This is a genomic window from Deinococcus actinosclerus (assembly GCF_001507665.1).
Taxonomy (GTDB): domain Bacteria; phylum Deinococcota; class Deinococci; order Deinococcales; family Deinococcaceae; genus Deinococcus; species Deinococcus actinosclerus.
In genome coordinates, this window is the sequence record NZ_CP013910.1 from 22,501 (window position 1) to 72,500 (window position 50,000).

At 72.4% G+C, this 50,000-nt stretch carries 55 protein-coding genes, 2 tRNA genes and 1 other RNA gene (2 of these 58 only partly in view); 22 read left to right on the top strand and 36 right to left on the bottom strand.

Annotated elements, in window-relative coordinates; all coding sequences use genetic code 11:
• From AUC44_RS00115 to AUC44_RS00135, 5 genes are all read right to left on the bottom strand, one after another.
• On the bottom strand, positions 1 to 904 hold the 5' portion of the coding sequence (locus tag AUC44_RS00115; protein WP_062156854.1) for an ABC transporter ATP-binding protein. 29 nt of this gene lie to the left of the window's left edge; the window shows 904 of its 933 coding nt (coding positions 1-904); it begins with the start codon at positions 902 to 904; the stop codon falls past the left edge of the window.
• Positions 901 to 2,007 carry an ABC transporter permease gene (locus AUC44_RS00120; protein WP_417926368.1) on the bottom strand — a complete coding sequence of 369 codons (1,107 nt, stop codon included), beginning with the start codon at positions 2,005 to 2,007 and terminating at the stop codon, positions 901 to 903. Before AUC44_RS00120 ends, AUC44_RS00115 begins: the two co-directional genes overlap by 4 nt.
• Before the next feature lie 103 nt (positions 2,008 to 2,110).
• The gene (locus AUC44_RS00125) at positions 2,111 to 3,040 is read right to left on the bottom strand and encodes a glycine betaine ABC transporter substrate-binding protein (protein WP_082688884.1); all 930 of its coding nucleotides are present in this window, start codon (positions 3,038 to 3,040) and stop codon (positions 2,111 to 2,113) included.
• 105 nt (positions 3,041 to 3,145) lie between these two features.
• A complete protein-coding gene (locus tag AUC44_RS00130; protein WP_062156856.1) occupies positions 3,146 to 3,439 on the bottom strand; it encodes an Lrp/AsnC family transcriptional regulator in 294 nt (97 codons plus the stop codon).
• Positions 3,440 to 3,525: 86 nt separating this feature from the next.
• Positions 3,526 to 5,163, bottom strand: a complete 1,638-nt coding sequence (locus AUC44_RS00135) for an E3 binding domain-containing protein (RefSeq protein WP_062156857.1) — start codon at positions 5,161 to 5,163, stop codon at positions 3,526 to 3,528.
• Between the two features lie 295 nt (positions 5,164 to 5,458).
• Here AUC44_RS00135 and AUC44_RS00140 point away from each other — a divergent pair, with 295 nt between their 5' ends.
• The 4 genes from AUC44_RS00140 (at position 5,459) to csaB (ending at position 10,053) form a co-directional block, all read left to right on the top strand.
• A complete protein-coding gene (locus tag AUC44_RS00140; protein ID WP_062156858.1) occupies positions 5,459 to 6,508 on the top strand; it encodes a Glu/Leu/Phe/Val dehydrogenase family protein in 1,050 nt (349 codons plus the stop codon).
• A complete protein-coding gene (gene udk / locus AUC44_RS00145; protein ID WP_062156859.1) occupies positions 6,505 to 7,119 on the top strand; it encodes a uridine kinase in 615 nt (204 codons plus the stop codon). The genes AUC44_RS00140 and udk overlap by 4 nt, the downstream gene beginning before the upstream one ends.
• A gap of 103 nt (positions 7,120 to 7,222) precedes the next feature.
• Positions 7,223 to 9,085 (top strand): DUF5693 family protein, encoded by a 1,863-nt coding sequence (locus AUC44_RS00150; RefSeq protein ID WP_417926354.1) that lies wholly within the window; start codon positions 7,223 to 7,225, stop codon positions 9,083 to 9,085.
• Positions 9,082 to 10,053, top strand: coding sequence for a polysaccharide pyruvyl transferase CsaB (csaB, locus tag AUC44_RS00155; protein ID WP_062156860.1), 972 nt, complete (start codon positions 9,082 to 9,084; stop codon positions 10,051 to 10,053). The genes AUC44_RS00150 and csaB overlap by 4 nt, the downstream gene beginning before the upstream one ends.
• A gap of 66 nt (positions 10,054 to 10,119) precedes the next feature.
• Here the strand turns inward: csaB and AUC44_RS00160 are convergent, their stop codons facing one another.
• The 5 genes from AUC44_RS00160 to AUC44_RS16345 all read right to left on the bottom strand — a co-directional run bounded on the left by AUC44_RS00160 (position 10,120) and on the right by AUC44_RS16345 (position 14,919).
• Complete coding sequence (locus tag AUC44_RS00160; protein WP_062156861.1) at positions 10,120 to 10,584, bottom strand: PaaI family thioesterase; 465 nt, start codon at positions 10,582 to 10,584, stop codon at positions 10,120 to 10,122.
• Between the two features lie 45 nt (positions 10,585 to 10,629).
• Complete coding sequence (locus tag AUC44_RS00165; protein ID WP_062156862.1) at positions 10,630 to 11,217, bottom strand: DUF2231 domain-containing protein; 588 nt, start codon at positions 11,215 to 11,217, stop codon at positions 10,630 to 10,632.
• Between the two features lie 91 nt (positions 11,218 to 11,308).
• Positions 11,309 to 11,719 (bottom strand): hypothetical protein, encoded by a 411-nt coding sequence (locus tag AUC44_RS00170; protein ID WP_062156863.1) that lies wholly within the window; start codon positions 11,717 to 11,719, stop codon positions 11,309 to 11,311.
• Between the two features lie 85 nt (positions 11,720 to 11,804).
• Entirely contained in the window at positions 11,805 to 14,720 is a 2,916-nt protein-coding gene (locus AUC44_RS00175) for an IPT/TIG domain-containing protein (protein ID WP_062156864.1), read from the bottom strand.
• A 28-nt stretch (positions 14,721 to 14,748) separates the two neighbouring features.
• Positions 14,749 to 14,919 (bottom strand): hypothetical protein, encoded by a 171-nt coding sequence (locus tag AUC44_RS16345; protein ID WP_157445105.1) that lies wholly within the window; start codon positions 14,917 to 14,919, stop codon positions 14,749 to 14,751.
• Positions 14,920 to 15,118: 199 nt separating this feature from the next.
• Here AUC44_RS16345 and surE point away from each other — a divergent pair, with 199 nt between their 5' ends.
• Entirely contained in the window at positions 15,119 to 15,892 is a 774-nt protein-coding gene (surE, locus tag AUC44_RS00180; RefSeq protein WP_062156865.1) for a 5'/3'-nucleotidase SurE, read from the top strand.
• On the opposite strand, the gene AUC44_RS00185 is transcribed toward surE, so the two are convergent.
• Genes AUC44_RS00185 through AUC44_RS00195 form a run of 3 tightly spaced genes read right to left on the bottom strand, consistent with a single transcriptional unit; the run spans position 15,893 to position 17,641 of the window.
• Positions 15,893 to 16,345: an SRPBCC family protein gene (locus AUC44_RS00185; RefSeq protein WP_062156866.1), complete on the bottom strand. Its 453-nt coding sequence runs from the start codon at positions 16,343 to 16,345 to the stop codon at positions 15,893 to 15,895.
• 5 nt (positions 16,346 to 16,350) lie between these two features.
• On the bottom strand, positions 16,351 to 16,578 hold the full coding sequence (locus tag AUC44_RS00190) for an antibiotic biosynthesis monooxygenase (protein WP_062156867.1): 228 nt from the start codon (positions 16,576 to 16,578) through the stop codon (positions 16,351 to 16,353).
• Between the two features lie 16 nt (positions 16,579 to 16,594).
• The gene (locus AUC44_RS00195; protein ID WP_197408556.1) at positions 16,595 to 17,641 is read right to left on the bottom strand and encodes a LysM peptidoglycan-binding domain-containing protein; all 1,047 of its coding nucleotides are present in this window, start codon (positions 17,639 to 17,641) and stop codon (positions 16,595 to 16,597) included.
• 160 nt (positions 17,642 to 17,801) lie between these two features.
• Here AUC44_RS00195 and truA point away from each other — a divergent pair, with 160 nt between their 5' ends.
• Positions 17,802 to 18,617: a tRNA pseudouridine(38-40) synthase TruA gene (gene truA / locus AUC44_RS00200; RefSeq protein ID WP_062156868.1), complete on the top strand. Its 816-nt coding sequence runs from the start codon at positions 17,802 to 17,804 to the stop codon at positions 18,615 to 18,617.
• Here the strand turns inward: truA and AUC44_RS00205 are convergent.
• Positions 18,587 to 19,255 carry a class I SAM-dependent methyltransferase gene (locus AUC44_RS00205; protein WP_062156869.1) on the bottom strand — a complete coding sequence of 223 codons (669 nt, stop codon included), beginning with the start codon at positions 19,253 to 19,255 and terminating at the stop codon, positions 18,587 to 18,589. The two genes, truA and AUC44_RS00205, sit on opposite strands and share 31 nt — an antisense overlap.
• Before the next feature lie 71 nt (positions 19,256 to 19,326).
• Here AUC44_RS00205 and AUC44_RS00210 point away from each other — a divergent pair, with 71 nt between their 5' ends.
• On the top strand, positions 19,327 to 19,869 hold the full coding sequence (locus AUC44_RS00210; protein ID WP_062156870.1) for a hypothetical protein: 543 nt from the start codon (positions 19,327 to 19,329) through the stop codon (positions 19,867 to 19,869).
• Between the two features lie 56 nt (positions 19,870 to 19,925).
• Here the strand turns inward: AUC44_RS00210 and AUC44_RS00215 are convergent, their stop codons facing one another.
• Together AUC44_RS00215 and AUC44_RS00220 are read right to left on the bottom strand one after the other, a co-directional pair.
• Complete coding sequence (locus tag AUC44_RS00215) at positions 19,926 to 20,780, bottom strand: class I SAM-dependent methyltransferase (protein ID WP_062156871.1); 855 nt, start codon at positions 20,778 to 20,780, stop codon at positions 19,926 to 19,928.
• A gap of 68 nt (positions 20,781 to 20,848) precedes the next feature.
• Positions 20,849 to 22,099, bottom strand: coding sequence for a cytochrome P450 (locus tag AUC44_RS00220; protein ID WP_062156872.1), 1,251 nt, complete (start codon positions 22,097 to 22,099; stop codon positions 20,849 to 20,851).
• An 81-nt stretch (positions 22,100 to 22,180) separates the two neighbouring features.
• Here AUC44_RS00220 and AUC44_RS00225 point away from each other — a divergent pair, with 81 nt between their 5' ends.
• On the top strand, positions 22,181 to 22,834 hold the full coding sequence (locus AUC44_RS00225; protein ID WP_062156873.1) for a winged helix-turn-helix domain-containing protein: 654 nt from the start codon (positions 22,181 to 22,183) through the stop codon (positions 22,832 to 22,834).
• On the opposite strand, the gene AUC44_RS00230 is transcribed toward AUC44_RS00225, so the two are convergent.
• From AUC44_RS00230 to AUC44_RS00255, 6 genes are all read right to left on the bottom strand, one after another.
• Positions 22,831 to 23,871 (bottom strand): zinc-dependent alcohol dehydrogenase family protein, encoded by a 1,041-nt coding sequence (locus tag AUC44_RS00230; RefSeq protein ID WP_062156874.1) that lies wholly within the window; start codon positions 23,869 to 23,871, stop codon positions 22,831 to 22,833. The two genes, AUC44_RS00225 and AUC44_RS00230, sit on opposite strands and share 4 nt — an antisense overlap.
• 99 nt (positions 23,872 to 23,970) lie before the next feature.
• Positions 23,971 to 24,858, bottom strand: a complete 888-nt coding sequence (gene aguB, locus AUC44_RS00235; protein WP_062156875.1) for an N-carbamoylputrescine amidase — start codon at positions 24,856 to 24,858, stop codon at positions 23,971 to 23,973.
• A gap of 102 nt (positions 24,859 to 24,960) precedes the next feature.
• On the bottom strand, positions 24,961 to 25,563 hold the full coding sequence (locus AUC44_RS00240) for a response regulator transcription factor (protein ID WP_062156876.1): 603 nt from the start codon (positions 25,561 to 25,563) through the stop codon (positions 24,961 to 24,963).
• Positions 25,560 to 26,732: a sensor histidine kinase gene (locus tag AUC44_RS00245; RefSeq protein WP_082688885.1), complete on the bottom strand. Its 1,173-nt coding sequence runs from the start codon at positions 26,730 to 26,732 to the stop codon at positions 25,560 to 25,562. Before AUC44_RS00245 ends, AUC44_RS00240 begins: the two co-directional genes overlap by 4 nt.
• 126 nt (positions 26,733 to 26,858) lie before the next feature.
• Positions 26,859 to 27,680, bottom strand: a complete 822-nt coding sequence (locus tag AUC44_RS00250; RefSeq protein WP_062156877.1) for an ABC transporter permease — start codon at positions 27,678 to 27,680, stop codon at positions 26,859 to 26,861.
• Complete coding sequence (locus AUC44_RS00255) at positions 27,677 to 28,585, bottom strand: ABC transporter ATP-binding protein (RefSeq protein WP_062156878.1); 909 nt, start codon at positions 28,583 to 28,585, stop codon at positions 27,677 to 27,679. The genes AUC44_RS00250 and AUC44_RS00255 overlap by 4 nt, the downstream gene beginning before the upstream one ends.
• 173 nt (positions 28,586 to 28,758) lie before the next feature.
• On the opposite strand from AUC44_RS00255, the gene thrC reads away from it, so the two are divergent.
• From thrC to AUC44_RS16720, 5 genes are all read left to right on the top strand, one after another.
• A complete protein-coding gene (thrC, locus tag AUC44_RS00260) occupies positions 28,759 to 30,201 on the top strand; it encodes a threonine synthase (RefSeq protein ID WP_062156879.1) in 1,443 nt (480 codons plus the stop codon).
• 36 nt (positions 30,202 to 30,237) lie between these two features.
• Positions 30,238 to 30,867, top strand: a complete 630-nt coding sequence (locus AUC44_RS00265; protein WP_062156880.1) for a hypothetical protein — start codon at positions 30,238 to 30,240, stop codon at positions 30,865 to 30,867.
• Positions 30,868 to 30,896: 29 nt separating this feature from the next.
• A complete protein-coding gene (locus AUC44_RS00270) occupies positions 30,897 to 31,880 on the top strand; it encodes a potassium channel family protein (protein WP_062156881.1) in 984 nt (327 codons plus the stop codon).
• A gap of 37 nt (positions 31,881 to 31,917) precedes the next feature.
• A complete protein-coding gene (locus AUC44_RS00275) occupies positions 31,918 to 32,583 on the top strand; it encodes a DsbA family oxidoreductase (RefSeq protein ID WP_062156882.1) in 666 nt (221 codons plus the stop codon).
• Between the two features lie 97 nt (positions 32,584 to 32,680).
• A complete protein-coding gene (locus AUC44_RS16720; protein WP_062156883.1) occupies positions 32,681 to 33,562 on the top strand; it encodes a VOC family protein in 882 nt (293 codons plus the stop codon).
• A gap of 1 nt (position 33,563) precedes the next feature.
• On the opposite strand, the gene AUC44_RS00285 is transcribed toward AUC44_RS16720, so the two are convergent.
• The 5 genes from AUC44_RS00285 to AUC44_RS00305 all read right to left on the bottom strand — a co-directional run bounded on the left by AUC44_RS00285 (position 33,564) and on the right by AUC44_RS00305 (position 39,224).
• Complete coding sequence (locus tag AUC44_RS00285) at positions 33,564 to 34,676, bottom strand: GNAT family N-acetyltransferase (RefSeq protein ID WP_062156884.1); 1,113 nt, start codon at positions 34,674 to 34,676, stop codon at positions 33,564 to 33,566.
• Between the two features lie 22 nt (positions 34,677 to 34,698).
• Entirely contained in the window at positions 34,699 to 35,040 is a 342-nt protein-coding gene (locus tag AUC44_RS00290; RefSeq protein WP_197408557.1) for a hypothetical protein, read from the bottom strand.
• Positions 35,041 to 35,085: 45 nt separating this feature from the next.
• Positions 35,086 to 36,156, bottom strand: a complete 1,071-nt coding sequence (locus AUC44_RS00295) for an agmatine deiminase family protein (RefSeq protein ID WP_062156886.1) — start codon at positions 36,154 to 36,156, stop codon at positions 35,086 to 35,088.
• Positions 36,157 to 36,222: 66 nt separating this feature from the next.
• Entirely contained in the window at positions 36,223 to 38,652 is a 2,430-nt protein-coding gene (locus tag AUC44_RS00300) for a glutamine--tRNA ligase/YqeY domain fusion protein (protein ID WP_062156887.1), read from the bottom strand.
• Positions 38,653 to 38,750: 98 nt separating this feature from the next.
• Positions 38,751 to 39,224 carry a DUF350 domain-containing protein gene (locus AUC44_RS00305; RefSeq protein WP_062156888.1) on the bottom strand — a complete coding sequence of 158 codons (474 nt, stop codon included), beginning with the start codon at positions 39,222 to 39,224 and terminating at the stop codon, positions 38,751 to 38,753.
• Positions 39,225 to 39,319: 95 nt separating this feature from the next.
• Between AUC44_RS00305 and AUC44_RS00310 the strand changes: the two genes are divergently transcribed.
• Positions 39,320 to 40,075, top strand: coding sequence for a GNAT family N-acetyltransferase (locus AUC44_RS00310; RefSeq protein ID WP_062156889.1), 756 nt, complete (start codon positions 39,320 to 39,322; stop codon positions 40,073 to 40,075).
• A gap of 66 nt (positions 40,076 to 40,141) precedes the next feature.
• On the opposite strand, the gene AUC44_RS00315 is transcribed toward AUC44_RS00310, so the two are convergent.
• The 3 genes from AUC44_RS00315 to AUC44_RS00325 all read right to left on the bottom strand — a co-directional run bounded on the left by AUC44_RS00315 (position 40,142) and on the right by AUC44_RS00325 (position 42,630).
• The gene (locus AUC44_RS00315; protein WP_062156890.1) at positions 40,142 to 40,828 is read right to left on the bottom strand and encodes a hypothetical protein; all 687 of its coding nucleotides are present in this window, start codon (positions 40,826 to 40,828) and stop codon (positions 40,142 to 40,144) included.
• A 77-nt stretch (positions 40,829 to 40,905) separates the two neighbouring features.
• On the bottom strand, positions 40,906 to 41,364 hold the full coding sequence (locus AUC44_RS00320; RefSeq protein WP_062156891.1) for a hypothetical protein: 459 nt from the start codon (positions 41,362 to 41,364) through the stop codon (positions 40,906 to 40,908).
• Between the two features lie 96 nt (positions 41,365 to 41,460).
• Positions 41,461 to 42,630 (bottom strand): S1C family serine protease, encoded by a 1,170-nt coding sequence (locus AUC44_RS00325; protein ID WP_062156892.1) that lies wholly within the window; start codon positions 42,628 to 42,630, stop codon positions 41,461 to 41,463.
• Positions 42,631 to 42,718: 88 nt separating this feature from the next.
• On the opposite strand from AUC44_RS00325, the gene AUC44_RS00330 reads away from it, so the two are divergent.
• On the top strand, positions 42,719 to 43,165 hold the full coding sequence (locus AUC44_RS00330; protein ID WP_062156893.1) for a gamma-glutamylcyclotransferase family protein: 447 nt from the start codon (positions 42,719 to 42,721) through the stop codon (positions 43,163 to 43,165).
• 59 nt (positions 43,166 to 43,224) lie between these two features.
• Here AUC44_RS00330 and rpsO read toward each other — a convergent pair whose 3' ends face one another.
• Positions 43,225 to 43,500 carry a 30S ribosomal protein S15 gene (gene rpsO, locus AUC44_RS00335; RefSeq protein WP_046843787.1) on the bottom strand — a complete coding sequence of 92 codons (276 nt, stop codon included), beginning with the start codon at positions 43,498 to 43,500 and terminating at the stop codon, positions 43,225 to 43,227.
• Positions 43,501 to 43,680: 180 nt separating this feature from the next.
• On the opposite strand from rpsO, the gene AUC44_RS00340 reads away from it, so the two are divergent.
• Together AUC44_RS00340 and ffs are read left to right on the top strand one after the other, a co-directional pair.
• Positions 43,681 to 43,764: transfer RNA gene (locus tag AUC44_RS00340), tRNA-Leu, on the top strand.
• A gap of 127 nt (positions 43,765 to 43,891) precedes the next feature.
• An RNA gene (gene ffs, locus AUC44_RS00350) (signal recognition particle sRNA small type) lies at positions 43,892 to 43,990 on the top strand.
• A gap of 75 nt (positions 43,991 to 44,065) precedes the next feature.
• Here ffs and AUC44_RS00355 read toward each other — a convergent pair.
• Both AUC44_RS00355 and AUC44_RS00360 read right to left on the bottom strand, forming a co-directional pair.
• Positions 44,066 to 44,275, bottom strand: coding sequence for a hypothetical protein (locus AUC44_RS00355; RefSeq protein ID WP_062156894.1), 210 nt, complete (start codon positions 44,273 to 44,275; stop codon positions 44,066 to 44,068).
• A gap of 82 nt (positions 44,276 to 44,357) precedes the next feature.
• A complete protein-coding gene (locus tag AUC44_RS00360; RefSeq protein ID WP_062156895.1) occupies positions 44,358 to 44,711 on the bottom strand; it encodes a hypothetical protein in 354 nt (117 codons plus the stop codon).
• 88 nt (positions 44,712 to 44,799) lie between these two features.
• Here AUC44_RS00360 and AUC44_RS00365 point away from each other — a divergent pair, with 88 nt between their 5' ends.
• A complete protein-coding gene (locus AUC44_RS00365; protein WP_231724488.1) occupies positions 44,800 to 45,522 on the top strand; it encodes a carbonic anhydrase in 723 nt (240 codons plus the stop codon).
• A gap of 80 nt (positions 45,523 to 45,602) precedes the next feature.
• Here AUC44_RS00365 and AUC44_RS00370 read toward each other — a convergent pair whose 3' ends face one another.
• Entirely contained in the window at positions 45,603 to 46,838 is a 1,236-nt protein-coding gene (locus tag AUC44_RS00370) for an aminopeptidase (protein ID WP_062156897.1), read from the bottom strand.
• A gap of 108 nt (positions 46,839 to 46,946) precedes the next feature.
• On the opposite strand from AUC44_RS00370, the gene AUC44_RS00375 reads away from it, so the two are divergent.
• Positions 46,947 to 47,023, top strand: a tRNA-Pro gene (locus AUC44_RS00375).
• 128 nt (positions 47,024 to 47,151) lie between these two features.
• On the opposite strand, the gene thrB is transcribed toward AUC44_RS00375, so the two are convergent.
• Positions 47,152 to 48,087, bottom strand: coding sequence for a homoserine kinase (gene thrB / locus AUC44_RS00380; RefSeq protein WP_062156898.1), 936 nt, complete (start codon positions 48,085 to 48,087; stop codon positions 47,152 to 47,154).
• Positions 48,088 to 48,412: 325 nt separating this feature from the next.
• Here thrB and AUC44_RS00385 point away from each other — a divergent pair, with 325 nt between their 5' ends.
• Together AUC44_RS00385 and rpmB are read left to right on the top strand one after the other, a co-directional pair.
• A complete protein-coding gene (locus AUC44_RS00385; protein ID WP_062156899.1) occupies positions 48,413 to 48,679 on the top strand; it encodes a GlsB/YeaQ/YmgE family stress response membrane protein in 267 nt (88 codons plus the stop codon).
• 293 nt (positions 48,680 to 48,972) lie between these two features.
• Entirely contained in the window at positions 48,973 to 49,188 is a 216-nt protein-coding gene (gene rpmB, locus AUC44_RS00390; protein WP_062156900.1) for a 50S ribosomal protein L28, read from the top strand.
• A 121-nt stretch (positions 49,189 to 49,309) separates the two neighbouring features.
• Here the strand turns inward: rpmB and lspA are convergent, their stop codons facing one another.
• The gene (gene lspA, locus AUC44_RS00395; RefSeq protein WP_231724489.1) at positions 49,310 to 49,834 is read right to left on the bottom strand and encodes a signal peptidase II; all 525 of its coding nucleotides are present in this window, start codon (positions 49,832 to 49,834) and stop codon (positions 49,310 to 49,312) included.
• Between the two features lie 137 nt (positions 49,835 to 49,971).
• Here lspA and AUC44_RS00400 point away from each other — a divergent pair, with 137 nt between their 5' ends.
• Positions 49,972 to 50,000, top strand: partial view of an S-ribosylhomocysteine lyase gene (locus AUC44_RS00400; RefSeq protein ID WP_062156902.1) — the beginning only. The gene runs 439 nt beyond the window's last position; the window shows 29 of its 468 coding nt (coding positions 1-29); it begins with the start codon at positions 49,972 to 49,974; its stop codon lies beyond the right edge, outside the window.

The following is a 50,000-nucleotide window of genomic DNA, read 5'->3' on the forward strand; positions in this document are numbered from 1 at the left end:
GCCACGCGACGTGCCCCAGTAGCTCCTCGCCGCGCAGGACCTCCAGCGTGTCGTGGCTCTCGCGCAGCATCACGCTCAGGGCGCTGCGGGCGTTCAGGTCCGCCTGCACGCGCGGCGCGCCCGGCGAGGGGAGACCCGCACGGACGAACGCCGACACGGGCCGCCCGGCCAGCTGGCGCAGCGTGGCGTCCTCACCCAGGAAGTCCCGCACAAAGTCGCTCGCGGGCCGGTGGATCAGGTCGTCCGGCGTACCGAACTGTTCCAGGCGGCCCGCGCGCATCAGCGCCACCCGGTCCCCCAGGCGCAGCGCCTCGTCAATGTCGTGCGTGACCATGATCACCGTCTTGCCCAGTCGCCGCTGGATGTCGCGGAACGCCTCCTGCAGGCGGTCGCGGGCCAGCGGGTCCAGCGCCCCGAAGGGCTCGTCCATCAGCAGCACGGGGGGGTCGGCGGCCAGCGCGCGGGCCACGCCCACCCGCTGCGCCTGTCCGCCCGACAGCTCGGCAGGACGTTTCTCGCGGTACACGGCGGGATCCAGGCCCACGAGGTCCAGCAGCTCGTCCACGCGCTGCGCGGTCATGCGGCGGTCGCGGCCCAGGAGGTCCGGGACGGTCGCCACATTCTGCGCGACGCTCAGGTGCGGGAACAGCCCGATCTGCTGGATGACGTAGCCGATGCCGCGCCGCAGCACCTCCGGCTTCAGGCTGCGGGTGTCCTGCCCGTTCAGCAGGATGCGCCCCCCGGTCGGTTCGATCAGGCGGTTGATCATCCGCAGCGTGGTCGTCTTGCCGCAGCCCGACGGCCCCAGCAATGCCGTGAGCTGCCCTTCCGGAAACGTGAGGTTCAGGTCCTGTACGGCGAAACTGTCGCCGTAGCGTTTGTCCAGATGTTCCACTTCGATCATGTGGCCCTCCCCAGGCGGCGGCCCAGCCAGCCTTCCAGCGCCCGCAGCGCGCCGTCCACGAGAATCGCCAGCAGCGCCGCCGGCACGGCCCCCAGCAGGATCAGATCCGACGCGGCGCTCTGGAGGCCCTTGAAGATGTACGTGCCCAGGCCCCCCGCGCCGATCAGGGCCGCGACTGCCGCCACGCCCACGAGGAGTACCGCCGCCTGCCGCACCCCGCCCAGCCACACCGGCAGCGCCAGGGGCACCTGCACCCGCCAGAAGCGCTGCGAGGCGGTCATGCCCATCCCGCGCGCCGCGTCGATCACCCCGGCGGGCACGCCCCGCAGGGCCACCACGCCGTTGCGCAGCACCGGCAGCAGCGCGTACAGCGTCATCGCGGTCAGCGCCGGGGCCACGCCGATCCCGCTGATCCCGGCCTCGCGCAGGGCGGGTACGGCGTTCGCCAGCGCCGACAGCGGCGCGATCAGCAGGCCCAGCAGGGCGAGGCTGGGGAGCGTCTGCACGGCGTTCGCCACGCCCAGCACCGCGTCCGCGACGCGCGTGCGACCCGCTGCCCACACCGCCAGCGGCATCCCGATCAGCACCGACAGGCCCAGCGCGCTCCCCACCAGCCGCAGGTGCTGCCCCAGCTCCTGCACCCAGCGCGGGCCCTCGTTGCGACCCTCGACCAGCACCGACCAGCCCGCCAGGTGCCCGCCCAGCAGCAGCGCCAGCGCGGGCGGCAGCCACAGCCACGCCACCCAGCGGCGCTCCGGCAGGGCCAGCCCCGCCGCGTAGGTCGCCACGCCCGCCCCCAGCAGGTACAGCCACACGCCACTGGCCGCACTGGCCCGCGCGAAGTCCGCCTGCCCCACGAGCGCCGCCGCCGTGCGCCCGCCCAGCAGCCACACGCCCAGCAGCAGCGCCAGCGTGGCGGGCAGCCACACCAGCCCACGCCGCACCTGACCCGTCAGGGCCGGCAGCAGCGCCAGCACGGCCGCCAGTGCCACCCAGGCGGGTGGCAGCCGCAGGTACTCCCCGGGCGCGAGGCGGTTCGGGCGCAGCAGCACCCACGGCAGCCACGCCCCGGCCAGCATCGGCAGGGCCGCGAGCCACAGCACCAGCCGCACGTCCCGCCGCGCAGCAGCAGGGGCAGGAGCCTGCGCCCCTGCCCCGCCGTCACGCCGCGCCGTCCTCACCACCGGGCCCAGCGCGGCGGCCGCATTACTTGATCAGCCCCTTGCCCTTCAGGTACTCGCGCGCCACGTCCTGCGCGGTGCGGCCCTCCAGCGCCACCTTGGCGTTCAGGCCCTGCAGGGTGCTCTGGCTGAGGGTGGCGAAGGTCTTGTTCAGCAGCGCTTCCACTTGCGGGTTGGCCTTCAGGGTCGCCGTGCGGATGATCGGCGCGGGCTGGTACACCGCCTGCGCGCCCTTGGGATCCTTCAGGGCCACCAGTTTCAGCGCCGCCAGGGTGCCGTCGGTGCCGTAGGCCATCGCGGCGTTCACGCCGTTCGTACCGCTCGCCGCCGCCTGCTGCGTCTGGGGCGGGGTAGCGCCGGCCAGCACCAGCTTCTGCTCGGCCTTCAGCTTGAAGCCGTAGCTCTCCTCGAAGGCGGGCATGGTGTCGGGGCGGTTGAAGAACTCCGGGCTGCCCGCGATCTTGAACTTCCCGCCGCTGCCGAGGTACTTCGCCAGATCGGCGACGCTGCTCAGCTTGGCGCTCTGCGCCAGCGCCTGCGGCACCGCGATCACCCAGGTGTTGTTCACGTTTGCGGGCTTGAGCCACGTCACGCCGTTCTTGCTGTCGAGCTGGCGCGCCAGGCCGTAGATCGTGCCAGGGTTCCCGGCCTGCTTGGCGCTGATCTTCGCCTTCGGGAAGAGGTACACGGCGTTGCCGGTGTACTCGGGGTACACGTCGATCTCACCGGCCAGGATCGCCTTGCGGTTCACGCCGGTGTCGCCCAGGTTGGTCTTGTCGGTCACGTCCAGCCCGGCGTTGCGCAGGGTCAGGACGATCATCTGCCCCAGGATCTGCGCCTCGGGGTCGAGTTTGCTGCCCACCACGATGGCCTTCGCGGACGCCGAACCCAGCGCGCCCGCCGTGAAGAGGGCCGCGCCCAGCAGGGCCACGCGATTCACTTGACGATGTCTCATGGGTGCAACGTACCCGCCCGCCCACAGCCCCCCGGTGGGGCAGGTCACAAAACCGTCCGGAGCCGCCGGGGCGTAAAGGTTTCTTAAACAGTCCTCACCGGCACCTCAGGGCTGCTGCGCCTCGTCCAGTCCCACCCCGAACCCCTGATCGAGCAGGGAGTCGTTGTAGGTGCGGAACGCCAGCATCGTCTGCGTGCGCGCGATGCCCTCCACCTTGCGCAGGTGCCCGGTCACCACGTCGTCCAGATCCTCGTAGCGCGTGAGTTTCAGGATCGCCACGATGTCCCACTCGCCCGTCACCGAGTACACCTCGCGGACACTCGGAACGCCCGCCAGCGCCTCGGCGGTCTCCTGCACGCGCTGCCGCTCGGCCTGCACCATCACGATCGCTGTCACCATGCCCGCCATTGTGCGCCGCGCCCCCACTGCGGCACAACAAAGGCCGCGCCGCTCTCCTCAGGGGGCGGCGCGGCCTGATCAGCCGATTACAGCACGAGCAGGATCGGCTGCTCCAGCGTCCCGACCACCTGCGCCAGGAACTGCGCGGCCCGTCCGGCGTCCACGTCGCCGTTCAGGGTCAGGGCGGCGCGGCCATCCTGCACGCGGCCCACGCTGAGCGTCGTCGTGTGCGGGAAGTGCAGGTCGTCCAGATCCAGCGCCCCGGCGTCCACGACCAGCAGGTCCGGCGTGCCGTCGAACGCGCCGGCGTCCAGCGCGTCGCGCAGGCTGCCGCTGCCGGCGGCGCGGGCGCCACCCTCGGCGTGCATCGCCACGCTGCCCAGCCCCAGGGTCTCCGCGTGACGCTGCGCCGCGCGAGCGATGAGCAGGGCCAGTGGCAGATCACGCGAGAGGGCTGCCGTCACCTGACCACGCAGGTCGTGCAGGGCCGCCACATCCGCGTCGCGGCGCAGGTACGCACCGAACCAGACGCCGTTCGACGGCATGGCCGCGGCAGGCGCGGCCTGCGGCGCCGGCTCCGCTGCGGGGGTCGCGGCTGGCGTCACGGCGGCAGGCAGCGATTCGGTGGGCTGGTCGGTCTCCGGGGCCGCCGGGGCCTCGGTCGCGGGTTCGGTCCCCACAGGCGCGGTGTCGGCCGCTGCGGTATCGACCGGTGCAGGCGCCACCGGCGCCATGGCGGGCTCGCTGACCTCAGGCAGCACGGCGGTCGGCGCGGCCACTTCCGTGACGTGCTGCGCGGCGGCCGGCTCGCTGACCTCGGGGGCCAGGACGGGCGCCGCAGCGACGTCGGCCACCTCAGCCGGCGCGTCGTGCGTCTCGGCCGCGGCCGGCGTCGACTCGGCCGGCTGGTTCCAGGCGGCGTCGTCGGCCCGGCGGCCATCCGTCCAGGCCGGCGCGTCCGGCGTCGCCGGTTCGCTCACGGCGGGCGCCGCCGCCACCGGGGCAGGCGTCACCGGAGCCGATTCCATGGCGGCCGGCACGGCCGGCGTCGGCGCAGCAGGCGCGGCAGGCGCACTGCTGACCGGTTCGTGCTGCGCCGGGGTGCTCTCGGCCGGTTTCTGGTACAGGCGGGAGAGCAGGCTGCCCAGCCCCGACGCGAGCCCACCCCCGGCCGCCGGTGGCGTGGGCGCGGCGGGCGCGGCCGGTGGGGTCATGCTGGCGGCAGCCTGGACCACGGCCGGCGTTTCCGGGGCCACGTGGTGCGCGGCCGCGACCGGCTCGGGGGCCTGAACGGCAGGCGCCACGGGCTCAGGCGCCGGGGTGGCCGCCACGGGGGCGGGGGTTTCAGGCTCGTCTTCCAGCTCGAATTCGAGCGCGTCGTCGTCCAGGCTGCTGGCCGGCGTGGCCGGCACCTGCGGCGCCGCGCGGGTCTGCTCCACGAAGGCGGTCAGATCGGTGTCCACCCCGGCGCGGCTGAGCATGTCGGCGCTCATGCCGGCGCGGCCCAGCATGTCGGCGGTGGGGACTTCCTCGCCGTTCCAGTCGGGCGGGGGCAGGTCGACGGGCGTATCGGGCGGATCTTCCTCGCCACTCATGACGCGGGACAGGTAGTTCAGGATGTCCTGTTCAATAATCTGGCCACCTGCACCTGAGCCCTGCAGTTTCTGCCAGTCAATCCCGTTCGCTTCCGCCAGAATCTTGGCGAGCGGAGCAATCCGATCCATTCATTTCCCCCTTTGTGCGCCACATTGTAAGCGACTTCCTGATGGTGTGACGCCGGTTTTTTCCCACTGCCGACCCCGGCAGCGGGCATGCGAACGTGACCACGCGCATGCAGGCATGAAAGCAGCCTGCCGCGCCGCGTCTGACAGCCTTCTTTCACACTGCTCATCCTCAGCACATGGCGGCGGCAGGCCGCGCGGCAGCTGTCCCTGTCACCGCTGAGCTGGGGGTGCTAGCCTACAGGGCGACCCCCGCGCTGCGCCGGCCCAGCCGACGCGGCACGCCACCAGGAGTGATATGCAGATACTTGAGGAGATGCAGTCGCGCGGCCACGAGGCCCTGACGCTGCTTCATCACGCACCCAGCGGCCTGCGCGCCGCCCTGGCCGTGCATTCCACCGTGCTGGGCCCCGCCATTGCCGGCGTGCGCCTGCGCGAACAGGACGAGGAGCTCGCCATTCGCGGCGCGCTGGCCCTGTCCGAGAGCCTGACCCTGAAAGCCGCGCTGGCCGGCCTGAACTACGGCGGCGGCGCCTGCGTGCTGATGACGCCCGAGTGCGGCATGGACGACCCGCACGCCCGGGAGGCGCTGTTCCGCGCGCTGGGCCGGCAGGTCAGGCCCATGGAGGCCCGCGTGGTGCTCACCGAGGACATCGGCGTGAGTCCGGCCGACATCGCCTTCGTGGCGCAGGAGACCCGCTCGACCCTGGGCATGCACACCGACACGAGTGCCGTCACCGGCTACGGCGTGTACCGCGGCATGAAGGCCGCCGCGCGCTTCGCGCTGGGGTCAGAGAGCATGCGCGGCGTGCGCGTCGCCATCCTGGGGGTGGGCGCGGTGGGACGCACCCTGGCCGCGCACCTGCACCGCGAGGGCGCCCGCCTGACGGTCGCCGACGACCGTCCCGAACGCGCCGAGGCGCTCGCCGAGGATCTCGACGGGGTCACGGTCGTGAGCTGCGACCAGATTCTCGACGTGCCGTGCGACATCCTGGCGCCCTGCGGGTACGGCCACTCCATCCGCAGCACCGACGTGCCCCGCCTGCAGTGCCGCCTGATCGCCGGCGGCGAGCACCATCCCCTGACCCGCCGCGGCGAGGACGCCGTGAAGGAGGCCGGGATCGTGTACATGCCCGACTTCGCCATCAACTCCGCCGGGCTGATCGCCGCCGCGACCGACCTCGACATGAACCAGGCCGCCGAGCGCGTCTACCAGACGGTGGGCCGCATCACCGCCGCCGCCGAGCAGTACGGCAAGGCCCCCCACGTCGTCGCGCGGCGCATGGCCGAGCGGCGCATCGACCTGATCGGCAGCCTGGGCGCCGCCGGCAGCTGGAGGAACGCATGAGTACCCCCTTCGTGATCGGCGTGGCCGGCGGTTCCGGCAGCGGCAAGACCACCGTCACCCGCCGCGTCGTGGACACCGTCGGGCAGGGCGGCGTGGCCGTCCTGAACCAGGACAACTACTACCGCAACCAGGACGACATCCCCTTCGAGGCGCGCCTGAAGACCAACTACGACCATCCGGCCGCCTTCGACTGGACGCTGCTGCGCCAGCACATCGACGCGCTGCTCTCGGGCGTGCCGATCGACATGCCCGAGTACGACTTCACGCGCCACACCCGCGCCCCGCACACCACCACCGTGCTGCCCGCGCCGGTCGTGGTCCTGGAGGGCTTCTTCGCGCTGTACGACGAGGCGCTGCGCGAGCGCATGCACCTGAAGGTCTTCGTGGACGCCGACGCGGACGTGCGCTTCATCCGCCGCCTGCTGCGCGACACGCAGGAACGCGGCCGCACCCCCGAGAGCGTCATCGAGCAGTACCTGGAGTACGTGCGCCCCATGCACCTGAGCTTCGTGGAGCCCACCAAGCGCTACGCCGACGTGATCATCCCGCACGGCGGCATGAACGAACCCGCGCTGGACATGCTCGCCGCGCGTATCCGCACCACCATCTGACGTCCGGCGGGCACGCACTTTTGGAGGACGCCACGGGGCGCCCCCGGCGTCATGCTCAGCTGTTCCGGCCGCGCCCCCACCCGGTCAATTCCCTGCCATTAGGATGTGCCCTGTGACCCAGCCCGCCCAACCCACCCCGCCCACCTCGCCGGGCATGACCGTCCCGGCCCCCTCCCGGCACCCCCTGACGCCGCTGCTGCTGGGCCTGATCGTCCTGAGCGCCATTCCCGCCCTGATCCTCGCCGCCCAGCGTGTCAGCTACGAGCAGCGCAGCAAGACCACCGCGCTCGTCATGGACTACCCGGCGGTGGTCACGCAGGCCCGCCGCTTCGGCCGCGACCCTCAGGAACTCCTCGCGCACTACCAGAGCCTCGGGATCAACGGCGTGGCGATCTACGAGGATGTCATCGGCAACCTCGCCCAGCGCGGCGAACTGTACCTGAAAAGCGGGGCCGACCTGCGCGCCGAGACGGGCGACGCCGCCATCAGCCCCCGCAACTTCTACCTGCGCTCGCTGAAACCCGGCGTGGCCGAGTCGCTCCCGGCGCGCTACACCATTCCCACCCGCACCGTGCAGGCCGGCGGCCAGCGCTGGGTCGAGTGGCCCACCGATCCCACCTTCCTGCCGGTCGGGCCGGACGAGACGCTCGTCGAGACGCTCAAGGCGCGCGGCTTCATGCTCGTCTACCGTCCCTACGCCGACGACGCCGTGCGCGAACCCGGCGCCGACTGGCCCGACGTGCCCTTCATGATCTTCAACGGCGAGGAGGTCATCGGCGCGCGCACCCCTGAACTGCTCGCCAAGATCAACGAGCGGCTGGGCCAGCGCGTACCCGCCCTGATCGAGGCGACCCCACAGCGCGGCCTGGACACCCTGGTCGCCACGCACGGCGGCGCGCGCACCTTCAGCGTGAACCCCGCCTGGCAGCAGCGGCTGGACCCGATCACGCTGGCGAGCAAGTACAACCTCGCCGCGCGTGAGCGCAGCATGCGGCTGCTGTACGTCCGGCCCTACCCCACCGTCAACGAGACCGACGATCTGCTCAGGCGCACGACCGAACTGCTGGGCAAGTCCGGCGTGAAGGTCACGCAGCCGGTCATCGAGCCCTTCCGCGAGAACACCCTGCTGCGCACCCTGAGCCTGATCGGGCCTGTCGCGGCGCTCGCGCTGCTGGGCCTGAGCTTCCCGCTCGTGCGTCTGGGGCTGCTCGCCGCCGCCGCCAGCGGCGTCCTGGCGATCGTGATGAACAAGTTCAACCCCTACGCCGGCGTGGCCCTGATCGCCGCCGTGACCTTCCCCGCGCTGGGGCTGGTGCTGCGCCGCGCGCGGGTCAGTGACTGGTTCGTCGCCACCGGCCTGAGCCTGACCGGCGTGCTGTTCGTCTCGGCGCTGGGCGCCACGAAGGACAGCGTGCTGGGCCTGGAGCCGTTCCGGGGCGTGGGCCTGACCCTGCTGCTGCCGCTGCTGCTCGTCGCCGCGAGCTTCCTGCCCCGCCAGGACCTGCGCAAGACCATTCAGGACGTGTACAACGCCCCCATCAAGCTGGGCGACATCCTGATCATGGTGCTCGCCGCCGGCGTGTTCGCGCTGGTGTTCCTGCGGCGCGGCAACGCCACCGGCGCGGGCGTCAGCGATACCGAGGCCAAGATCCGCCAGGATCTCCAGGACACCCTGGTGCGTCCGCGCTTCAAGGAGATGGCCGGGCACCCCCTGGGCATCGTGGGCCTGAGCGGCGTGCTGCCCGGGTACTTCGGCGCGCTGCTGATCCTGGGCGGCGTGGTCGGGCAGTCGAGCATCCTGAACACCTTCAGCCACTTCCACACGCCGCTGCTGATCAGCGCCCAGCGCTGCTTCCTGGGGCTGGGCATCGGCCTGATCGCCGGTCTGGTCGTCGTGCAGCTCGTGAGGGCCGCGCTGCACCTGTGGCACACCTACGGCAAGGCCCCCGCCGAGGTGCGGGCGTGAAGGTCACCGTCAGCGGCTACTACGGCTTCGGCAACACCGGCGACGAGGCCATCGCGCTGGCGATCACCCGCGAGCTGCGCAAGTACGGCGCGCGCCCCCTCCTGCTCTCGAACACCCCCGAGGACACGGCCCGCACCTACGACTGTGACAGTGAGGCCCGCATGCAGCCCGCCGCCCTGATGGGCGCGCTGCTGCGCTCGCAGGTGGTGCTCTCCGGCGGCGGCGGCCTGCTCCAGGACCGGACGAGCGCCCGTAACCTCACGTACTACCTGGGCGTCATCCGGCTGGCGAAACTGCTGCGGCGCCGCGTGGTCGTGTTCAACCAGAGCATCGGCCCGCTGAGCCCCGAGGGGGGCCGCCGCGTCGCCCGCGCCCTGCGGGGCGTGCCGGTCATCGTGCGCGACCGGGGCAGCCTGGACACGCTGGCCCAGCTGGGGATCCGCGCCGAACTGGGCGGCGACCCCGCCCTGCTGCTGGCCCCCACCCCGGGCCTGACCCGCGACCCCCGGCGCGTGATCGTCGCGCCGCGCGGCGACGTGACCGACGCCACCGACGCCCTGAAGGAGGTCGTGCGCCGCCTGCGGGCCGAGGGCCGCCACGTGACCGCCCTGAGCTTCATGCCCGACCATGACGATCAGGCCGCCCACGGTCTAGGCGCCGACGACGTGCTGAGCACCCGTGACCCGCAGGTCGCGCTCGACGCCATCGCGCAGAGCGGGTACGTGATCGGCGTGCGCCTGCACGCGGTCATCCTGGCGGCCGCCAGCGAAACTCCCTTCAGCGGCGTCGCCTACGACCCCAAGGTGCAGGGCTTCTGCGACGACGCGGGCGCCCCGGCCCACCCCACCCGCCTGAACCCCGGCGCGCTCGCCGATGAGGTCCTCGTGCGCCGCCTGCCCGACTGGACGGCCATCGAGGACATGCGCCTGCGCGCCGCGCAGAGCTTCAGCCGCGCCCTGAACCGCTGACCTCACCCCAAGCGGGCAGGCCCCCCAGCCACTCGGGAGGGGACCTGCCCGCTCGGCCGTTCGCAGTCAGGCGCCAGTGGCGATCACGTTGCAGGTGCAGCGCGCCATGCTCGTCACGCGGCCCCGCTCATCGCGGATCTCGATGCTCCAGACGAGCACCGTGCGGCCCCGGTACGCCAGCGTCCCCTCGCCCGTCACCCAGCCGTCCGTCACCCCGCGCACGTGGGTGCCGCTCAGGTCCACGCCCACCGCCACCTGCCGCGCCGGGTCCAGGTTCATCCAGGAGCCCACGCTGGCCAGTTCCTCCGCCAGCGCGAGGTTCGCCCCGCCGTGCAGCCGCCCGGCCGGCTGGCGGTTGCCGTCCACCGGCATGCGCGCTACGACCCGCTCGCGCGACACGGCCGTGAATTCGATGCCCAGCCGCGCGCCCAGCGTGCCGGACAGGGCGTTCATGCGCGCCGCCAGCACCTCCGGGCTGAGGGTGTCCAGCTCGTGCGCGGTCGGGAACTTCAGATCCGGGTGCAGCGTCATGCGCGCATGCTACAGCGGCCCTGCCCGGCGCGCCGGGGCCCGGCCTCAGCCCTGGCGGCGCGCCAGCGTGCGCCCCACGCCCAGCCCGTGCCGGTACACCAGTTCCCCACCCAGGAAGCCGCCGGCCACCGCCAGGCCCAGCCCCGCGCCCGAGAGCAGCTTGCCCAGGCCGCGCCGGCCCCGGCGACGCGCGAGCAGCGACCCCACGTTCAGGAAAAAGGCCGCCTCGTTCAGCGCGCCGTGGATCAGGCCGGTGCGGCGCGCCTCGCCGCGCGTGTTCGCCCAGTCGAGCCACCCCGTCCCGATGGTGCCCACCGCGCCCAGCGTCGAGAGGAGCAGCGCCGTGTCCGCCGCGCGGTCGTACGCGCCCGGGTCCGGGGCCGGCAGGTGATCCAGGGCCGCCGTCACCACCCAGCCTCCCAGCGGCAGGTGAACCAGGATGGGATGCAGCGGATGCCCCACGCCCTCGCCGTGCAGGGCGTCCAGCAGCGCAGGCGGCAGGGCTCCCTCGGCGCCCCTGAGCAGACCCTGGAGGGCCTCGGCGGCGACCTCCAGCGCGTCATGCTCACTGACGGCGTCCTCCAGGGCGTACGCGGGCGGTTGACGCGACTTCAGCGCGGTCTGCTTGAGCATGGTCACCCCTCCTTGCCGCTCACCGTCGCACCCGCGCCCCCGACCCCGCATGGGAGTGGGCTTCAGGAACGTTCATGCCGCCCCGCGGCCCTCAGGACAGCGCGCAGCGGTAGGTCGCGTGATCCCAGCTGAACTTCAGCCCGAACACCTTCCAGGTCCCCAGCAGCGCCGCGAACGTCACGCGGCCCACCGGCTGCCCCTGCGCCACGTACCGCTGGTAGTGCGGCGCGATCTGCGGCAGGCTGCGCCCGGTGTCCAGCACCGCCGCGCCCGCGTCGTTCGTGGCGAGTTGCAGCACCTGCCACCGCAGCGGCCCCGCCTCCTCCAGCGTGAGCGCCGCCGCGAGTTCCGGCCGGTCCGGCGCGAGGCACGCCACACGCTGCACCGTCACCGGCCGCCCGTCGGGGGCGCGCACCTGCTCCACGTGCGTCAGGGCCGGAAAGTCTCCGGCCACCGCCAGCGATCCCAGCCCGACCAGCGCCCACACCCGCAGGTGACCCATGCCCCAGCCTACGCCCGGCCGCGCGCGCCCCGCAACGAGCCGGCGGGAACCGTTGCCCGGTCCCCGCCGACGCCGCTGCCCGGAGTTACGGGGCGACGGTCATGCTGCCCAGCTGGGTGGACTCGAAGGTCAGCCCCGCCCCGGAGCCTGCCCCGTTCACGTCACAGTAGGTCCACCTCACGCCACCGTCCTGACTGAAGCGGAAGGTGTAGGCGTAGGTGGTGCTGGCCGTGACCACCGGGGCCGTGAACGTGCCCACGAACTCGTCGTTGTTCCCGACCTGGACGTTGTACGTCGCCGGGAAGAACCGCCAGGCGTTGCTGCTGAGCGGCGAGGAGGTGTTGGGCCCGTACCCGACCTCGGCCAGCAGGTTCGCCGGCGCTCCGGCCGCCTCGGTCAGGCCCGCCTCGTACACCTGACCGTAGAGGTTGGGGGTCCGCTGGCCCTGATTGACGGAGAAGGTGGCCGGGAACTGAAGGGTGCAGAAGTCCGCCTCGGCGGCGCTGTTCGTCTCGTTCTCGGCGGCCGTGTAGGTGAACGCCTGCGCGAGCACCGCGTCGGGCGCCGCCACGCTGGCCGGGTTCTGCAGGCGGACATTCACCAGTCCGGTGGCGCCGCCCACGTTGGCGGGCACCGTGCAGGTGGCCGCCGTGGGCGACAGCACCGTGCAGGCGCTCGGGGCCGCGCTGCCGGCCGTCAGGCGCAGGCCCGGGGAGAAGTCCGTCCCGGTGACCGTGATGTTCGCGGCCCCCAGGGTCGCCGGACCGTCGTCCGGGCTGAGGGCGCCGGCCGTGAAGTTCACCGCGTCGTTGGCGTCGCCGGGGGTGGGGCTCGGATCGGCGTAGAAATCTACGCGGTTGTTGTTGGTGTCTGCACCCAGGGCGGCCCGGGCCAGCGTGGCGGCTGCCGTGGCTGTGGAGACGCTGGGCGTGAGGGCCGTGGCCGACTCGTACAGGGCCAGGCCGTTGAACGCCGTGTTGACGGCCAGGGCGTTGCCGCTCACGTCATGGCCGACCGTGTCCAGCAGGCTGCCGCCGGCGCTGACGAGCTGAATGGCGTCCCCGCCGCTGTTCTCCATGTCCATATCCCGGGCGAGCACATCCACGCCCGCCACGTACCCCGGGACGCTGGTGGCGCCCGCCGTAGTGGCGTCCGCGATCAGCAGGATGCCGTCCGCCGGGAAGCGCGTGCCGGCCGGGATGACGAACGTGCCGTCCGTCTCGCCAGGGGCGAAGTCGTTGTCCACGTTGAGCGCCCCTGCGCTCGTTCCCATGCCCTCCACGTCGTTTACCCGCGCGCCGCCGATCAGGGCGCCGCCCGGGCCGACCAGTTCCACGAAGGTCTTGCCGTCGTCCGCGGCGGGCGCGTCAATCAGCACCTCGTTGATGGCGGCCACCTGACAGCTGCTGTTCGCGCTGCCGGCCGTGTTCGTGACGCGGTTGCCCCGCCCGCTGGACAGGTAGAGGCTGCCACACCAGTTGGTCGGGGTGTTGTTGGCGGCGGCTGTGCCTGCCGCGCTGTCCAGTTGGGTGGACACGCCAGCGAATCCCACCATGGACGAGGCGGTCAGCGGCGTATTCGGATTCGTCACGAACGTCCGGAAGTCCACGCGGTCTTCCAGGGTGGCGGCGCCGCCCACGCGCGTCATCAGGGCCAGCAGGTCCCCGCTGTCGCTCAGCGTGAATGGCGTGCCGGGCGCGCCGTACACGAAGTTCACCCCGGCGGGCAGCGCGCCCCCGGCCGGATTGGCCACGCCGTACGCGCTGGCCCCGGCCGCCAGCAGCGCCGGCGTGCCGCTGCGGCCGTCCAGATCGGTCGGGGCCCGCAGCCGCGCGAGCTGACCCGCCGCGTTGCGCAGCCAGAAGTTCCGCAGGTCCACGGCCGCGCCGCTGACGTTGCGGACCTCAACGAACTCGCTGCCCAGTGCCTGGAATTCACTGATGATCACGCGGCCCGTCTCGGCGGCCGCGAGGACGCCCGCCGTGGTCGGGCAGTCGCCGCCCAGGGTCAGGGCCCCGTCGCTGCCGGCCGGGACCGCGATCCGGGGCGCGCAGACGGGCGTGGCCGCGCCGTCGTAGCTGCTGTCCCCTAGAACGCGCACCTCGCTGGCTCCCACATCGGCCGCGCGGGTCCGTACTAGGCTGTCGTCGCCCTGTTCCTGCACGCCCTGCGAGACCCGCGTGACGGCTTCGTCGGCCAGCACGAAGGTCATGGTGAAGCGGTACGGATTGCTCGCCACGTTGGTGTTCGGGACGCGCACGGCGACCGTGACCCGGCCGGTGTCGCAGCCGGGCGCGCCGCACCCCGCCGCCTCCAGGCGCCGCCGGTTCCCGCTGGTGTTCAGGTTGCGGGCGCTGTACCCGTACTGCAGCACCTGATCCTCTGCGGCGATGACGTTCGCGCTGCGCGCGGCCGTTTCCAGCGCCGTCGCCTCGGCGGCCGTGAAGACCTGGAAGTCCGCCTGGGTCGGCACGACGGCGGAGGTGCCGCTCAGGGCGTCGAAGGCCGTGCCGTGCATGGGCAGCACGCTGCGCGCCACGCTGGCGTCCGCGAGGGACTGGCCCGCCGCGTTCGTGACGTTCTTCAGGGCGGTGCCCCCGACGTTGGTCGACGCGCGGTTGTACGCGTAGAGGGTCAGGTTCTCCAGCGCCTGCGCGCTCACGTTGCGGACCGTGAACGTGGCGTTCATGTAGCGGAAGCCAGTCGTGTCGTCGTAATCGGTGAAGGCGGCCGGCCGGTCGAAGGTGACGTCGCCGTCCAGGCGGAGATCCTGGGGGCGCAGCCCGGCGGCCCGCACGGTTGCCTGCGCCGACGGGTGCGCGCCGAGTTCGAAGGTGAGTTCCACCGCGCCGCGGACGCTGGGCGCGCTGGGCGGCGGGGTGACGGCGGGAGTGGCCGGCGCGGGACGGCCCGAGCAGCCGGCCAGCAGCGCTGGCAGCAGCAGCGCCGTCAGTCGCAGTGGCGTCCGCGACCGGGGGGCAGTGGGGGGAACGGTCATCATGGCGTCTCCTGGGAGGGAAGTGGGGCGCTCAGCGGGAGCGGCTGCCCGGCTGGGCGCTCGGATCGAACGGCCAGCGGTTGCCGATGGGCAGGCTGACCGCCAGGGTCACGGCCTCCCAGCGGCCCAGGTCCGTGACCTGCGGCGCGCGGTAGGGGCGGGGGGTGGGGTGAGGGGTGGGGGGCAGCACAGTCTGGGTCATGACGCTCCTTGTCGCTGTCAGGAAGTCCCGGGGGACTCCAGCTCTTCATGAAATTTAAGAGAGCTCTCATGTACTGACTGGTACCCACCACACGAGTTCGGCAGCCCCCCCGGCGGGGGACCCCGCACCACACCCGTGGGCACACCCCTGGGCGCCCGGGCCACATCCCCCTGACCGGGGGCGCGCTACCCTGACCCGCATGACCACCCAGCGCCCCCGCGTGCTCGTCGCCAACGACGACGGCATCTTCAGCCCTGGCATCAAGGCCCTGGCGCAGGCCATGAGCACCTTCGCGGACGTGATCGTCAGCGCCCCCGACGTGGAACAGAGCGCGGTCGGGCACGGCATCACCATCCGCCGCCCGCTGCGCTTCAAGCACACCGCCAGCGCCGGTTTCGGCGACATTCCCGCCTACCGCGTGGACGGCACGCCCGCCGACTGCGTCGTGCTGGGCCTTCACCTGACCGGGAAGCCCGACCTGGTCGTCAGCGGCATCAACCTCGGCCCGAACCTGGGCGACGACCTGACGCACTCCGGCACCGTCGCCGCCGCCATCGAGGGCATGAGCTTCGGCGTGCCCGCCATCGCCTTCAGTCAGCGCGCCACGCCCGCCGGGGAGTACGACTTCGCACCCGGCGCCGCGTACGCCTCCCGCCTCGCCCAGACCGTCCTGGCCCGCGGCCTGCCCCCCCGCACGCTGCTGAACGTCAACTTCCCCGCACGCACCCCCACGGGCGTGCGCGTCACCCGCGTCGGCGAGCACCGCTGGGAGGACCGCCTGATCACCCGCCACGACCCCGAGGGCCGCGAGTACCACTGGGTGTCCGGCACCAGCACCGCCCCCGACGCGCACGACCCCGACACCGACTACGGCGCGGTCGAGGCCGGCCTGATCAGTGTCACGCCCGTCCGCATCGACCTGACCGCCCGCGACCTGATGACCGACCTGCAAGCGGCACTGCCCGGCCTGTAATCACTGCGCGGCCAGCACACCCGGCAGGCGCACGAACGTCGCCTCGTGCGCCGCGCGCGCCTGCCCCACCGCGAACCCCAGCGTCACCCGGGGGGCCGTCACGGTCGTCACCTCGGTCAAGCGCGACCCGCCGCCCGGCCGGTCCACCACCCGCCAGTGCACGGTCAGGCGCGTACCCAGCGCCGCGCGCACCGCCGACCACGCCTCCCCGTCCCCTGCCGTCAGGCGCGCCGGATACCGCAGCGGCACGCGCCACGGCCCCAGCGGCAGCGTGTCCGTGACTACCCAGTCCGTCCACGGGCGGCCCCGCGCGTCCACGCCCGCCCCCACCGGCTGCGCCGACACCATCAGCGCGTGCAGCCCCACGTGGCGCTTCAGATCCAGCAGGAATGCCAGGACTTCCTGCCCCGGCACGGGCAGGTCCACATTCAGCTCGAACGAACGGGACGGCACGTCGGCTATCGGCTCGCCTGCACCTGGAACACCCAGGCGCGCACGCTGTCCGGCACCGGCACGGGCGGCACCTCGCCCGCCCAGCGGCTCGCCACCAGTGTCAACTCCGGCTGGGCGGGGGATAGGAGCAGCTCCGCCCCCAGGAACCCCGGGTACTCGGGCAGGGTGTTCAGGAAGGCGTGCAGGGCTGCGCGGGCCGCCTCGCCCTTCCCCTCGGCGTAGTGCACCTGCATCAGGTCTGCCCGGGCATCAGTACAGGCTCAGCGGGTCGCGCGGATCCCAGCGGAGGTACGTGCCGAAATGCAGGTGCGTGCCCGTGCTGCGGCCCGTGTTGCCCACCCGCCCGACCGGCTGGCCCTGCACGACGAGTTCCCCGGCCTTCACGAGCGTGGCGCTCAGGTGCGCGTAGCGGGTGATCCAGCCGTCCGGGTGTTCCAGCACGACCGTCCAGCCCCAGCCCCGCTCGAAGTCCGCGCGGGATTCCAGCACCCGGCCCGAGCGCGCCGCGCGCACCGGCGTGCCCTGCGGCGCGACGATGTCCACCCCGTAGTGCATCTCGGGATCGCCGTCCAGCACGCGCTCGCCGTAGTCGCTGCTGATGGCGTGGTAGCCAGGCAGCGGCCACGCCCAGCGGCCCGGTCGGCTGCCGGTCGCCCGGACGGTCACCGGGGCGCGCGCCGTGACGGACGCGGTGCGGGGCGGAATGACCAGTTTCGCGCCCGCCCACACGGCCTTCCCGCCCCGGTACTGGGGGTTGGCTCCCAGCAGCTGATTGAGGCTCAGCCCGAAGCGGCGCGCGATGACCGTGAGGTTCTCGCCATCCCGGACGACGTACGTGCCCGCCTTCACGGGCGCAGCGGCGGTACGCGCGGCGGTGGAGGTGGGGACCGTCAGCACCCACCCGGCCTGCACGGCGTCCGCGGTCTTCAGGCGGGGGTTCGCGGCGCGCAGGGCTGCCACGCTGACGCCCGTCCGCACGGCGATGCCGCTCAGGGTGTCCCCGGCCCGGACGGTGTACGTGCCCGCCTTCACGGGCGTAGCGGCACGCGGGGCAGAGGAGGTGGGCACGGTCAGCACCCATCCGGCCTGCACGGCGTCTGCGGTCTTCAGGCGGGGGTTCGCGGCGCGCAGGGCTGCCACGCTGACGCCCGTCCGCACGGCGATGCCACTCAGGGTGTCCCCGGCCTTCACGCGGTACGACCCGGCGCCCGCCACGCCCGTCAGTCCTGCCGTCAGCACCGCGCCCAGCAGCGCCGCCCGGCCCCAGCTCGCCCCACACCACATCCGCACGCCCATTGCCGCGCAGCATACCCGCCTGCCCCCGCCCGGGCCGTGAGAAAGCCCGCCCGGCGGGGGGTGATGGCCCCCGGTCTGGGCCTCCCGCAGCGGCCGCAGGCGCAGGGCCTGCCCAGGGGCGCGTTGCATCTGCCCGGTGCCCTCCTTACCCTGTAGAGGCATGACCGAGCGCCCCGCCCCCACCGACCCGCGCCCGGACTACCAGCCGCCCGCCGGGCACCGCCGCCTCCACCTGACCGCCGCGTGGGACGGCGCGCCGTTCGCCGGGTGGCAGTCCCAGCCGGGCGTGGCGAGCGTGCAGGACACCCTCCACGCCGCGTTCACGGCGCTGGGTGCGGCCGCGTTCCGGCCGGTCGCGGCGGGCCGCACCGACGCCGGCGTGCACGCCGAGGCCATGCCTGCACACGTGGACGTGCCCGACACCTTCCGGGTGCCCACCACGAAACTCGCCCGGGCGCTGAACGCCCACCTGCCGCCCACCGTGGCGGTCCTGCACGCTGCCGAGGCGCCCGCCGGCTTCCACGCGCGCTTCTCCTGCACCGAGCGGCAGTACGTGTACCGCCTGTTGGCCCACCCGCAGCGGCACCCGCTGTGGCACGGGCGCGCCCTGCACGTCCCCCACCCGCTGGACGCGGCCGCCATGAACGCCGCCGCCGCCGCGCTGACCGGCACGCACGACTTCGCGGCGTTCGCCACGCAGGAGGACCGCCAGACGGTGCGCGAACTGCGGGTGCTGCGCGTGCAGCCCGGCCCGCTGATCTGGGAGATCCACGTGCACGGCGAGAGTTTCCTGCGGCACATGGTGCGCGGCCTCGTGGGCACCCTGCTGCTGGCCGGGCAGGGCCGCCTGAGCCCCGCGCAGGCCGGGGACATCCTGCACTCGCGGCAGCGGTCCCAGGCAGGCGCGAACGTCCCCGCGCACGGCCTGTCCTTCACCGGGGCGCGCTACGAGAGATTCGAAGCCAGCGCCACGTAGCGCTCCTCGCGGTAGGGGAGACCGTCCGGCCCGGCGTGCGCGTCCCACTCGGGCACCCGCCCCGGCTCGGTCATCCACTCGCAGCGGGTCGCCCAGTCCTGCCGTGTGGGCACGCGCGCCCGCACGCTGACCCGCCACTCGCCCCGCACCGCCCAGCCCACTGCCGCCAGCCGCCCGGGCACCTGCGGCACGTCTAGGCGCGGCCCGACGTACAGGAACTCCGCGCCCGGCGCGGCGAGTTCCGGCAGCCGCCCGATCACCGCCGTCGGCCCCCGGCGTGACACGATCAGGTCGAACGGACCACGCAGTCCGGGCGGGACCTCGCCCTTCACGTTCCACTCGTGAATGTCCGCGTGCGGGGCGTTCGCTCGCGCCTGCGCTGCCAGCTCCGGCACCATGTCGAACGCCGCCCAGCGCCCCACCCCGGATGCGAACCGCGCCGCGTCCGGCCCGTGTCCGCACCCGGCCTCCAGCACCCGTACGCCCGGCCCCAGCCGCTCCGCGAGCAGCGCATCGAACGTCAACTCCGGGTCCGGGCCGTCCAGCACCCGTGCCCACGGATGCCGGTACCCGCCCAGCTCACGCGCCAGCCGCGCGTACCATTCCCGGGAATGCGGCTTCAGTGGTTCGAGGGTCATCCGCCCAGCGTGACACGAGCCTCAAGACTTCACCTGCGCCATCTGACCTGCCCGCCCGCTACCCTGACCGCATGCCCCCCGACTGGCGTGCGTTCCCCGGTCCCCTGCCGCAGCGGGACGGGAATCAGGCCGTGTGGCGCGGCGGACTGGTCGGCTGCGGCGCGCTGAGTGCCGCCTGCCTGCTGCGCCACCACGCCGCGCCCCTGGGCGTGCCCCTGCCCGACCGGGACACCCTGGCCGAGCACCTGGCCGCCGCGCAGGGCGCGTTCCGGCTGCCGCTCCCGCAGGGGCCGCGCGCCACGTGGCCGTGGGCGTGGCTGACCGGCCTGAACACCTACCTGAACGACCGGAACCTGCCCCTGCGCGCCCGTGGACGCTGGGGTCTGCACCTGCACGCCCCCCTGACCGCGCATCTGGACCGCCTGTTCAGCGCGGGCCTGCCCGTCATCGGCTTCGAATTCAGTGCCCGCGAACAGCACTACGGGCTGCTCAGCGCCTACGCCCCCGGCCCGGACCTTCCCGCGCGGCTGCACGTGGACGGCAGCACGATGCACCTCGCGCCCCGCACCGGGCTGGGCGGCGTGTTCTGGATCGAGGCGGCCACCGGACCATGAGCTCTGAGGGGCGTTCACGCCCAGCTGTCCTGCCCAGAGCCCACAGCCCTTGCCCCTCACTCCCCCCGCACCCCGGCGGCCAGCAGGTGCGGGCTGACGCCCAGCAGCGCCGGGTCGCGTTCGGTCAGGCGCAGGGCGCGCAGGATGCCTTCGCGCCGATCTGGGTCGCGCATGGCGGCGTCCGGGTCGCGCAGCAGCGCGGCGGGTCCCTCGACGGCGTACACGCTCACGTCCCGGAAGCCGGCGCCCGCGCCCGCCAGTTCCCCCGCCAGTTCGTGCGGGTGGTGGAAGTACGCGTCCGTGAAGTGCCCGCGCCGGTGCTCGGGGTTGCGGTGCACGCCGGTGCGGTAGGTGTGCTCGCGGATGGGCCGCGCGTACGCCTCGTCCAGCGCGCTGCCCTCCTTCGTGAAGTCCCCGGCGATGTCGGCGGCGCGGGTGATCGCGGCGGCCAGCACCACCCCGCCGGGCCGCAGGACGCGCGCCGCCTCCGCCAGCGCGCGGGCCCGGTCACGCGGGTCGGTCAGGTGGTACAGCGGCCCCAGCAGCAGCGCCGCGTCCACACTGCCGTCCGGGTAGGGCAGCGTGCGGGCGTCGCCCAGCGCCACGGAACTCAGGCGCTCCAGCGTGGGGTCCACCCTCAGGCGCGCCACGTGCCCCGGCGTGGCGTCCAGGGCGTGCACCGCGTACCCGGCATTCAGCAGTTCCCGCGCGTACACGCCGGTCCCCGCGCCGATGTCCGCGATCACGGCCGGGCAGGGGGGCAGCAGCAGACTCAGCAGTTCCAGGGTCCGCGTGAACTCGATCAGGCCCAGCCCGCGCGTCAGGCGGTCATGCTCGCGGTCCTGCGCGTAGTACGTGCCGATGCCCGCGTGCGCGCCACCCTGACCGCTGCCGTTCCCTGTGTCCGTCATGCCCCAGCGTACGGACAGGCGGTCCGGGGAACATCCGCCGGATGGCTCAGTGATCGGGCTGCGCCCCGTCAGCCCAGCTGCACGCGCAGTTCGCGCGGCCCGCGCAGGATCAGGTTCGCCTTGAAGGGCGGGTTCGGGTCGGTCACGCGCAGGTTCGGGAAGCGGGTGGCGAGGGCGCGGAAGACCTCCGCGATTTCCAGGCGGGCCAGCGGGGCGCCCAGGCAGTAGTGGGGGCCCGCCGCGAACGCGAGGTGCCGGGCGCTGTTCGGGCGCTCCCAGTCGATGCGGTCGGGGTGGGGGAAGACCTCGGGATCGCGGTTCGCGGCGGCCAGCATGGTCTGCACGTGCGTGCCCGCGTGCAGCGTGACCGTGCCGCCCCCGCCGGCCGGCAGCGTGACCGCCTCGGCCAGCGTCCGTCCGTCGAGCTGAACGGGGGACACCACGCGCAGCAGTTCGTCGGGGACGTTCGGGTGGTCCGGGCGGGCCACCAGAGCCGCCCAGGCCTCCGGCTGGCGGTGCAGGTCGAGCAGCGCGCCGGGGATCAGGTTGCTGGTCGTCTCGTGTCCTGCGGCCAGGAGCAGGACCGCGTTCGCGAGCAGTTCGTCGCTGCTCAGGCGCTCCCCGCCGTCCTCGGCCGAGGCCAGGGCGCTCAGGAGGCCCGGTTGCGGGTGGGCGCGCAGGTCGTCCGCCAGGGTGCGGAAGTAGGCGCGCATCTCCTGCGCGTCGGCTTCCAGGCGGGCCATCAGTTCGGGGCTGCCCGTCTCCCCGGCGAGCAGGTCGGCGACGCTCTGGGTCCAGCGGATGAACTTCGCCTCGTCCTCGCCGCGCAGGCCCAGCATGTGCATGATCACCCGCGCGGGGAGCGGCGCGGCCAGTCCGGCCACCAGATCCACCTCCTGATCCGTGGGCAGCTCGTCGAGCAGGGCGTTCACCTGCGCGCGGATCAGGTCGCGCTGCTCGGCCACCACGCGCGGCGTGAACGCCGCCTGCACCAGTCCCCGCAGCCGCGCGTGCGACGGCCCGTTGTGGAACAGCATCATGGGTTGCAGCAGCCGGATGCTGGCCGTGTCGGCCGGCACCTGCGAGATGATCGCCCCGCTGCGCGCCGCCGAGGAGCGCAGCACCGCGCTGTTCAGCGCGTGCGACGTGGCGAAGGCCGCCCCCCACCCGGCCGGGCTGACCACGCCCGCCGGGTCGAGCGCCCGGACGGCCTCGTACGCCGGGTGCGGGTTGCGGGCGGTGTCCGGGTGCCACAGGGCCTGCACGGTCGCCTGCACACGCTGCTGCTCGGGACTCAGGGTTGCCAGGGGGCTGGTCATACCCCAGGGTGCCCAGATCGCTACTCGACCCGCAAGACGGAACGTCGAGTAGAGGCCGCCGGGGCGCGCTACGCTGCGGGCATGCCGCGAGTCTGGACGCGCCTGGAAGATCCGTCTGCCGCCCGGCTGGCGCTGCACCCCGACTACGCGCACCTGCTGGGCCTGCTGATGACCCGCGAGTGGACGGCCGCGGGGCTCGCCCGGCACCTGCACCGGCCCCTGAACGCCACGCACCACCGCCTCACGCGGCTCAGGCGCGCCGGGCTGGCCGTCACCCGCGCCGAGCCCCGCCGGGGCCGGGCCGTGCAGCACTACCGCGCGGTGTCCGACGCGTTCCTGATCCCCTATCACCGCACCACGCTGGGCAGCCTGGAGGACCTGATCGGCCTGCACGAGGACAGCTTCAACGCCGTGTTCCACCGCGCGGTCGTGCAGGCGGGCCTGCCGCTCGTGCAGCGCGAGGAGGACATCGCCGTGCGCCTGTACACCACGCCGGGCGGCACGCGCATGGACATCACGCCCCGCGCCGGGAGCTTCGACCTGCTCGACCTGCTGCGTGACGACGCCCCGGCCCTGACCGCCAACTGGGGCACCCTCCACCTGACGCGCGAGGACGCCAAGGCCCTGCAACGCGACCTCCAGGCGCTCCTGACCCGTTACGGCGCGCGGAACGGTCCGGACGCGTACCTGTACCGCCTGAACCTCGCCCCGGCCGGCGGCGCGGAGGAACGCTAGAAGCGGTCGATGACGTTCACGCCCGTCCCGGCGAAGCGGTCCATGGTCACCAGCGCCTCGATCCCACCTTCGAGCGAGAGGCGCTCGCCGATCAGCGCGGCGGGGTTCAGCAGGCCCGACTCGATCATGCCCAGCATCTCCGGGTACGTGTGGGCCGCCATGCCGTGACTGCCGTAGAGCTCCAGTTCGCGCGCGATCACGGCGTCCATCGGCAGGGCCGGGCGGCTCTGATCGCTCAGCAGCAGGCCCACCTGCACGTGCCGCCCGCGCCGCCGCAGGTTCGCGACCGAGTTGAACGCCGTCTGCGGGTGCCCCAGCGCGTCCAGTGACACGTGCGCGCCCCCGCCCGTGAGGTCCCGCACCGCCTGCACGGTGTCGGGGACGTGGCGGCTGTTCACCGTGACCTCCGCGCCCAGTTCACGGGCGCGAGCCAGCTTCGCGTCGTCGATATCCACGGCCACCACGCGCGCGCCCAGCGCCCGGCCGATCATGACCGCCGACAGGCCCACGCCGCCGCAGCCGTGCACGGCCAGCCACTCGCCGCCCCGCACCCGGCCCTGCTGCGCGACCGCCCGGAACGACGTGGCGAAGCGGCAGCCCAGGCTGGCCGCCGTCACGAAATCCAGGCTGTCGGGCAGGCGCACCAGATTCTGCTCGGCGTAGTGGATGCCCACGAACGGCGCGAACGACCCCCAGTGCGTGAAGCCCGGCTGGAACTGCTGCTCGCACACCTGCTGCTGTCCCGCCTGACACTCGGCGCAGCGGCCGCAGCCCGCCACGAACGGCAGCGTCACCCGGTCGCCGGGCCGCCAGCGGCGCACGTCCGCGCCGACCGCCACGACCGTCCCGGCGATCTCGTGCCCGGGCACGTGCGGCAGGCGGATGTCCGGGTCGTGGCCCATCCAGCCGTGCCAGTCGCTGCGGCACACGCCGGTCGCGCCGACCTCCAGCACCACGCCGTCCGGGGTGGGGACCGGGTCGGGCACCGTGCGGATCTCGGGGCGGTGCTGGAACTGCTCGTACACGGCGGCGCGCATGCCGGTCAGGGTACCAGCGCGCCGCGCGGCCACGGCGGGGGTGAATGGACAGCGGGACGCGGCCCTAGCTTCAGGCCGCGTCCCGCCTCCCCGGGTGCCTTACCCGCGGCGGGTGACGCCGTCGGTCGTCAGGAGCGCGCCGTACAGTTCGGGGCGGCGGTCACGGAAGAAGCCCATGCCCGCACGGAACTTCCGGGCCTCTTTCAGGTTCAGGGTGTGCAGCAGCGGGCCTTCCTCGCTGTCACCGAACTCGGCGACCAGCTCGCCCGTGTAGTCGCTGATGAAGGTGTGCCCGTAGTACGTCTGCTCGAGGTCCCCGACCCGTTCGGTGCCGATGCGGTTCGCGGCCGCCACGTACGTGGAGTTGCTCACGGCGTGACCGATCATGGCGCGCTGCCACATGTGGTGGCTGTTCGGGGACTCCACCTCGGCGGGCTCGCTGCCGATCGCGGTGGGGTACAGCAGGAAATCCGCGCCCTGGAGCATCATCACGCGCGCGGTCTCCGGGTACCACTGGTCCCAGCAGATGCCCACGCCCACGCGCCCATATCGGGTGTCCCACACCTTGAAGCCGGTGTCGCCCGGGTTGAAGTAGTACTTCTCCTCGTAGCCGGGCCCGTCGGGGATGTGCGTCTTGCGGTAGTTGCCCAGCAGCGTGCCGTCCGCGTCGATGCACACGAGGCTGTTGTAGTGCGCCTGCCCGGCCTTCTCGAAGTACGACAGGGGCAGCACCACACCCAGTTCACGGGCCAGTTCCTGGAAGCGGCCCACGAACGGGTGCCCGTCGAGCGGGTGGGCGAGATCGAAGTAGTCCTCGCGTTCCACCTGGCAGAAGTACAGGTTCTCGAACAGTTCGGGCAGCAGGATCACCTGCGCGCCCTGCGCGGCCGCGTCACGCACGTGCTGGGCGGCGCGGCTGACGTTGTCTTCGAGCTGATCGGTGACGTGCATCTGCACGACGGCCAACTTCACGGTCTCGGGGCTCATGGCCCACACGCTACCGGATGCACCTGCGGGCAATGGTGCGCGCGGACTTCAGGGCGGCTTGCAGAACCGCCCCCGCCCAGTCTGGGTGACCGGCCCCGCACGTTACAGCCAGCCCTTCTCCCGGGCGGCGCGGGCGGCCTCCACGCGGGTCTCGGCGCCCAGCTTTCCGATCGCCTCGGACAGGTAGTTGCGTACCGTGCCCTCCGACAGGCCCAGCGCGGCGGCAATCGCGGCGGTGCTCGCGCCCCCCTCGGCCTCGCGCAGCACCTGCCGTTCCCGTTCGGTCAGCGGATCACGCTCTCCCCAGGCTTCCGCGGCCAGCTGCGGGGCCACGGCGCGGCCCCCGGCGTGCACCTGCCGGATCGCGGCGGCCAGTTCGGCCGCCGGGGCGTCCTTGAGGAGGTACCCGCGCGCGCCCACCTCCAGCGCGCGGCGCAGGTAGCCACCGCGCGCGAACGTCGTGACGATCACCACCTGCGTGCCCGGCGCGTCCCGCGAGACCCGCGCCGCGAGGTCCAGCCCGCTCAGGCGCGGCATCTCGATGTCCGTGACCAGCACGTCGGGCCGCAGGCTCAGCACGCCCTCCCAGGCGGCCTCGCCGTCGGCAGCGGCGCCCACCACGTCCAGGTCGCCCTCCAGCGACAGCAGCGCCGAGAGCGCGCCGCGCACCAGGGCCTGATCCTCGGCCAGCAGCACGCGGATCACGCGCGCCCCCGCGCCCCGGCCGGGACCGGCAGGGCCGGGCGGTCGTCCTCGCCGGGCAGCGTGGCGGTCAGGGTGGTGCCGCTCCGCCCCTCGCGCGCCAGCGTGCCCCCGATGGCGCGCAGCCGCTCGCGCATGCCGGTCAGGCCGCTCCCCTCGGGGCCCAGGCCGCCCACGCCGTCGTCGCGGACGGTCAACTGCCAGCCGCGCCCCTGCGGCACCAGCGTCACGTCCACCGTGCGGGCGCGGGCGTGCCGCACCACGTTCGTGACCGCCTCGCGCAGCAGCATCGCGGCGGCCGCCTCGGTCGCGGGCGGCAGGGTGCACAGGGCGCTCCCCACCGTCAGGCGCACCCCGGCGGCGTCCAGGGCCACCTTGGCGCGGGCCAGTTCGGCGCTCAGGCCGCTGCCGCGGTAGCCGCTCACGGCGGCGCGCACCTCGCCCAGCGCCTCGCGGCTGATGCGTTCCACCTCGCGGATCTCCTCGGCGGCCCGCGCCGGATGGCGCTCCGCGAGCTTCCCGGCCAGTTCGCTTTTCAGCACGATCACGCTCAGGGTGTGGCCCAGCAGGTCGTGCAGGTCCCGCGCGATCCGCTCCCGCTCGGCCTCAGCGGCCAGGCGCTCCTGCTCGGCGTGCGCGGCGGCCAGCTGCGCGTCCGCCACCCGCCGCCGGAACGACGCGTGATTCCCGTACGCGGCCACCAGCGTGAACAGCATGTTCGGCGCCAGCCACGCCAGGTCCCCCGGCGCGTACGTGCCGTTCCAGAAGGGCAGCACCATCAGCGCGACGTTCAGGATGGCCAGCCACGCCGCCAGCCCCGTGCTGGCCTGGAAGCCGATCATGCTGCCGCCGTAGATCAGGTACGCGCTCGCCCCGCCCGGCGCGAGCGGCAGCAGCAGCGCGTACGTCACGACGCTCAGCGCCCAGCCGCCCAGGCTCCAGCGCGGGTCCGGGCGGCCCCAGAAGCTGCGCAGGAACACGCCCACGAACACGGTGTTCAGGCCCCAGAACAGCGCCGCTGCGTCCGGCCCGTGCGGCGCGTCCAGAAACGCCCTCACCGGGTAGTACAGGAACGCCAGCCACAGCAGCGGAAACACCTGCCAGAACAGCAGCGTGCGCCCCGATCGGCGCAGTTCGTGCGGCACCTGCTGCGCGAAGGGAATGCGGTTCATGAAGCCTCCAGAAGCGGACGGGTGAAGAGTCGGGGAACAGAGGGGAACCAGTGAAGCCGGTCCGCCCCCAGGATGCCTGAAACGGGGGGGCGGGCGGCCGGGAGCGGTGCCCGCGCCCCCCTGTGCTCAGCCCTCGCGGCTCTCGTCGCGTTTCAGGCCCCACGCGGCCAGCGCGCCGAACAGAACCGCGAAGCCCAGCAAGGCCAGCCAGTGCCCGGCCTCGCCCGCCGTCTGCCCGGCCACTGTGCCGCGCGCCACGGCCCCCAGGTGGTACGCGGGCAGGTACGGCGCGATCTTCTGCACGAACGCCGGCATCTGGTCCAGCGGGGTGAACAGGCCCGACGCGAAGGACATCAGGACACTCACGAGGTTCGCGGTGATCTGCGCGCCGGTCGGCGTGACCAGGAAGCCGATGCTCAGGCCCAGCGCGATCAGCGGCACCATGCCCAGCAGCAGTTTTGCCAGCAGCCGCAGCGCCGTGCCCGCCGGGATACTCACGCCGCCCGCCACGTGCGCGAAGGTGTACAGCACGCCCAGGCTGAGCGCGCTGAACAGCAGCGCCGCGCCCACCTTCGCCGCGAAGTACACGCCCGCCGGCAGCGGCGAGGCCCGCAGCAGCCGCAGCCACCCGCCGGTGCGTTCGAGCGCCACCGCCGACCCGAACGAGAACATGGCCAGGGACAGCAGCGAGTACGCCCCGAAATTCACCAGGATCAGCGGCCCCACCTTCAGGCCCGACGCCGTGGTCTCGTTCACGGCGCTCAGGCCGAACAGCGCGAAGAACATCACCGGGAAGCCGATCGTGCCCACGGCGAACATCGGGTTGCGCAGCATGCGGCGCAGCTCGGCCAGCACCAGGCCCCCCAGGGCGCGCAGGCGCGGCGCGCGGCGCGTGTCGGTCACCGGGGCGGGCAGGTCGGTGGGCCGGGCAGAGGTCAGGTGGGTCATGCGGTCACGTCCTTCCCGGACACTCCGGCCGGGGCGGTCAGGGAGAGGAAGGCGTCTTCGAGGCTGGCGCGCGTGACCTCCAGGTTCGAGAAGGGCACGTCCCGCGCGATCAGGGCGCGCAGCAGCGCCTCGGGGGCACCCGTGCGCAGCTGCGCGTGCCCCTGGGCGTCCACGCGGACGTCCTCGGCGCCCGGCAGGCAGCGCAGCTCGGCCAGCACCAGATCCGACGTGAAGCTCACGCGCGCCCCGCCCGCCTGCGACCGCAGCGCCTCCGGGGTGCCGTCCGCGAGCACCGTCCCGGCGTTCATGACGACCACGCGGTCGGCGGCGCGCTCGGCCTCCTCCAGGTAGTGCGTGGTGAGCAGGACCGTGCGGCCCGCCGCCTTCAGGGCGGTCACGGCGTCCCAGAAGGCCAGTCGGCTCTGGGCGTCCATGCCGGTGGTGGGCTCGTCGATCAGCAGCACCTCGGGATTCCCCACCGCCGCCAGCGCGAACGCCAGCCGCCGCTTCTGCCCGCCGGACAGCGCGCCGCTGCGCCGGTGCGCCACGCCCTCCAGGTCGGCCAGGGCCAGCGCCTGCGCCACCGGCAGCGGCGCCGGGTAGAACGACGCCAGCAGCGTGACCGCCTCGCGCACGGTCAGCGCGGGCGGCAGCGCGCTCTCCTGCGGCATCGACCCGATCCGGGCGCGCACCACGTCGTCGCGGGGGTTGCCGCCCAGCACCCTCACCTGCCCGCCCGTGGGCGCCGCCAGCCCCAGCATCAGGTTGATGGCGGTGGTCTTGCCCGCCCCGTTCGGCCCCAGCAGCGCCGTGAGTTCCCCGGTGCGCACACTCAGGTTCAGGTCCCGCAGCGCCGTCACCCGCCCGAAGGTCTTGTTCACGCCGCTCAGCTCGATCGCGTTCATGCCCCCAGCGTGCCAGGGGCGCGCCGCGCGCCCCAGTGCCGCCTGTCAGGCGCGCCGGGTGACAGGTGTCATGCGGCGGGCAGGCGGCACGGCGCACCCCGTCCACTCCGGATCCGCCGGTCTGGCTAGTCCCCGGCGCCGCCCCGGGCAGGGGTGGTGGGTAGAGTGACCGTATGAAGTACGTCTCCACTCGTGGCGCGCGTGACCTCGGTTCCTTCTCGGACGTGCTGCTCTCGGGCCTCGCCCCGGACGGCGGCCTGGCGATGCCCGAGTCGATTCCCACGGTCACGCCGGCGCAGCTGGAGGCGTGGCGCGCCCTGAGCTACGCCGACCTCGCCTACGAGGTCATGCGGCCCTTCATCACGGACATCCCCGAGGGGGACCTGCGCCGTCTGCTGCGAGATACGTACACCGAGGACGCCTTCCATAGCCCCGAGATCACGCCCCTGACGCCGCTGGGCGAGACGGGTCCGGACGGGGGCGGCCTGTACCTGCTGGAACTGTCGAACGGACCGTCCCTGGCGTTCAAGGACATGGCCATGCAGTTCCTCGGGCAGGTGTTCGAGTACGTCCTGGAGGCCCGGGGCGAGCGGCTGAACATCCTGGGCGCCACGAGCGGCGACACCGGCTCGGCGGCTGAGTACGCCATGCTCGGCAAGGCCCGCGTGAACGTCGTGATGCTCTCCCCGCACGGCCGCATGAGCGCCTTCCAGCAGGCGCAGATGTTCAGCCTTCAGGAGGAGAACATCTTCAACCTGGCCGTGGAGGGCGTCTTCGACGACTGCCAGGACCTCGTGAAGGCCGTGAACGCCGACGCGGACTTCAAGGCCCGCTACGACATCGGGGCCGTGAACTCCATCAACTGGGCGCGGGTGCTGGCGCAGGCGGTGTACTACTTCCGGGCGTACCTCGCCCTGAACCTGCCTGCCGGGGCAGAGGCGGACTTCAGCGTCCCGTCCGGGAACTTCGGGAACGTGTTCGCCGGGTACCTCGCCAAGCGCATGGGCCTCCCCATCGGGCAGCTGATCGTCGCCAGCAACGAGAACGACGTCCTGCACGACTTCTTCAGCGGCGGCACCTATCACGTCCGCCCCGCCGACCGGGTCGCGGTCACGAGCAGCCCCAGCATGGACATCGGCAAGGCCAGCAACTTCGAACGCTACCTGTACCTGATCGCCGGAGCGGACGCCGTACAGACGCGCGGCTGGTGGGACGAGGTCGGCCAGAGCCGCCCCGTCGCCCTGCACGGCACGCCCCACTGGGACGCCGTGCAGGCCAGCGGCTTCCGCAGCGGCCGCAGCACCCACGCCGACCGCCTGCGCACCATCCGCACCATCTTCGACACGTATGGCCGCCTGATCGACCCGCACACCGCCGACGGCGTCCTTGTCGGGCAGGCCTACCGGCGGCCCGGCGTGCCCATGATCTGCCTGGAAACCGCCCTCCCCGCCAAGTTCGAGGAGACCGTGCAGGCGGCCGTGGGACAGACCCCCGAACGGCCCGCGCGTTTCGACGGGATCGAACAGGCCCCCAAACGCTTCCAGGTCATCCCCAACGACGTGCAGACCCTCAAGGACTTCATCGCGGCCAACCTCACGGCCAAAGAACCCGCCTGACGGGAACCCCACGCACCGTACCTCGTACCCTGAAGCGTGCCGCGATTTCTGCTGCGTGACCTGAAGGGCCTGGGGTTCATCCTGCTGGTGGTGTACGGCGCGGGGGGGCGGGACCTGCTGCCGCGGCCCGTCTGGATCACGCTGAGCGTCCCCGGTGCGGTGGCGATGGTCGCGGCAGGCCTATGGCTGATCTGGATGGGCCTGCGCGCCCGCCCGGAGCAGTGGACCGGCACCTGGCCGCTGGAAGACGGTGTCGTGACCGGCCACCGGGTGGTTCAGGGGTTCGGGCTGGGCTGGTGGCTCAATGGGAACAGTTCGGCGCGGGTCGCCGTGACCCTGGACCTGCCCGGTGGCCGCGTGGCGGAGGTGCAGCCCCGGGCACTGAACGCCGTGACGGCGCCTCGCTCCAGGCCCCGCCCCCCTCTGCGTGATCTGGACGATCAGGGCGACCGCGCGGCGCTGCTGGCCGCGCAGGCGCTCGTGCCGCCCGGCACGCCGCTGACCGCGCGCGTGCATCCGGGTGGGCAACTCGACCGGCGCGGCCTGCTGGAAGCCCGGCTGGACGTGCCGCCGTACCGGTCCTGGATGCGCTGGCTGATGGGGGCTTGCGGGGCGGCGCTCAGCGCCGGCACGGCCTACCTCATGTTCAGCGCGATCACCCGCTGAGCGGACCGCTGCGCGCCTACACTTGAGGCATGACCCGCCGCCCCGCAGTGCTGCTGGCCCTGATCGCGGGGCTGGTGGTGTCCGGCACGGTCGGGTACCGCGTGCTGGAGGGCTGGTCGTGGCTGGACTGCCTGTTCATGACGGCCATGACCCTGACGACCGTGGGCTACGGCACGCCGGGCGACCTGCACACGGACGGCAAGGTGTTCAGCGTGGTGCTCATGCTGGTCGGAATCGGCCTGATGCTGTACCTGCTGACGCTGCTGGCCGAGACGATGCTGCGCACCGTGACCGACCCGGGCGCGGCGCGGCGCCGGCGGGAGAGGAGAATCATGAGCCTGAAAGATCACACGATCGTGTGCGGGTACGGGCAGGTGGGCGAGGCGGTCAGCGTGGCGCTGCGGGGCGCGCGGCGCGAGGTGGTCGTGGTCGATCACCGCCCGGAGCACCTGGAGTGGGCGCAGACGCTGGGCCTGCACACCCTGGTCGGGGACGCGACCGACGAGGACGTGCTGCGCCGCGCGGGGATCGAGCGGGCGGCGTCGCTGGTCACGGTGATCAACAGTGACCCCAGCAACCTGTACGTGGTGCTGTCTGCCAAGGGCCTGAACCCGGGCGTGCGGGTGATCGCGCGGGCGAGTGACGAGTCGGCGGCCCGCAAGATGCGCCGCGCCGGGGCGGACGAGGTCGTGAATCCGTACCAGCTGAGCGGGAACCGCATCGCGGCGATGATGCTCGCGCCGCGCCTGAGCCGCCTGCTGAGCGGGGACGTGGTCAGCGAGCACTTCACGATCCGCGAGCTGAGCGTGCCACCCGCCCTGGTGGGCCGCACGGTGGCGGACCTGGGCCGCGAGACGGGCGCGCTGGTCGTGGCGATCTGGCGCGACGGGCAGCCGCTGCGCAGCCGCGCCGAGGACGTCCTGCGCGCCGGGGACGCCGTGCTGGTGGCGGGCGCGGCTGCCGAGGTGGAGGCGGTGGAGGCCGCCCCGGCGGGCGGAGTGCAGCCCGCATGACGTTTGCGGGGCAGCGCGCAGGTGTACGGTGCCCCGCATGACCCAGCCGACCCACTCGACCCAGCAGGCCACCGTGTCCACCGAGCTGTACTTCGACTTCCTGTGCCCCTACGCGTGGCGTGGCGTGGAACTCGCCGCCGTCCTGAAAGAGGGGGGCGAGGCCTTCACCCTGCGGCACTACTCGCTGGTCGAGGGCAACCACGCCGAGAACGCCAAGGAACTGACGTGGCGCGTGACCGAGCAGCCGCTGGACGAGGGCAGCGCGTACCAGCAGGGCAGCCTGCGGGCCTTCCTGGCGTCCCACGCGGCGGCCCTGCAGGGCGAGGCGGCGCACTGGGCGTTCACGCTGGCCCTCTTCCGCGCCCACCACGAACGCAAGGAACCCCTGACTGATGACACCATCCAGGCGGCGGCGCAGGAGGCTGGCCTGGACCTGAACGCCTTCACGCAGGCGCTGACCGAAGAGGCGACCCGCCGCGCCGAGCTGCGCGCTGAACTGGACGCCGCGCGCGAGGTCGGGGTGTTCGGCACGCCCACCTACGTCCTCCCGACCGGCGAGGCCGCCTACTACCGCTTCGAGACCCTCACCCGCGAGCCCGCCCAGGCGCGCGAGTGGTGGACGCTCTACCGCACCGTGCTGACCAGCGAGGCAGGGATCGGCACGATCAAACGCGCGAAGAACCGCCCGCCCCGCCGCGCCTGAGCGCCACGCCGTCCGGGGTGCGAGCAGCGGGGAACGGTGACCGGACGCCCAAGGGCCTCCCCACCCGGCGCGCGCGGCGGCGGCCTACGCTCGGGGCATGACCCTGGCCGTGCCGACCGCGCTGAGCGGCCCCTCGCCGATCCTCGACCTCGCGGGCGTGACGCTGGAGGTCAATCACCTGGGGCGCGCCGTGCGGTTCTACGGGCAGGTGCTGGGCCTGCCGCTGCATCACCTGGACGAGCCGCGGCGCGTCGCCCGGCTGGGCGTGAACGCCGCGCAGTCCCTGACGCTGTGGGAACCCGTGACGCGCCAGCCGAACGAGCCGTGGCTGGCCCCGCTGCGGGCGCGCGGCGCGGGTCACCTGCACCTCGCGTTTCAGGTCAGGCCCGAGGACCTGCCGCGCTGCCGCACCCTGCTCGGCACGCACGGCCTGCCCTGGCAGGAGATCGACCTGGGCACCCCGGACGACCCGGACCCCACGCTGTACTTCTTCGATCCGTTCGGGCACGGGCTGGAGCTGCGCGGCGTGAACCGCCACGACCCGCGCCAGCCGCTCTGCCCGGCGCCAGACCACCCGCTGACGCCCGACACGCACACCCTGCCGGTCATCGGCCTGCGCGAGGCGGCCCTGGCGTTCAGCGATTACGCCGCCATGAAGGCCCGGCTGCCGCGCGCGTACGGTTTCGCGTTCGCCAAGGAGCAGGAGGACCGGGATTTCGCGCAGTTCACGCTGGGCCCCTGGCCGGAACCCGACGGGAACGGCACCCCGCACCGCTGGCTGTACGCCTGGGACGCCCAGGTGGGCCTGGCCGACATGCTGGGCGGCGATCACGCGCTGCTGGAGTTCTACGCGGACGTGCCCGCCGTGGCGGCGCGCGTGCAGGCCGAGGGGCTGCCCTGCGTGGCGGACGCCGGGCGGCTCGCGGCGCGCGACCCGGACGGGCACGTGTTCGTGTTCCGCCCCGCGCCGGGCCGCTAGGTCAGCGGGTCAGGCCGCTGCGGCGGTCCATGTACGCCGCGTACGCCGGGTCGAAGCTGCGCAGCAGCACCGCCATCACGCCGTGCTCGTCGATCTGCACGCCCTGGAAGCGGAAGCCCGCGCGCAACTTCGGGAGGATGACGGCGGTGTTCGTCAGGTGATGGTGGCTGCGCACCAGATCGAAGCTCCCGGCACGCAGGGCGTCCAGTGCGACCGGCAGCAGGTGGGTGTACACCCCCTTGCCCCGGTGGGCGGGCAGCAGCGCGGTGTTCACCATGTACGCCGTGCGGTCGTCCCAGGCGCGCGACAGCTGCCACCCGGCCACCTGCCCGGCGTGCGCGATCAGCCAGGCCCAGCGGGGCGTGTCCGGCCGGGCCCGGCGCGCGGCGTGCGGCCACGCCCACGAGTCCGTCTCGTACGCGGCGGCCTCCAGCTGCCCGTAAACGGCGTGGAACGTCTGCGGCGTGACGCGGTGCAGACTGTACCCGCCGCCCAGATCCACGCCCGCCTCGGCGTCTGCCGGGAGGGGCAGGTCGGGCGCGTCGGCCAGGGTCGGCGCTGGCGTGTCCGGGAGGCCCAGCCGCCGCGCCGCCTCGCCTGATGGCGCGCGCAGGCCGCTGCGGACGTGCATCGCCTGCCCGTACGTCCCGTCCAGGCTGAGGGTCAGTGCGGCATTCACCCCGCCCTCGTAGGCGTTCAGGCCCTGCAGGTGGAATCCGGCGCGGAGCTTCGGGATGATCACGGCGTTGTTCGTCGCGCGGTGGTGGCTCTTGACCAGCGTGAACCCCGCCGCGCGGAAGGTCGCCAGCAGGTGCGGCAGCAGCCGCGAGTACACCCCGCGCCCCTGGCGCTCGGGCAGCAGGCCCGTGTCGGCCATGTACGCGGTCCGTTCGTCCAGCGCGTGCGCGTGGTGCCAGCCGATCAGGTCCGCGCCGTGGTACACGCCACAGTGCCACGAGTCGCCGGGTGGCGGGGCCGGGCGGACCGGCGGATCGAACGCGAACAGCGAATTCCCACCGAAGATCCGGTCCTCCAGCCGCGCACACGCCGCCCGGTACTCCTCCAGCGAGATCGGGCGGGCCGAGTACCCGCCGCCCAGGTCAAGGTCGGTCACGCCGTCACTCTGGCACGGGTATTCAGCGGGCGCGGCTCATGTACAGGTTGTACAGCGCGCCCTGCCAGTCCGCGTTTCCCTGGAGGGCGTAGTGGACGTCCTCCAGCGGCACCTGGCGGCCCTGGGCGTCCGCGAAGCGTTCGGCGTCCAGCGGACGCAGGCCCAGCGCCTGCCCGATCAGGGTCAGCAGGCGCGGCTCATCCAGCAGGGCACGGAAGCTCCCGAACGACACCTGCCGCCCGCTGCCCGGCGCGACACTGCCCCTATAGCGGGGTCGGGCCGCGCCGCAGGCCGGGCAGGGCCCCAGCAGGCCCAGCTGCTGCTCGTACACCAGCCAGCGGTGCCCGCACGCGGGGCACGCCACGGTGCAACTCGGCTGATCCCCGGGCAGCGGCCGGAACGGCACGCCTCAGGCGTCCTGCATCCAGGGCGTCCCGGCGGGCTGCTGCTGCGTGACGCAGTGGAAGCTGCCGCCACCCTCGATGATCGCGCGGCTGCTCAGGCCGATCACCTCGCGCCCGGGGAACAGGGGTGTCAGGACTTCCAGGGCGCGGGCGTCGTTCGGGTCGCCGTACTGCGGGACGACCACGAACCCGTTCCCGATGTAGAAGTTCGCGTACGTGGGCGGCAGGCGGCCCTCCGCGCCCTCCAAGTAGTTCGCGGGGAGGGGCAGCTCCACGATGTGGAAGGGCTGCCCGTCCTGGTCGGTCATGGCCCGCAGGTCCGCGAGGTTCTTCGCCATGACCGCGTGGTTGGGGTCCTCGGGGTTGGGCTCGACGCTGGTGACGATGGTCCGCTCGTCGGTGAAGCGGGTGATGGTGTCGATGTGCCCGTCGGTGTGGTCGTTCTCCAGCCCGCCGTCCAGCCACAGCAGTTTGCGCACGCCCAGCGTGTCGGCCAGCAGGAACGCGTAGCCTTCCTCGGTCAGGCCGGGGTTGCGGGTGTCGGTCAGGAAGCACGACCGCGTGGTCAGGCCCACGCCGCGGCCGTTCACCTCCAGCCCGCCGCCTTCGAGCACGAACGGCTGCGCCCAGCGGTGCGTGCCCAGCTGCCCGGCGACGTACTCAGGCACGCGGTCGTCGTTCGACCAGTTGAACTTCCCGCCCCAGGAGTTGAACTTCCAGTCCACCAGCGCCAGGTCCCCGTTCCCGTCCGCCTGGGCCCGCTTCACGAAGATGGGGCCGTTATCGCGCATCCACACGTCGTCCAGCGGCACGTCGTGGAAGGTCACGTCCGCGCCGCCCAGCCGCGCGCGGGCGTCGGCGCTGCTCTCCTCGTCCCGCACGAGCAGCTGCACCGGCTCGAAGCGGGCGATGGTGCGTACCAGCTCGGCGAACTCGGCGCGCACGCCCTCCAGGTGCCCGAACCACAGGTCGTCGTCGGCGGGCCAGCTCATCCAGGTGGCGGCGTGCTCGGCCCACTCGGCGGGCATGGCGAAGCCCAGGTCACGGGGCAGGTCGGCGGGGGTCACGTCAGACATGGGGGTCATTAAAACAGACCCGGCCTCCCTGAAACGGAAGGCCGGGAACACCGGATGTGGTGCGGCTCAGCCGTTCAGTGCGGCCTGGAGGGCGGCGTTCAGCGTGGTCGGGTCGGCCTTGCCGCCGGTGGCGCGCATGACCTGCCCGGTGAAGAAGCCCAGCAGCGCGGTGCGGCCGCCCCGGTAGGCGTCCACCTTGTCGGCGTTGTCGGCCATGACCTGCGCGATGGCGGCGTTCAGGGCGTCCTCGCTGAGGCCCCCGGCGAGGTTCTCGCGCTCGATGATCGCGGCGGGCGCCTCGCCGGTCTGCGCGGCGCGGGCGAGGACCTCGCGGGCGACGCGGGTGGTGACCTTCTTGTCACTCAGCAGCGCGGCCAGCGGGGCGAGGTCGGCGGCCGCCACGCGGACTGCCCCGGCGCGCAGGCCCGGTGCGAGGTCGTTCGCGGCCCAGCTGGCGACCTGCGCGAACGTCCCGTCCGGGGTGGCGCCGCCCAGGAAGGCCAGCAGCGCGGCGTCCCGGGCAAGGGTGCGGGCCTCGGCGTCCGGGACGCCCAGGGTGGTCAGGCGGGTCACCTCGGCCTCCTGTTCGGGGCTCAGGGCGGCGGGCGCGGCCTTCTCGGTCGGCTCGGTCTTCGGGGCCTGCGCCTTGGCGGGCCTGGGGGCCTTGGCGGGCGCCTCGGCCTTCTGCGCAGCTTTCGCCCAGGCGTCCTTCAGGGTGATGATCCGCCCGAACACCAGGGCGTCCTCGCGGCTGTCCACCGGGTCGCGCCAGAAGTAGCCCTGCCGCTCGAACTGGTAGCGGGTGCCTGCGGGGTCGCGCGTGACGCTGGGTTCCACCAGTCCGCGCGTGACGCGCAGGCTGGTGGGGTTCAGGAACGCCATGAAGCCCGCGTCGAGGGGTTTGGTCTCGTCCTCGTGCCCGATCTCCTCGGGGTCGAAGTCGGGGGCGATGGGCTCGGCCTGCGCGTCCTCGGGGTTGGCCGCCTCGGGGTTGGGCACGCGGAACAGGCGGTCGTACAGGCGGAACTCGGCGGGCACGCCCTGCTCGGCGCTGACCCAGTGGATCACGCCGCCCGCCCTGGCGTCCTCGCCCAGCAGCGTGGCGTACACGCGCGTCACCTGCCCGCTGTCATCCACGTCGAAGCGGTCGGCGCGGATGATGCCCGCCCCGCGCAGGCGCACCGTACCGCCCAGCGTCAGGCGCTTGAAGCCCCTGGGCGGCTCGGGGTTGAAGTCGTCGCGTTCGATGACGAGTTCGCGGGTCAGCGGCACGTCGCGCACCGCGACCTCGGGGGCCACGCGCTCCCCGTCCGGCAGGGCGACCAGTCCGTCGGGCGAGTCGCGCACCACGTCGAACGGCCAGTAGGGGAGACTCAGCGTCTGCGCCTCGGTCAGGTTCTCCAGGGTGACGGGTAGCGGGTCCAGCACCGCCATCACGCGCGGCGCGCGGTGGTTCAGGTCGCTGCGCACCGCGTTCTCGTACACGCTGAGGTCCACGGTGCGGTTCGTGCGGCTCACGCCGATCTGCGCCGCGAAGGCCCGCACGGCCTCCGGCGTGACGCCCAGGCGACGCTGCGCGCGCAGCGTGGGCATGCGCGGGTCGTCCCAGCCGTTCACCGCCCCGGCCTCCACCAGCCGGCGCAGCTTGCGCTTGCTGGTGATCGTGTACTCCAGGCCGCGCCGCCCGAACTCGTACTGGTGCGGACGCGGGCTGAAGCCCAGTTTTTCCATCAGCCAGTCGTAGATGGCGCGGTTGTCCACGAACTCCAGGCTGCACATCGAGTGCGTCACGCCCTCCAGCGCGTCCTGGATGGGGTGCTGGAAGTCGTACATGGGGTAGATGCACCACGCGTCCCCCGCGCGGTAGTGGTGGCCGCGCAGGATGCGGTACAGCACCGGGTCGCGCAGCTTCATGTTCGGGCTGCCCAGGTCGATCTTCGCGCGCAGCACGTGCGCGCCGTCCGCGAACTCACCGGCGCGCATGCGCCGCAGCAGGTCCAGGTTCTCCTCGGGCGTGCGGTCCCGGTAGGGGCTGGGCGTGCCGGGCGTGCGGGCGTCGCCGCGCAGGCGGGCCATCTCGTCCCCGGTCACGGAATCCACGTACGCGTCGCCCTGCTTTACTAGCTGCTCGGCGTACGCGTAGTACTGCTCGAAGTGGTCGCTGGCGTAGTACAGGTGCTCGCCCCAGTCCCAGCCCAGCCAGCGCAGGTCGTCCGCGATGGCGTCGGCGTACTCCTGCGTGGCGAGGTCCGGGTTGGTGTCGTCCATGCGCAGGTGGTAGCGCCCGCCGTACTGCGCGGCCGTCTGGAAATCCAGGAACGACGCGAAGATGTGCCCCAGGTGCGCGTACCCGCTGGGCTCGGGCGGGAAGCGCGTCACGACCTGCGGGTACCTGCCGCTTCTCAGGTCGCGTTCGATGATCTCGGTGATGAAGTTCGGGGCCACGCGCGGCGCGCGGTCGCCGGCGGCGGGAGGGGTGGAGTCGGGGGCCGTCATGCCGCCCAGCATAGCGGGGGTAGGGACGGGGGCGCCCGAGCCCGACAACAGTTCACGCCCCCGGAGACACGGTTCCGGGGGCGTGGGCAGATCCGGGCCTACAGCGTGACGTGGTACGTGACGACGGCGGGCACTAGAAAGAGCGCGCCCATGATGAACGACAGCGCCAGGTTGTGCTCCTCGCGCATCTCGCGCCGGATGTAGCGCAGCACGCCCTCACCCTGGCGGCGGGCCAGCGTGCCGAACACCGCCAGGACGCCCAGCGTGAACAGCAGCAGCGTCACGATGACCGCCACCGCCAGCCACGTGAACGCCTCGGTCCAGGTGCCGCCGTCGGGGACGGGACTGGCGATGGTGCGGCTCAGGAGCAGGCTGAAGCCCAGCGACACCCAGAAGAACACCGCGCCGATCGCGGCTGTCTGGTGCTCCTCGATCTCGGTGATCAGTTCCCGCACCCGCACGCCCAGCACCGCGCGGATGAACAGCAGGCTGATCAGCAGCGTCGGCAGCCACACGGCGAGGTTCCAGCCCAGCTCGGTCACCAGGGTCGTCAGCAGGTCGGTGGGGGTCATGACCTCCAGTTATACAGGGAGCGCCCCCACAGGCCGGGTCGGAATGTCGCGCTGGCTCGCAGTGCCCCGCGCGCCGCCCCGGTACCCTGCGCGGCATGACCCCACCCACGTTCACGCTGCGGCACGTGACCGACCCCAGCGACCCGGCCATCGCCGCGTTCGGCCGCGTGCAGGAGGCCAGCTACTACGCGCCGGACATGCTGATTCCCCCGGAGGTCTTCGGGCACCTCATCACCCGCCGCACCCCGGAGCGGGAGGACCGCCTGCTCGTCGCGCAGACCCCGGAAGGCGAGGTGATGGGCGGCACCCTGTACGCCCTGCTGCCCCTGCCCGGCGGGCTGCGCGGGGCGGGCTTCAACTCGTTCATGGCTGTCAGCCGCGCCGCGCGCGGCCTGGGCGTGGGCCGCGCCCTGCACGGCGAGACCCTGCGCGTCATCCGCGAGGCGGGGCTGGCGGGCATGTTCGCCGACAGCGTCCACCCCGACCGCCAGAGTGGGGCGGACCGCGCTGCCGAGGCCGCGACCGGCATGGATCCTGCTGGGCGGCGCGCCGCGCTGCACGCCCTGGGCCTGCGCACCGTGGACCTTCCCTACTGGCAGCCGGTGGGCGGCCCGGACGGCGGTCCCCTCACCGACCTGGACCTGCTGTTCCAGCCCGCCCGTCCCGCCCGGACTGTGCCGCTGGCCCTCGTGACCGGCATCCTCCGCGCCTACTGGAGCGGCTGGCTGGGCGAGGAGCGCGCCCGCGCCGAAGCGCAGGCCCTCGCCGACCGCGCCGGACCCACAGAAGACGTGCGGCTCCTCCCCGGCACGAGCACGGCCACATGGTGGAGTGAAGGTCAGGAGGTCTGAAGGTCGCAGAGGCTGAGGGTGGATGCCGGTCCCTGAGGCCCTGCGACGTTCAGACCCTCAGACGTTCTACGGCTTCAGTCCGTCCAGCACGCGCCTGGCCTGTGCCTGGATGTCACGGTCCAGGGGGGTGCGGGCGTCCAGCGTGACGGCGCGGGTCAGGGTGGCGCGGGCCTGCGGATCGTGGATGAGACTCAGGGCGATGCCCGCGTGGACCTGCACGAACAGAGTGTCGGGGGCGCGGCGGGCGGCGGCGGTGGCCAGGGTCCGGGCGCGCTCCTGGTTGCCGCCGCTGAAGATCCCGGCTTTGGCCCAGGCGCCGGCGTGCCATTCGGCCAGCACCGCCTGGATGTCGGCGCGGTCCGGCGCGAGGTTCAGGGCGCGGTCCAGGGCGGCGCGGGCCTGCTGCGCGGTGTTCAGCGCGCCCAGGGTGTATCCGGCAGCGCGGGCCTGGAGGCCCAGGGCGCTGCCGAGGGCGAGCTGCGCGTCGGGGTCGCCGGGGCGGGCGGCGGTGGCCTGCCGGGCGGCCTGCGCGGCGCGGGCCGCCCAGTCGCGGCCCCCGGCGCGGTACTCGGTCATGGCAGCGGCGGCGCGGCTGGCGGTCACGGCGTCCCCGCCCGCCTGGGCGCGGGCGTACACCTGCGCGTAGTCGCCGCCGTCCAGCGGGTCCGGGGCAGGCTGGGCGTGGGCGGCGCCCAGCTGAAGGGGGCCCAGCAGGAGCAGGAGGGTAGTGGGGAACAGGGGGCCGCGCTTCACGGGTCCCAGGCTAGCGGCTGGGCGTGAAGCGCGGCTGATGAGGAACCCGGATGGAGCGGTCAGCAGCGTCCGGTCTCTCAGGCGGCGGGCTGCTCGGTGGGGGTGGCCTCGGCGTCGGGGGCGCGGCGGGTGCGGCTGGGGCGCTCGCCGGTGTCGACGGGGGCCGTGATGCGGGTCAGGGTGGCGTCGAAGGCGCGCAGGGCGTCGCTGCTTTCGAGTTCGGTGACGGCGCGGGCATTCAGCGCGGCGAGTTCCTCGCGGGTGACGGCGTACTCGGGCGCCTCGTGGCCCTTGAGGCTGTGCAGGACGCGGTAGGCGGTGGGCGCCTGGATGGTGGCGCCCTTGCTGGTGGTGATGACGGGGTCGGTGTGCATGTCGGCGCCGATCAGGGTGATGCTCTCGGGGCTGATGAGGGTGACGCGGTCGCCGCGTTCTTCCATGTGCGCGGCGAGTTGCAGCAGGCCGCGCAGGTCGAGCATCTGGTGGAAGAGGTCGAGGTGGGCCAGCATGGCTCCGGCTTTTTTCAGGGTGTCCATAGTTCGCATTATTCTGTTAAAAGCAGAATTGTCAAGTGATATTACGACAATATGAAGGTCGGGGTTAGCGCGCCCCGACCTCCTCTGCTTCGCTGCTCAGTTGCTCAACTTGCTTCGGCCCACCAGGGTGAGCTTCACCTCCAGCGGCTTACCGTCCCGCAGCACGCTCAGGGTCACGGTGTCGCCCGGCTGGTAGGCGCGCACCGCGTACTGGAACTCCGCGAAATTCACGATCCGCTTGCCGTTCACGGCCGTCACGATGTCCCCGGAGACCCGCTGCGAATCGCCGTTCAGCACCAGCGGTTTCAGCCCGGCCTGCGCCGCCGGACTGCCGCGCGACACGCTCGTGAAGAACGCCCCGGGGGTCTCGCCCAGTTTCAGCAGTTTCGTCAGTTCCTGAAAGCCCGCGCTGGGCAGGTAGAACAGGCCCGAGAACACGCCGTCCAGCCCGATGCCGATCACGGGCGCGTCGCGCTTCTCGCCGCGTTTCAGGGCGGCCACGCGCGCATCGGTGGTCGTCACGGGCACCGCGTACGAACGCGGCTGGTTGCCCGGCGTCATGCGGATGTAGCTCACGATGCCGGTCACCTCACCTTTGACGTTCACGACCGGGCCGCCACTGTCGCCCGGGATCAGCGGGGCGTTCATCTCCAGCGTGCCGGGCGGGAAGTCCGCGCGGCCCGGGTCGCTGTCCAGGCCCAGCAGCCGCCCGGTCTTGGGCGTCAGGAACGCCCCGCCGCCGTTGCCGATCGCCAGCGCGGTCTCGCCCACGGCGGGGCGCGCGGCGGCCAGCGGCAGGAACGGCGTTCCCCTGGGCACGTTCACGCGCAGCAGGGCGAGGTCGTCCTGGTCGTTGTACCCGATCACCTGCGCCGGGTAGCGGGTCTTGTTCAGCAGCTGCACGCTCAGGTCCGGTGCGCCCCGGATGACGTGGTACGCGGTGAGGATCAGGCCGTCCGCGCTGATCAGCACGCCGGAGCCCAGGCCGTCCGGGTCGTCGCACTGGGTGGCGCGGCACTGCTCCACGCGCACGGTGGCGGGGCGCACCCGGCTGACCAGCGCCTGGAGCGCGGCCTGCTCGGCGGCGCTCAGGGGCGCGGCGCTCCTGACCCGGCGCTCCTGCGGGGTGGCGGGCGTCGTCGTGGGCGTCGCGGTGGGCGCTGGTGTCGTCTGGGCCTCCGCCGGAGACGCCGCGAGCAGCGCGGTGAGCAGCGGGGCCAACAGGGCAGGGCGGGCGAGGACGCCCGGCGCGCGCTTGAGGTTCATGGGCCATTCTGCGCGCGGGGCCTGTGGGGCGGCTGTGGCGCAACTCTCCATTTGAACATCCGGCCAGTTCGGGCGTTACAGTCCGGGCATGACCGACCCCGGCCCCCCCCGCGTGTTCGTGTACGGCACCCTGCTCCCCGGCGAACGCAACGCGCATGTCGCCGCGCGGGGCTTCACGGCGCGGCCCGCCACGATGCGCGGCTTCACCCTGCATCACCTGCATCCCGAGGGCTACCCGGCCCTGCGCCCCGGCCCGGCGGACGCGGCGGTGCGCGGCGCGGTCCTGACCTACGACCCCCAGGCGTGGGAGGCGGCCCTGCCCGGCCTGGACCACCTGGAGGGCCTGCACGACACGCCGCCCCTGTACACCCGCCGGCTCGCGTCCCTGCAGGTGGATGGGGGAGAGGCCCTCACCGCCTGGGTCTACGTGTATGCCCGCGCGGACCGCCTGCGGGCGCCGGGCGCGAGCGTGGTGCCCACCGGCGACTGGCGGGACGTGCCGGACCGCGACCAGCCCGGTGAGGACGGCCGGTAACATAGAAAGAACACCGCCGCCCATCCTTGCGGGGGGCGGCGGTCTGCGGAGCGCGCGTCTTAGCGGACGATGCGCTGGCCGCGGCGGATCTTCAGCTGGTCCGTCAGGGCGATGTACTCGTCGTAGCTGGTGCGCTCGAGGTACTTCAGCAGGCGGCGGCGCTGACCGTTCAGGAGCTGCAGGCCGCGCTGGCCGTGCTTGTCCTTCTTGTTGGCAGTCAGGTGGGTCGACAGGTTGTTGATGCGCTCGGTCAGGAGGGCGATCTGGACGGCGGTGCTGCCGGTGTCGGTGCCGTGCTTGGCGTGGGTCTCGATAGTCTGCTTCTTGTCGATCATGGTGATACCTCTCTTGTTGTGGTGTCCCGTGCGTGTCAGCCAGGAAAAAACCGGCTTGTACCGGGGCCTGACCGCGTTACGACGGCAAACGAGAGCATAGCACGTCCGCACGCAGGCGCAAGCGTGCGTCTTGACACGCGCGCACTTCACCCCTAGTATTGCTTTCGCCTCTCACCCAATGCTCGGGTGGCGGAATTGGTAGACGCGCACGTTTGAGGGGCGTGTAGCTTAGCTGTGTGGGTTCAAGTCCCATCCCGAGCACCAGACAGCGCCGGATCTTCGGATCCCGGCGCTTCTTCTTGTCTGGACTGCTCTTCTGTGCTGGACTGCCGCGCCCGCCGCGTGCAGGGCTGCACAGCCCGGGCGGGCGTGTGCTATGGTCTGGGACGCATTGCTGGCGCAGCGCAGCGTGAACGCTCGAACCTGGTCAGGGCCGGAAGGCAGCAGCCATAAGGGATGATTCGCGGGTGCCGTTGCTTCCCGGCAATGCTTTTTTCATGCCGACCAACAGGGGCGGCCCCGGACCTCGCGTCGGGGCCGCCCCTGCGTTTCGGGGGTTCGCGCTTCAGCGGGTCAGGCGGTCCAGTTCGCTCTGCGCGCCGCTCAGGCGGGCCTGCCGCACCTCCCGCTCGGCCCGGACGTGGGCCGTGGGGGTGCAGATCTCCCCGCGGTCCTGCCAGACATGCGCGCCCGTCCAGATGAACACGTCGCCGGGCAGTTGCCGGTGGGTGGGCAGGGCCGGATTCAGCAGCGGATGCACAGAGGTCAGCGTCATGTGCCCAGCGTGCCGCGCGCCGGTCAGGCCAGCGTCCCCGGAGGGTCAGCCCCGCGTCACGCCCAGGCGCCGGGGCGCCCGGTCAGCGGGTCTTGGGCTGCAGGACCAGCGCCTGGGTCTCCTTCACGACGGCCAGCTCGCGCAGCCGCTCGCCGTCCAGATCCCCGGCCTTCACCAGGGCGTCGGCCCGCCTGCGGTCGATGGTGGCGACCTCCAGCGCGGCGGCGTCCCCGAACACCTCCCGGAAGCGCTCCAGCGGGTACTCCACCCGCCGCGAGGCCTTCAGGGTCGCGCGGTACAGGTCCGTCTCGGCGTGTTCGCCCTCCAGCAGCGCCGCCTTGATCTGGGCGCCCAGCTCGTCGCGCTCGGCTTCCAGGCCCAGGATCGTGTCGCGCAGGGTCGCGTAACGCTCGAGCAGGTCAGTCAGCGTGTCCATCCGCGCAGCATACCGGGGGTCCTGCCCGGCCCGACGTGACTGGACGGGGTTCAGCGGCCGCGCCGGGCCGGGGCGTAGCATGCCGCGCATGGACGACGCCGCCCCGCCGATCGCTGCAGACCTCGAGCGCCGCATCCTGGACGCCATCCGCCGTGGGGCCAGCATGGCCGACATTGCCGACATCAAGCAGTCGGACGTCGCCACGCCCGAGGCGGCCATCCAGGCCCTCAAGGACGGGAACGCCCGCTTCTTCGGCGGGCAGGCGACCCGCCCCGAGATGAGCGCCAACGAACGCCGCGCGCAGATCATGGGGCAGACGCCCTACGCCGCGATCCTCGCGTGCAGTGACAGCCGCGTGCCGGTCGAACTGGTGTTCGATCAGGGCCTGGGTCAGCTGTTCGTGGTGCGCGTCGCCGGGAACGTGGTCGGCGAGGCCGGGCTGGGCACCCTGGAGTACGCCATCCGCCACCTGGACGTGCATCTGGTGGTCGTGATGGGCCACGAGGCCTGCGGGGCGGTCGCGGCGGCCCTGCTGCCGGAAGCCCAGGTGCAGGAGGAACCCCATCACCTCCAGAACCTGATCCGCCGCATCCAGCCCAGCCTGCAGGACATGCCGACCATCCGCGACAAGAAGGCCCGCATGCGCGAGGCGGTGCTGAACAACGTCCGCTATCAGGTGAGCCTACTGCGCGACGAGCCGGTCATCCGCGAGGCGGAGGCCGCCGGGAAGATCCGCGTGATCGGCGCGTACTACGAGATCGGCAGCGGCGCCGTGGATTTCCTGGTGGACGAGGACGACCTGCGGCCCTGACCGGGTGCCGATGGCGGAAAGCAGATGGCAGATGGCCGGGGCTGGTGAGCCATCTGCCATCTGCCATGAGCCTTCTGCGTTCAGATGACGAATTCGCCCGCACGCATCACGGGTTCACGCTGACCGTCCTGCGTGATGCCGTCCACGTCGATGCGGTCACTGCCGATCATCCAGTCCACGTGCGTGAGGCTGTCGTTGCCGCCCTTGGCGTTGAAGTCCTCCAGGCTCATGTCCACGCCGCCTTTCACGTTGAAGCGGTACGCGCTGCCGATCGCGATGTGCGAGGCGGCGTTCTCGTCGTACAGGGTGTTGAAGAAGAACAGGCCCGAGCGGCTGATGGGGCTGGAGTGCGGCACCAGGGCCACCTCGCCCAGGCGGTGGCTGCCCTCGTCCGTCTCGATCATCTTCAGCAGCGCGCCCTCGCCCTTCTCGGCGCTCGCCCCGCTGATCCGGCCGTCCTTGAACTCGATGCGGATGCCGTCGATCAGCGTGCCGTTGTACGACAGCGGCTTGGTGCTGACCACCGTGCCGTTCACCCGCTCGCGGTGCGGGGCGGTCCAGACCTCCTCGGTGGGGATGTTCGCCGTGAACGTGATCCCGCCGGGCGTGTCGGCCGCGCCGCCGCCCCACACGTGATCGTCCGCGAGGCCCACCGTCAGGTCCGTCCCGCCGCCCTGGAAGTGCAGCGCGGCGTACTGCTTGCCGGTCAGCAGGTCGCGGCGGCGCTTCAGGTCACCCAGATGCGCCTCCCAGCGCTCCACCGCGTCCGCCTGATCGGCGCGGGTCGCGGCGAAGATCGCGTCCCACTGCTGCGCGACGGCCTGCTCGGCGCTCGCGTCGGGGAACATCAGCTGCGCCCAGCCGCTCACGGGCGCGCTGATCAGGTTCCAGTTCAGGCGGTTGGTCATGACCTGCGCGGTGTACGGGCGGCGGTACGCGGCCACGGTCCGCTGATGGGTCGCCACGCGCTCGGGGTCCACGCCGCCCAGCAGGTTCGGGTTCGTCGCGCGGATGGCGATCACCGCGCCGCCGGCCTCGGCCGTCTCAATCTCGGCGTCCACGCGCCAGCGGCTGATCTGCTCGAACGTCCCGTCCGGCGCCAGCTCGAAGCGCGCCAGCTGCACGTCGTCATCATCCCAGCGCACGTCCACGAAGCTCGCGCCGGCCGCGTACGCCTCGCGCACCACCAGCCGCGCCAGCTGGGCGGTTTCCACCGGGGCCTGCACCAGCACGCGCTGGCCGGGCTTCACGCCCAGGCCCACCCGCACCGCCAGACGCGCGTAGTTGCGCAGCTTCTCGTCAAAAGACAGGGTCATGTCCGGCAGGATAGCCACGCAGCCCCGGCATATACAAAGTCCGTCCCGCCAACCCGGCACGCCCTTGACGGAATCCGGAAGGCCCCCTATAGTTTTGGGGCTGGATGTCGAGGCGTAGCGCAGCCTGGTAGCGCACTACCTTGGGGTGGTAGGGGTCGTGAGTTCAAATCTCGCCGCCTCGACCAGCACAAGAACCGGAGTGAGAGATCGCTCCGGTTCTTCTTTTGTGTGCGGATGTTCCGCATCGACTGATGTCCGGTATGGAAGCGCCGCCCCATGAGATCAGGGGCGGCGCCTGCCGGTGGCGAGGTCGTTACCCCCGCTCAATGAGGGTCCCGGCCGCGTCGATGGGGAAGTCCAGCACGCGCCCCTCCAGGCCGTTGCGCTTCATCACGCCGTGCAGGTAGGTGTGCAGGGGCGCGGTGGGCTCACGGGTGTCGTGGAAGCACAGCACGGTGGGCCCGGCGCCGCTCAGGGCCGCACCGAGTGCGCCGTGCTTCCAGGCTTCCTCCAGGATGTCGCTCAGGCCGGGGACCAGGGGGGCGCGCCAGATCTGGTGGATGTAGTCCTGCATGGCGTGGCGCAGCAGGTCCAGGCGGCCCTGCGCGAGCGCGGCGGCCAGCAGCGCCGCGTGCGAGAGGGCGTGCACGGCGTCGGCGCGGCTGTACTCCTTGGGCAGCACGGCGCGGGCCTTGCTGGTGCTCAGCTCGAAGTCCGGGATCAGCACGGTCACGCCCAGGTGGGCGGGTGGGTCCAGGCGCACGTAGTGGGTGCCCAGTTTGTCCAGCGTGGCGACGACGATCCCGCCGAACAGGGCCGGGGCGACGTTGTCCGGGTGGCCTTCCTCGCGCGCGGCGACGTCCAGCACCGCCAGGTCGTCCAGGGGGCGGCCCAGCAGCTCGTTGCCGGCGACGATCCCGGCGACCAGCGCGGCGGCGCTGCTGCCCAGTCCGCGGGCCAGGGGCACCTCGGTCTCGATCTCGATGCGGGCGGGGGGCAGGGGGCGGCCGGCCCGCCGGGCGGCCAGGCCCATGGCGCGGTACACGTAGTTGCTCTCGTCGGCGGGCGTGCCCTCCAGTTCGGCGCCCAGCGGCACCACTTCCGTGGTGGCCTGCGGGGTGACGCGCAGGGTGGTGTAGAGCGGCACGCTCAGGCCCAGGCTGTCGAACCCGGGCCCGAGGTTCGCGCTGCTGGCTGGGGCACGCACCGTGAACGGCGTGAGGTGGGATGGGGGTGGGTTTCCGGGCATGTCGTGGAGGCCTCCGTGTGCCCGCCATGCTAGCGGGCAGGCTGGGGTGGGGGGCGCGCCGCGGTAAGACAATTCCATAGCGTAGCGCCGTAACTGTCTTTCGGGTCAGGTCAGATATGAGCGTCAGCCAGGGTGTCTGGGCCTGCTTTCCTTAGGGCAGGTTTGCGGGACATCCATCCCGTCTTCAACCGCCCTTGAGAAAGTACGGGTCTCCACAATTGGGGGTTTTGGCGGGTCGCATGCTGCGTTCACAACGAACGGTTCACAGCGAACGCAGGAATCGTTGAATCCCATCGCAAGTAACTAAAGAACGGAGGTAGGAATCATGGGTTGGATCATTACTATTCTGGTTGGTGCGCTGTGCGGCTGGCTCGCGAGCCTCATCATGAAAACGGACGCTCAGCAGGGCGCGATCGCGAACATCCTGATCGGTATCGTGGGCAGCCTGCTTGCCCAGGCCATCTTCGGCAGCTGGCTGAACATCGGCGGCGACGTGGCGGGCAACGGCTTCAGCTTCTGGAGCATCGTGTGGGGTGTGATCGGCAGCGTGGTCCTGATCGCGATCCTGAAAGCCCTGCGCGTTCTGCGCTAAACTCGGTCCCGAACCCCCAATCACCGGACAGGCCTCGTGCCCGTCCGGTTTCTGCTGCCGGGTGCCAGCGAGCTTCAGGCAGAGAGGTCGGCGGGCGAGGCAGGTGGCTGCCCCGGGGTGTGTATGGCCGGCCCTGCATGCGGGAGACCGGATGACCGGTGCCCTTTGCCTGCTGCCCTCCCCGTGTGCTACATTCGGACGGCTTGTCTGATTTGGATCGGCGCGGCACGGCACCCAGAACGGGTACCCCCCCGACCCAGAAGGAAAAATCAGGCTCAAGAAGGAGAGTCATCATGGCGAAAGTGTGCGAAGTATGCGGTAAGGGGCCGATCGTGGTGAACTCGGTCGTCCGCCGCGGTAAGGCCCGCGCTGCGGGCGGCGTGGGTCGCAAGGTCACGGGCGTCACCAAGCGTGTTCAGAAGCCCAACCTGCAGCCCCTGACCGTGACGCGCGGTGGCGTGAGCCTCCGCCTGCGTGTGTGCAGCAAGTGCCGTAAGGCCGTCGCCTGATCCCTGATCAGGAATCGCTGTCGCCCCCTGCCCCCGTGGCTGGGGGCGACACGCTTTGACAGGCGCCATAAAGCACAACCGCTGCCCGAGGTGAGGGGCAGCGGTCAGCCTTGCACCGGACTCAGATGCGGGGTTTGCGGCGGTCACCCAGGAAACTCGCGACGATCAGCAGGATGGTGCCCAGCACCACGCATGAGTCGGCGATGTTGAAGATCGGGAAGTTGCCGGCGTTCAGGGCCTGCGTGACGCTGCTCAGCACGGGTGAGTGGATCATGTCGGTGACCTTGCCCTGGCGCAGGCCGTCGATGGCGTTGCCGATGGCGCCAGCGGCGATCATGCTCAGCGTGACGCTCAGCAGGCGGGGCTGGGGACGGATGAAGAGATACACCAGGATGCCCAGGCCGATCAGCAGCCGGCCCAGCGCGAGGGGCGCGGCGCTGCCACTGAACATGCTCCACGCGGCGCCGGTGTTGAAGGTCAACACCCAGTCGATCAGTCCAGGGATGAACGGCTGCGCGGGCGCGTTCTCCTGCAGGTTCGCGAGCGCCCAGGCTTTCAGGGCCTGATCGGCGACGATCAGCAGCGCGGCAAGGACGAGGGGCAGCCACGCGGGCGCGCGGCGCGGGTGATCGATCAGGGTGGGCACGACGCGCAGTATATGAAGGCGTCCGGGACGGCGCGAGATCAGTGGCCTTCACGGATGTCCGGCGGGCAGGCCCTCTATCTATAGGAGTGGGCCACGCCTTCCGGTTGCGCGCGGCGGAAAGGGGCACAATCAGGGGTATGGCGAACGTCGAATCCTTCGATCTGGA

Coding starts and splice junctions, on each gene's coding strand:
- AUC44_RS00370 (WP_062156897.1), bottom strand. CDS start 46,838: ATGACCCTGTCTTTTGACGAGAAGCTGCGCAACTACGCGCGTCTGGCG.
- AUC44_RS00225 (WP_062156873.1), top strand. CDS start 22,181: ATGCCGCGAGTCTGGACGCGCCTGGAAGATCCGTCTGCCGCCCGGCTG.
- AUC44_RS00365 (WP_231724488.1), top strand. CDS start 44,800: ATGGACGACGCCGCCCCGCCGATCGCTGCAGACCTCGAGCGCCGCATC.
- AUC44_RS16345 (WP_157445105.1), bottom strand. CDS start 14,919: ATGACCCAGACTGTGCTGCCCCCCACCCCTCACCCCACCCCCCGCCCC.
- AUC44_RS00230 (WP_062156874.1), bottom strand. CDS start 23,871: ATGCGCGCCGCCGTGTACGAGCAGTTCCAGCACCGCCCCGAGATCCGC.
- AUC44_RS00360 (WP_062156895.1), bottom strand. CDS start 44,711: ATGGACACGCTGACTGACCTGCTCGAGCGTTACGCGACCCTGCGCGAC.
- AUC44_RS00310 (WP_062156889.1), top strand. CDS start 39,320: ATGACCCCACCCACGTTCACGCTGCGGCACGTGACCGACCCCAGCGAC.
- rpmB (WP_062156900.1), top strand. CDS start 48,973: ATGGCGAAAGTGTGCGAAGTATGCGGTAAGGGGCCGATCGTGGTGAAC.
- AUC44_RS00135 (WP_062156857.1), bottom strand. CDS start 5,163: ATGGATCGGATTGCTCCGCTCGCCAAGATTCTGGCGGAAGCGAACGGG.
- thrC (WP_062156879.1), top strand. CDS start 28,759: ATGAAGTACGTCTCCACTCGTGGCGCGCGTGACCTCGGTTCCTTCTCG.
- AUC44_RS00205 (WP_062156869.1), bottom strand. CDS start 19,255: ATGACCCTCGAACCACTGAAGCCGCATTCCCGGGAATGGTACGCGCGG.
- AUC44_RS00355 (WP_062156894.1), bottom strand. CDS start 44,275: ATGACGCTGACCTCTGTGCATCCGCTGCTGAATCCGGCCCTGCCCACC.
- AUC44_RS00215 (WP_062156871.1), bottom strand. CDS start 20,780: ATGACGGACACAGGGAACGGCAGCGGTCAGGGTGGCGCGCACGCGGGC.
- AUC44_RS00255 (WP_062156878.1), bottom strand. CDS start 28,585: ATGAACGCGATCGAGCTGAGCGGCGTGAACAAGACCTTCGGGCGGGTG.
- rpsO (WP_046843787.1), bottom strand. CDS start 43,500: ATGATCGACAAGAAGCAGACTATCGAGACCCACGCCAAGCACGGCACC.
- AUC44_RS00305 (WP_062156888.1), bottom strand. CDS start 39,224: ATGACCCCCACCGACCTGCTGACGACCCTGGTGACCGAGCTGGGCTGG.
- AUC44_RS00250 (WP_062156877.1), bottom strand. CDS start 27,680: ATGACCCACCTGACCTCTGCCCGGCCCACCGACCTGCCCGCCCCGGTG.
- AUC44_RS00175 (WP_062156864.1), bottom strand. CDS start 14,720: ATGATGACCGTTCCCCCCACTGCCCCCCGGTCGCGGACGCCACTGCGA.
- AUC44_RS00125 (WP_082688884.1), bottom strand. CDS start 3,040: ATGAGACATCGTCAAGTGAATCGCGTGGCCCTGCTGGGCGCGGCCCTC.
- AUC44_RS00170 (WP_062156863.1), bottom strand. CDS start 11,719: ATGGGTCACCTGCGGGTGTGGGCGCTGGTCGGGCTGGGATCGCTGGCG.
- AUC44_RS00245 (WP_082688885.1), bottom strand. CDS start 26,732: ATGAACCGCATTCCCTTCGCGCAGCAGGTGCCGCACGAACTGCGCCGA.
- AUC44_RS00385 (WP_062156899.1), top strand. CDS start 48,413: ATGGGTTGGATCATTACTATTCTGGTTGGTGCGCTGTGCGGCTGGCTC.
- AUC44_RS00160 (WP_062156861.1), bottom strand. CDS start 10,584: ATGACGCTGCACCCGGATCTGAAGTTCCCGACCGCGCACGAGCTGGAC.
- AUC44_RS00275 (WP_062156882.1), top strand. CDS start 31,918: ATGACCCAGCCGACCCACTCGACCCAGCAGGCCACCGTGTCCACCGAG.
- AUC44_RS00165 (WP_062156862.1), bottom strand. CDS start 11,217: ATGCTCAAGCAGACCGCGCTGAAGTCGCGTCAACCGCCCGCGTACGCC.
- AUC44_RS00210 (WP_062156870.1), top strand. CDS start 19,327: ATGCCCCCCGACTGGCGTGCGTTCCCCGGTCCCCTGCCGCAGCGGGAC.
- AUC44_RS00295 (WP_062156886.1), bottom strand. CDS start 36,156: ATGTCTGACGTGACCCCCGCCGACCTGCCCCGTGACCTGGGCTTCGCC.
- surE (WP_062156865.1), top strand. CDS start 15,119: ATGACCACCCAGCGCCCCCGCGTGCTCGTCGCCAACGACGACGGCATC.
- aguB (WP_062156875.1), bottom strand. CDS start 24,858: ATGAGCCCCGAGACCGTGAAGTTGGCCGTCGTGCAGATGCACGTCACC.
- AUC44_RS00195 (WP_197408556.1), bottom strand. CDS start 17,641: ATGGGCGTGCGGATGTGGTGTGGGGCGAGCTGGGGCCGGGCGGCGCTG.
- AUC44_RS00325 (WP_062156892.1), bottom strand. CDS start 42,630: ATGAACCTCAAGCGCGCGCCGGGCGTCCTCGCCCGCCCTGCCCTGTTG.
- AUC44_RS00320 (WP_062156891.1), bottom strand. CDS start 41,364: ATGGACACCCTGAAAAAAGCCGGAGCCATGCTGGCCCACCTCGACCTC.
- udk (WP_062156859.1), top strand. CDS start 6,505: ATGAGTACCCCCTTCGTGATCGGCGTGGCCGGCGGTTCCGGCAGCGGC.
- AUC44_RS00300 (WP_062156887.1), bottom strand. CDS start 38,652: ATGACGGCCCCCGACTCCACCCCTCCCGCCGCCGGCGACCGCGCGCCG.
- AUC44_RS00220 (WP_062156872.1), bottom strand. CDS start 22,099: ATGACCAGCCCCCTGGCAACCCTGAGTCCCGAGCAGCAGCGTGTGCAG.
- AUC44_RS00270 (WP_062156881.1), top strand. CDS start 30,897: ATGACCCGCCGCCCCGCAGTGCTGCTGGCCCTGATCGCGGGGCTGGTG.
- truA (WP_062156868.1), top strand. CDS start 17,802: ATGACCGAGCGCCCCGCCCCCACCGACCCGCGCCCGGACTACCAGCCG.
- AUC44_RS00190 (WP_062156867.1), bottom strand. CDS start 16,578: ATGCAGGTGCACTACGCCGAGGGGAAGGGCGAGGCGGCCCGCGCAGCC.
- thrB (WP_062156898.1), bottom strand. CDS start 48,087: ATGCCCGGAAACCCACCCCCATCCCACCTCACGCCGTTCACGGTGCGT.
- AUC44_RS00140 (WP_062156858.1), top strand. CDS start 5,459: ATGCAGATACTTGAGGAGATGCAGTCGCGCGGCCACGAGGCCCTGACG.
- AUC44_RS00330 (WP_062156893.1), top strand. CDS start 42,719: ATGACCGACCCCGGCCCCCCCCGCGTGTTCGTGTACGGCACCCTGCTC.
- AUC44_RS00130 (WP_062156856.1), bottom strand. CDS start 3,439: ATGGTGACAGCGATCGTGATGGTGCAGGCCGAGCGGCAGCGCGTGCAG.
- AUC44_RS00150 (WP_417926354.1), top strand. CDS start 7,223: ATGTGCCCTGTGACCCAGCCCGCCCAACCCACCCCGCCCACCTCGCCG.
- AUC44_RS16720 (WP_062156883.1), top strand. CDS start 32,681: ATGACCCTGGCCGTGCCGACCGCGCTGAGCGGCCCCTCGCCGATCCTC.